At 66.5% G+C, this 54581-nt stretch carries 55 protein-coding genes (2 of these 55 cut by a window edge); 25 read left to right on the top strand and 30 right to left on the bottom strand.

Annotation, left to right across the window (positions count from 1 at the left end):
• The 9 genes from ACSQ3Q_RS18790 to ACSQ3Q_RS18830 all read right to left on the bottom strand — a co-directional run.
• Positions 1-254 carry the start of a formate dehydrogenase subunit alpha gene (locus ACSQ3Q_RS18790; RefSeq protein WP_436135849.1) on the bottom strand. The gene continues 2713 nt to the left of window position 1, outside the view, so only the first 254 of its 2967 coding nucleotides appear in the window; it begins with the start codon at positions 252-254; its stop codon lies beyond the left edge, outside the window.
• Between the two features lie 13 nt (positions 255-267).
• Complete coding sequence (locus ACSQ3Q_RS18795; RefSeq protein WP_436135850.1) at positions 268-480, bottom strand: formate dehydrogenase; 213 nt, start codon at positions 478-480, stop codon at positions 268-270.
• Positions 481-625: 145 nt separating this feature from the next.
• The gene (locus tag ACSQ3Q_RS18800; protein WP_436135851.1) at positions 626-1237 is read right to left on the bottom strand and encodes a TorD/DmsD family molecular chaperone; all 612 of its coding nucleotides are present in this window, start codon (positions 1235-1237) and stop codon (positions 626-628) included.
• Between the two features lie 14 nt (positions 1238-1251).
• Positions 1252-3324, bottom strand: a complete 2073-nt coding sequence (locus ACSQ3Q_RS18805; protein WP_436137033.1) for a 4Fe-4S binding protein — start codon at positions 3322-3324, stop codon at positions 1252-1254.
• The gene (locus ACSQ3Q_RS18810) at positions 3284-4006 is read right to left on the bottom strand and encodes a DUF3306 domain-containing protein (protein ID WP_436135852.1); all 723 of its coding nucleotides are present in this window, start codon (positions 4004-4006) and stop codon (positions 3284-3286) included. The genes ACSQ3Q_RS18805 and ACSQ3Q_RS18810 overlap by 41 nt, the downstream gene beginning before the upstream one ends.
• Complete coding sequence (locus ACSQ3Q_RS18815) at positions 3999-4604, bottom strand: DUF3305 domain-containing protein (protein WP_436135853.1); 606 nt, start codon at positions 4602-4604, stop codon at positions 3999-4001. Before ACSQ3Q_RS18815 ends, ACSQ3Q_RS18810 begins: the two co-directional genes overlap by 8 nt.
• Before the next feature lie 66 nt (positions 4605-4670).
• The gene (gene fdhF, locus ACSQ3Q_RS18820; RefSeq protein ID WP_436135854.1) at positions 4671-7577 is read right to left on the bottom strand and encodes a formate dehydrogenase subunit alpha; all 2907 of its coding nucleotides are present in this window, start codon (positions 7575-7577) and stop codon (positions 4671-4673) included.
• Entirely contained in the window at positions 7574-9481 is a 1908-nt protein-coding gene (locus tag ACSQ3Q_RS18825; RefSeq protein WP_436135855.1) for an NADH-ubiquinone oxidoreductase-F iron-sulfur binding region domain-containing protein, read from the bottom strand. Before ACSQ3Q_RS18825 ends, fdhF begins: the two co-directional genes overlap by 4 nt.
• Before the next feature lie 177 nt (positions 9482-9658).
• Positions 9659-10306, bottom strand: a complete 648-nt coding sequence (locus ACSQ3Q_RS18830) for a TetR/AcrR family transcriptional regulator (RefSeq protein ID WP_436135856.1) — start codon at positions 10304-10306, stop codon at positions 9659-9661.
• A 70-nt stretch (positions 10307-10376) separates the two neighbouring features.
• Between ACSQ3Q_RS18830 and ACSQ3Q_RS18835 the strand changes: the two genes are divergently transcribed.
• Entirely contained in the window at positions 10377-10775 is a 399-nt protein-coding gene (locus ACSQ3Q_RS18835; RefSeq protein WP_436135857.1) for a DUF4345 domain-containing protein, read from the top strand.
• A complete protein-coding gene (locus ACSQ3Q_RS18840) occupies positions 10736-11197 on the top strand; it encodes a hypothetical protein (protein ID WP_436135858.1) in 462 nt (153 codons plus the stop codon). The genes ACSQ3Q_RS18835 and ACSQ3Q_RS18840 overlap by 40 nt, the downstream gene beginning before the upstream one ends.
• A 40-nt stretch (positions 11198-11237) precedes the next feature.
• Here the strand turns inward: ACSQ3Q_RS18840 and ACSQ3Q_RS18845 are convergent, their stop codons facing one another.
• From ACSQ3Q_RS18845 to apbC, 3 genes are all read right to left on the bottom strand, one after another.
• The gene (locus ACSQ3Q_RS18845; protein ID WP_436135859.1) at positions 11238-12191 is read right to left on the bottom strand and encodes a LysR substrate-binding domain-containing protein; all 954 of its coding nucleotides are present in this window, start codon (positions 12189-12191) and stop codon (positions 11238-11240) included.
• A gap of 4 nt (positions 12192-12195) precedes the next feature.
• Positions 12196-13254, bottom strand: coding sequence for a PDDEXK nuclease domain-containing protein (locus tag ACSQ3Q_RS18850; protein WP_436135860.1), 1059 nt, complete (start codon positions 13252-13254; stop codon positions 12196-12198).
• Between the two features lie 237 nt (positions 13255-13491).
• Positions 13492-14583, bottom strand: coding sequence for an iron-sulfur cluster carrier protein ApbC (apbC, locus tag ACSQ3Q_RS18855; RefSeq protein ID WP_436135861.1), 1092 nt, complete (start codon positions 14581-14583; stop codon positions 13492-13494).
• Positions 14584-14977: 394 nt separating this feature from the next.
• Between apbC and ACSQ3Q_RS18860 the strand changes: the two genes are divergently transcribed.
• The 4 genes from ACSQ3Q_RS18860 (at position 14978) to ACSQ3Q_RS18875 (ending at position 19481) form a co-directional block, all read left to right on the top strand.
• Complete coding sequence (locus ACSQ3Q_RS18860; protein ID WP_436135862.1) at positions 14978-15556, top strand: restriction endonuclease; 579 nt, start codon at positions 14978-14980, stop codon at positions 15554-15556.
• 127 nt (positions 15557-15683) lie between these two features.
• Positions 15684-16955, top strand: coding sequence for a patatin-like phospholipase family protein (locus tag ACSQ3Q_RS18865; RefSeq protein WP_436135863.1), 1272 nt, complete (start codon positions 15684-15686; stop codon positions 16953-16955).
• A 127-nt stretch (positions 16956-17082) separates the two neighbouring features.
• A complete protein-coding gene (gene metG / locus ACSQ3Q_RS18870) occupies positions 17083-19197 on the top strand; it encodes a methionine--tRNA ligase (RefSeq protein ID WP_436135864.1) in 2115 nt (704 codons plus the stop codon).
• A 14-nt stretch (positions 19198-19211) separates the two neighbouring features.
• Positions 19212-19481: a hypothetical protein gene (locus ACSQ3Q_RS18875; protein ID WP_436135865.1), complete on the top strand. Its 270-nt coding sequence runs from the start codon at positions 19212-19214 to the stop codon at positions 19479-19481.
• A gap of 204 nt (positions 19482-19685) precedes the next feature.
• Here ACSQ3Q_RS18875 and ACSQ3Q_RS18880 read toward each other — a convergent pair whose 3' ends face one another.
• On the bottom strand, positions 19686-20357 hold the full coding sequence (locus tag ACSQ3Q_RS18880; RefSeq protein ID WP_436135866.1) for a YitT family protein: 672 nt from the start codon (positions 20355-20357) through the stop codon (positions 19686-19688).
• Between the two features lie 402 nt (positions 20358-20759).
• Between ACSQ3Q_RS18880 and ACSQ3Q_RS18885 the strand changes: the two genes are divergently transcribed.
• Positions 20760-22430: a SulP family inorganic anion transporter gene (locus tag ACSQ3Q_RS18885; protein ID WP_436135867.1), complete on the top strand. Its 1671-nt coding sequence runs from the start codon at positions 20760-20762 to the stop codon at positions 22428-22430.
• A gap of 69 nt (positions 22431-22499) precedes the next feature.
• Here the strand turns inward: ACSQ3Q_RS18885 and ACSQ3Q_RS18890 are convergent, their stop codons facing one another.
• The gene (locus ACSQ3Q_RS18890; protein ID WP_436135868.1) at positions 22500-23012 is read right to left on the bottom strand and encodes an outer membrane protein assembly factor BamE; all 513 of its coding nucleotides are present in this window, start codon (positions 23010-23012) and stop codon (positions 22500-22502) included.
• A 90-nt stretch (positions 23013-23102) separates the two neighbouring features.
• Here ACSQ3Q_RS18890 and ACSQ3Q_RS18895 point away from each other — a divergent pair, with 90 nt between their 5' ends.
• From ACSQ3Q_RS18895 to bioF, 9 genes are all read left to right on the top strand, one after another.
• Positions 23103-23309: a DUF3460 family protein gene (locus ACSQ3Q_RS18895; protein ID WP_436135869.1), complete on the top strand. Its 207-nt coding sequence runs from the start codon at positions 23103-23105 to the stop codon at positions 23307-23309.
• 84 nt (positions 23310-23393) lie between these two features.
• A complete protein-coding gene (locus tag ACSQ3Q_RS18900; RefSeq protein WP_436135870.1) occupies positions 23394-24236 on the top strand; it encodes a segregation and condensation protein A in 843 nt (280 codons plus the stop codon).
• 61 nt (positions 24237-24297) lie between these two features.
• Entirely contained in the window at positions 24298-25917 is a 1620-nt protein-coding gene (gene nadB, locus ACSQ3Q_RS18905) for an L-aspartate oxidase (protein ID WP_436135871.1), read from the top strand.
• Positions 25914-26549, top strand: a complete 636-nt coding sequence (queE, locus tag ACSQ3Q_RS18910) for a 7-carboxy-7-deazaguanine synthase (RefSeq protein WP_436135872.1) — start codon at positions 25914-25916, stop codon at positions 26547-26549. The genes nadB and queE overlap by 4 nt, the downstream gene beginning before the upstream one ends.
• A 133-nt stretch (positions 26550-26682) precedes the next feature.
• Positions 26683-27057, top strand: a complete 375-nt coding sequence (locus ACSQ3Q_RS18915) for a 6-carboxytetrahydropterin synthase (RefSeq protein ID WP_436135873.1) — start codon at positions 26683-26685, stop codon at positions 27055-27057.
• Between the two features lie 69 nt (positions 27058-27126).
• Positions 27127-27507, top strand: coding sequence for an aspartate 1-decarboxylase (panD, locus tag ACSQ3Q_RS18920; RefSeq protein ID WP_436135874.1), 381 nt, complete (start codon positions 27127-27129; stop codon positions 27505-27507).
• 2 nt (positions 27508-27509) lie between these two features.
• Positions 27510-28838: an adenosylmethionine--8-amino-7-oxononanoate transaminase gene (gene bioA, locus ACSQ3Q_RS18925; protein WP_436135875.1), complete on the top strand. Its 1329-nt coding sequence runs from the start codon at positions 27510-27512 to the stop codon at positions 28836-28838.
• The gene (gene bioD / locus ACSQ3Q_RS18930; RefSeq protein ID WP_436135876.1) at positions 28835-29506 is read left to right on the top strand and encodes a dethiobiotin synthase; all 672 of its coding nucleotides are present in this window, start codon (positions 28835-28837) and stop codon (positions 29504-29506) included. The genes bioA and bioD overlap by 4 nt, the downstream gene beginning before the upstream one ends.
• Positions 29503-30741 (top strand): 8-amino-7-oxononanoate synthase, encoded by a 1239-nt coding sequence (gene bioF / locus ACSQ3Q_RS18935; RefSeq protein WP_436135877.1) that lies wholly within the window; start codon positions 29503-29505, stop codon positions 30739-30741. Before bioD ends, bioF begins: the two co-directional genes overlap by 4 nt.
• Before the next feature lie 454 nt (positions 30742-31195).
• Here the strand turns inward: bioF and ACSQ3Q_RS18940 are convergent, their stop codons facing one another.
• Positions 31196-31954, bottom strand: coding sequence for a carbonic anhydrase (locus ACSQ3Q_RS18940; protein WP_436135878.1), 759 nt, complete (start codon positions 31952-31954; stop codon positions 31196-31198).
• A 373-nt stretch (positions 31955-32327) separates the two neighbouring features.
• Between ACSQ3Q_RS18940 and ACSQ3Q_RS18945 the strand changes: the two genes are divergently transcribed.
• Positions 32328-32687 (top strand): 5-carboxymethyl-2-hydroxymuconate Delta-isomerase, encoded by a 360-nt coding sequence (locus ACSQ3Q_RS18945; protein WP_436135879.1) that lies wholly within the window; start codon positions 32328-32330, stop codon positions 32685-32687.
• Between the two features lie 216 nt (positions 32688-32903).
• Here ACSQ3Q_RS18945 and ACSQ3Q_RS18950 read toward each other — a convergent pair whose 3' ends face one another.
• The 3 genes from ACSQ3Q_RS18950 to nadC all read right to left on the bottom strand — a co-directional run bounded on the left by ACSQ3Q_RS18950 (position 32904) and on the right by nadC (position 36952).
• Positions 32904-34763 carry a chorismate-binding protein gene (locus ACSQ3Q_RS18950; protein ID WP_436135880.1) on the bottom strand — a complete coding sequence of 620 codons (1860 nt, stop codon included), beginning with the start codon at positions 34761-34763 and terminating at the stop codon, positions 32904-32906.
• A gap of 189 nt (positions 34764-34952) precedes the next feature.
• Positions 34953-36086 carry a quinolinate synthase NadA gene (nadA, locus tag ACSQ3Q_RS18955; RefSeq protein WP_436135881.1) on the bottom strand — a complete coding sequence of 378 codons (1134 nt, stop codon included), beginning with the start codon at positions 36084-36086 and terminating at the stop codon, positions 34953-34955.
• Positions 36083-36952, bottom strand: coding sequence for a carboxylating nicotinate-nucleotide diphosphorylase (nadC, locus tag ACSQ3Q_RS18960; RefSeq protein WP_436135882.1), 870 nt, complete (start codon positions 36950-36952; stop codon positions 36083-36085). The genes nadA and nadC overlap by 4 nt, the downstream gene beginning before the upstream one ends.
• A 299-nt stretch (positions 36953-37251) precedes the next feature.
• On the opposite strand from nadC, the gene panB reads away from it, so the two are divergent.
• Positions 37252-38133, top strand: coding sequence for a 3-methyl-2-oxobutanoate hydroxymethyltransferase (gene panB, locus ACSQ3Q_RS18965; RefSeq protein ID WP_436135883.1), 882 nt, complete (start codon positions 37252-37254; stop codon positions 38131-38133).
• Between the two features lie 66 nt (positions 38134-38199).
• Positions 38200-39045 carry a pantoate--beta-alanine ligase gene (gene panC / locus ACSQ3Q_RS18970; RefSeq protein ID WP_436135884.1) on the top strand — a complete coding sequence of 282 codons (846 nt, stop codon included), beginning with the start codon at positions 38200-38202 and terminating at the stop codon, positions 39043-39045.
• A 55-nt stretch (positions 39046-39100) separates the two neighbouring features.
• On the opposite strand, the gene ACSQ3Q_RS18975 is transcribed toward panC, so the two are convergent.
• The 6 genes from ACSQ3Q_RS18975 to ACSQ3Q_RS19000 all read right to left on the bottom strand — a co-directional run bounded on the left by ACSQ3Q_RS18975 (position 39101) and on the right by ACSQ3Q_RS19000 (position 44132).
• Positions 39101-39856 (bottom strand): alpha/beta fold hydrolase, encoded by a 756-nt coding sequence (locus ACSQ3Q_RS18975; RefSeq protein ID WP_436135885.1) that lies wholly within the window; start codon positions 39854-39856, stop codon positions 39101-39103.
• A gap of 41 nt (positions 39857-39897) precedes the next feature.
• Positions 39898-41013, bottom strand: coding sequence for a zinc-binding metallopeptidase family protein (locus ACSQ3Q_RS18980; RefSeq protein ID WP_436135886.1), 1116 nt, complete (start codon positions 41011-41013; stop codon positions 39898-39900).
• A gap of 174 nt (positions 41014-41187) precedes the next feature.
• The gene (locus ACSQ3Q_RS18985; RefSeq protein WP_436135887.1) at positions 41188-41505 is read right to left on the bottom strand and encodes a BON domain-containing protein; all 318 of its coding nucleotides are present in this window, start codon (positions 41503-41505) and stop codon (positions 41188-41190) included.
• A gap of 158 nt (positions 41506-41663) precedes the next feature.
• Positions 41664-42068, bottom strand: a complete 405-nt coding sequence (locus ACSQ3Q_RS18990) for a hypothetical protein (protein ID WP_436135888.1) — start codon at positions 42066-42068, stop codon at positions 41664-41666.
• Between the two features lie 57 nt (positions 42069-42125).
• Entirely contained in the window at positions 42126-42290 is a 165-nt protein-coding gene (locus ACSQ3Q_RS18995) for a DUF1328 domain-containing protein (protein ID WP_142143873.1), read from the bottom strand.
• A gap of 438 nt (positions 42291-42728) precedes the next feature.
• Entirely contained in the window at positions 42729-44132 is a 1404-nt protein-coding gene (locus ACSQ3Q_RS19000; protein ID WP_436135889.1) for a sensor histidine kinase, read from the bottom strand.
• A 124-nt stretch (positions 44133-44256) separates the two neighbouring features.
• Here ACSQ3Q_RS19000 and ACSQ3Q_RS19005 point away from each other — a divergent pair, with 124 nt between their 5' ends.
• Positions 44257-44889 (top strand): response regulator, encoded by a 633-nt coding sequence (locus tag ACSQ3Q_RS19005; RefSeq protein WP_008903433.1) that lies wholly within the window; start codon positions 44257-44259, stop codon positions 44887-44889.
• 113 nt (positions 44890-45002) lie between these two features.
• Here the strand turns inward: ACSQ3Q_RS19005 and ACSQ3Q_RS19010 are convergent, their stop codons facing one another.
• The 4 genes from ACSQ3Q_RS19010 to gpmA all read right to left on the bottom strand — a co-directional run bounded on the left by ACSQ3Q_RS19010 (position 45003) and on the right by gpmA (position 48708).
• Positions 45003-45428 carry a response regulator gene (locus ACSQ3Q_RS19010; RefSeq protein WP_436135890.1) on the bottom strand — a complete coding sequence of 142 codons (426 nt, stop codon included), beginning with the start codon at positions 45426-45428 and terminating at the stop codon, positions 45003-45005.
• A gap of 115 nt (positions 45429-45543) precedes the next feature.
• Entirely contained in the window at positions 45544-46293 is a 750-nt protein-coding gene (locus ACSQ3Q_RS19015) for a HesA/MoeB/ThiF family protein (protein WP_436135891.1), read from the bottom strand.
• A gap of 111 nt (positions 46294-46404) precedes the next feature.
• Positions 46405-47841 carry a S41 family peptidase gene (locus ACSQ3Q_RS19020; RefSeq protein ID WP_436135892.1) on the bottom strand — a complete coding sequence of 479 codons (1437 nt, stop codon included), beginning with the start codon at positions 47839-47841 and terminating at the stop codon, positions 46405-46407.
• 123 nt (positions 47842-47964) lie between these two features.
• Complete coding sequence (gene gpmA, locus ACSQ3Q_RS19025; RefSeq protein WP_436135893.1) at positions 47965-48708, bottom strand: 2,3-diphosphoglycerate-dependent phosphoglycerate mutase; 744 nt, start codon at positions 48706-48708, stop codon at positions 47965-47967.
• Between the two features lie 87 nt (positions 48709-48795).
• On the opposite strand from gpmA, the gene ACSQ3Q_RS19030 reads away from it, so the two are divergent.
• The 4 genes from ACSQ3Q_RS19030 to ACSQ3Q_RS19045 all read left to right on the top strand — a co-directional run bounded on the left by ACSQ3Q_RS19030 (position 48796) and on the right by ACSQ3Q_RS19045 (position 51337).
• Positions 48796-49203, top strand: a complete 408-nt coding sequence (locus ACSQ3Q_RS19030) for a rhodanese-like domain-containing protein (RefSeq protein WP_436135894.1) — start codon at positions 48796-48798, stop codon at positions 49201-49203.
• Between the two features lie 68 nt (positions 49204-49271).
• On the top strand, positions 49272-49532 hold the full coding sequence (gene grxC, locus ACSQ3Q_RS19035) for a glutaredoxin 3 (protein WP_436135895.1): 261 nt from the start codon (positions 49272-49274) through the stop codon (positions 49530-49532).
• A 272-nt stretch (positions 49533-49804) separates the two neighbouring features.
• Positions 49805-50263, top strand: a complete 459-nt coding sequence (gene secB, locus ACSQ3Q_RS19040) for a protein-export chaperone SecB (RefSeq protein WP_436135896.1) — start codon at positions 49805-49807, stop codon at positions 50261-50263.
• 60 nt (positions 50264-50323) lie between these two features.
• Complete coding sequence (locus ACSQ3Q_RS19045) at positions 50324-51337, top strand: NAD(P)H-dependent glycerol-3-phosphate dehydrogenase (protein WP_436135897.1); 1014 nt, start codon at positions 50324-50326, stop codon at positions 51335-51337.
• Positions 51338-51495: 158 nt separating this feature from the next.
• Here ACSQ3Q_RS19045 and ACSQ3Q_RS19050 read toward each other — a convergent pair whose 3' ends face one another.
• Positions 51496-52185: an N-acyl amino acid synthase FeeM domain-containing protein gene (locus ACSQ3Q_RS19050; protein WP_436135898.1), complete on the bottom strand. Its 690-nt coding sequence runs from the start codon at positions 52183-52185 to the stop codon at positions 51496-51498.
• Positions 52186-52648: 463 nt separating this feature from the next.
• Positions 52649-53899: a diaminopimelate decarboxylase gene (gene lysA / locus ACSQ3Q_RS19055; RefSeq protein WP_436135899.1), complete on the bottom strand. Its 1251-nt coding sequence runs from the start codon at positions 53897-53899 to the stop codon at positions 52649-52651.
• A 113-nt stretch (positions 53900-54012) separates the two neighbouring features.
• Here lysA and ACSQ3Q_RS19060 point away from each other — a divergent pair, with 113 nt between their 5' ends.
• Positions 54013-54581 carry the 5' portion of a LysR family transcriptional regulator gene (locus ACSQ3Q_RS19060; RefSeq protein WP_436135900.1) on the top strand. 379 nt of this gene lie beyond the right edge of the window, so only the first 569 of its 948 coding nucleotides appear in the window; the start codon lies at positions 54013-54015; its stop codon lies beyond the right edge, outside the window.

Raw genomic sequence — 54581 nt, forward strand, 5'->3', positions numbered from 1 at the left:
CAGACGGTGCGGCGCACCTCGATCTTGCTGTCGCCGATGGCGACCTTGGCGCCTTCAGCCGCGTTGGATTTTTTGACCAGTGTCAGCTGGGACGCAGCAATCCCGACACCGACCCCGAGACCCGAGCGGCGCAAGAACGCTCGACGGTCCATGGTGGGGAGGGCCTGGGACAAACCACGGCGCAGGCTGTGGACGAACGGTGACGCAGACGCTGCGCCCGGCGCGGCGGGCGACGACTTCTTGGTGAGCAACATGGGCGCCCCGTAGTCAGAGTTGGGTGGTTTTGTAGTACTGCTTCACGTGGGCGGACAGGTGGTAGCCGCCGCCCTTCTCGGGCGCCACGCGAGTGGGCTCGGTTGCTGCCGCATCAAGAGAAGGGGCAACCCCCGGAAGCGCCACCACAGCCGCTGCTGCGGCACCGACGGTGGCTGCGCCGGCAAAGAACTTGCGGCGCGAGGGTTGAGGCTGGCTGTTCTGCATGCGTGTCTCCAGAATGGCGGGCAGCTATGAAAAGTTGTTCATACAGTCTATGTCAGCGATTGCAACACTGCAATCGAGGCGTTCACTACCCACCAACTTACTCATCTTTTATAGCGAGTGCCGATAGAGCCGCAGCGGTTGTGCATCAGTCGAGCATGTCAAAGCCCTGCATCTCCACCGACACAAAAGCCCGGGTGAACTGCGCCACTGCGGCATAGAACCGGGCCTGCGGATGCCCCGCGAGCGCATCGCACAGGGCGCCCACCCAGGGCTGCAAATGCGTTGCAAAGAAGTCGCGCTGCGCCGTCAGATTGCAGACCGCCACGTCGTCGCCGGCGATCAGGTAACGCATCACCTCGCAGAGATAGGCCACGTGGTCCTCGGTTTCCGGCATGGTCTCATCGCGTGCCAGGCCCAGCTGCTGCAGATCGCCGCGCAGGCGGGCCAGCGGCTTTTCATTCAAGAAGCCGCTCAGGTAGTGCGACGCGTACACGTACACCTCGGGCTTGCCCACACCGCCAAACAGGCGGTCGAACTCGAGAGCGATGGCGGTGTCGTCCAGCGCGCGTGCCGCGCCCACCAGTTGCTGCCACGGCTCTTGCAAAAAACCGCCCGCAGCGGGCGCCTCGGTCACGGCCACGCGCAATGCCGACAACAGCTCCGCGCCGGGCGCTGCGTAGTACAGCTGCGACAGCAGGCCGTACAACTCGGCCCGTGCGGTCTCTTCGTCCAGCGCCGAACTGCCGGCGGATGTCATGGAAGGTTGGGCACTCACAGGTCCGTCACTTTCGCTTCAGTTTGGGAGGAATACAGGTCGATCACGCGGCAGTCGCTGCACATCTTCAGGCGCTCCAGCGCGTCGCCCTGGAACATCGGATGGCCCGAAAGCTTGCCCAGCATGGCCTCGATGGCCTTGACCGTGCCGAACGGCTTGCTGCAGCGCACGCAAGCCCAGGGCTTGGCCTCGTTAAGCACCCGCAGTTGCGCACGCTCAGGCGTGAGCAGCAGGCGCGGCTGCAGCGCAATCGCATCCTCGGGGCAGGTGGTGGCACACAGGCCGCACTGCACGCAATTCTTTTCGATGAAACGCAGTTGTGGCAGTTGCGGGTTGTCTTGCAGGGCGCTCGCGGGGCAGGCGCTCACGCAGCTCAGGCACAGCGTGCAGCGGTCCTTGTTGACGGTGATGCTGCCCAGCGGGGAGCCAATGGCCGGCAGGGCAATGGCTTCGGCCCGCAGCTCGGCTGGGCCCCGCGCGTGCTCGATGAGGTGGTCGAGCGCCATCTCCAGCGTGCTGCGCTTTTCCTGCGCCACGGCATGGCGCGCGGGCACGGTCGGTGTGGCCTGCCGCGTCTGCCCCAGCGCCTGAAGCGCCGCATCCAGTTCGGTGGGGTGCGCGGCCTTCAGCAGCTGCAGATGGCTGCCTGGGTAGCCCAGGCCGCGCAAAATGGTTTGCCCAACATCCATCTGCGCTTGCAGCCCCTCAAGGTACTGCGGCGCCTCTTCATCCGTCACCAGCACCACGACCTGCGATGCACCATAGGCCACCGCGCTGAGCCACAGGTCTATCCCCGTGCTGGCCGTGTGCCACAGCGCCATCGGGATCACCCGGGCCGGCACACCGTGCGCCACCTTCAGTTGCGCTGCACGGCCGAGTTCCTCCACCAGGCCCTGGCCCCGCTCCTGGCTGTGCAGCAACAAGGCCGCGTCCCGGCCGCCCGCGGCGGCGTAGGTCGACAGCAGCGTCTTGATCTTCACGCCCTGCTCCGTGGCGCTGGGGTAGGCATAGGTCAACGCGCCAGTGGGGCACACCGTGGTGCAGGCGCCGCAGCCCACGCACAGGTTGGGGTTCACCTTGATCTGCTGGCGGCTCTTGTCGCTGGCAATGGCCTCGGCCGAGCAGATGTCCACGCAGGCGTTGCAGCCCACGGTTTCATTGCGGCTGTGGGCACACAGCTTTTGTTTGTAGACAAAGAATTTGGGCTTGTCGAACTCGCCCACCAGCTCGCGCAGGCGCAGCAGCGTGGCGATATCGCGCCCGTCCCAGCGGAAGTACCCCTGGGGCAACGCGTGCTGCACAAAGGTGGGCGTGGCCGTGGCTGCCCGCAAGTCCAGCACCAGGTCAAAGTGTTGTGCTTGCACCGCCGCATCGCGCTCGAAATCGATGGCACCCGCCACCTGGCAGACCTTCACGCAGGTGCGGTGCGATTGGCAGGCGGCAAGGTCAATTTGGTAGTCCAGCCCGATGGCGTTCTCGGGGCAGGCCGCCACACAGGCGTTGCAGCGGGTGCACAGGTCCAGGTCAATAGGGTTGTCGGCCTTCCATTGCAGCTCGAACGCGCCCAGCCAGCCGGTCAGATCGGTGATGCGCCCACCCAGCACCGGATAGCGGCGCGTTTGTGCGCCCCCCGCAGCGCCGGGGCCCTGCGTGAACAGAGTCACTTCCAGCACGTCCGACACCATGGCCGCGGCGCGCTCGGCCACATCCAGTGGCCCGATGATCAACAGGCGCCCGGTGCTCTTGAAAGTGACCGTGGGCACAGGTGCGGGTTCGGGCAGCTTCGCCGCCGCCAGCAGCGCCGCGATCTTGGGGGTGGCCTGGCTCGCATCGCGGCTCCAGCCGCCGGTCTCGCGGATGTTGACGAAACGAATGGGCGACACCGCCCCTTCGGTCTGCTGGCCCAGCTCGGCAAACAGGCGCTGCTCCTGCGTGCAGGCCACCACCACGTCCTGGCCGCTCTTGATGGCCTGCTGGAACGCTCCGGCCTCGCGCCGGCACAGGGTGGAGTGAAGGGTCAGGTCCTTCTCATGCAACGCCTCGCCCAACGCCTTGGGGTTGAGAGGCATCGTCTGGTTGCAGTCGCAGATCAGCGTGGTGGTCATGTTCTGGTTGGCTGGCTGGCGTGCCGGCCGTCCCGGGGTGGGAGGGCGCGGGCGCGCCGGGCTCGCTGGTGGGCTCGCTAGGAACAGCGGTGCATACCCCCGACTGTGCCACGCCGGCCACTACTTCTTCCTCCGCATGATCCCGAGGCTGAGCGTGGGCCGGGGGCTTTGCCGTATCGCCCTCTGCGGCCTGGTCCTTCTCGTGATCGAAGAAGCCCATGGCGTGGGCGCTGGCCATCTGGCGCAGCATGCCCTCGGGCAATGGGTCGGGCTGGCTGTAGTCGCCCACGTAGATATCAAGGCCGTCCATCACATTGAAATGGGGGTCGGCAAACAGTTTCTTCATGGCCAGGTTGCGCACCTCGGGCGACACGGCGTGCTGGACGAAGGGCTTGAAGTCGGACTCGGGCGTGAGCGCCTGCGCGTCGCCCAGCGTGGGCGGCGGTGGTGCCTCGGCTGCCGGGCCCGCATCGCGGGCCGTGGGCTGCGACACGCCAGCCGGGGATGCCGCGCTCGCAGCTGTCGGGGCTTTGGCTACGGCCGGCGCGGCGGGTTGCGGGGCTGGTGCCGGCGGCTCCTCCACTGGCTTGCCCACGCGCACATCCTGCTTGCGGCGCGACCAGCGCCCGAGGAATCCGTCAGCCACGGCCTGCCCTTCCCTCTCCACCCGCACTTTCGCTTCCGCCGCCGCCTGCTCCGCCACCGCCACCGCCACCGCGCTGCTTTTCCGTCGATACGGACGCCGGGTTGCCAAACCGGTCCTGCAGCGTACGGAAGCTGTCGGGGCGCTTTCTGCGTTTGGGTTCGGGCTGGTAGTGCGCATCTGCAAAGGCACGCAGCACCTCCAGCACCTCGGGCGGCGCGGGCACCTGCTCCACGGTTTCCTGCGCGTCCAGCCAGCGGCCGGCGTCGTGGTAGCTCAGGCTCACGGCCAGGGGCCGGGCCATCGGTATCTCGCCCGTGCCTGTGTCTTCATCGCGGCGCCACAGCACAAACCAGCACGGTGCCGGCGAGCTGAGGTTGAGGTGGTAGCCCTCGGCGTCGTCGCGGAACAGCTCCACCACAAAACCCGGGAACAGCCAGCGCTGCTCGCGCTCGTCGTTCAGCAGCTGGCGCGGCTCGGTGCCAAACGCGGGCTCGTTGATCACCACGTCGGCCAGTGACCACCGCCAGGGCTGCCAGCGGTTGTCGATGCGCTCGCATCGCATGATCACGGCAACGTCGGTATGGGGGCGCTCAGTCATGGGTTCTGAATGTACTCGGCACTCCCCGCCCCCGCCCAATCCCATTGCCATTCCCCCGGCCGGTACTCAGGTCAGCAATTCCTCTGGCGAGCCGAGCCGCTCGATGGCCACCGCGCAGTATTTGAACTCCGGGATCTTGCCAAACGGGTCCAGCGCCGCGTTGGTCAGCAGATTGGCCGCCGCCTCCCCATAGGCAAAGGGCATGAACACCGTGCCGCGCGGCGTGCCGTCGTCGCGGCGCACGCGCACCTGCAGCATGCCGCGCCGCGAGCGGATGCCCACCAGCGCGCCGGGTGCCACGCCCAGCCGCGCCAGTTCATCACCGTGCAGCGATGCGGTGGCCATGGGCTCGATGGCGTCCAGCACGGTGCTGCGCCGGGTCATGCTGCCCGTGTGCCAATGCTCCAGCTGGCGGCCGGTGATGAGCACCAGGGGGTAGTCGGCATCGGGCTTTTCGGCGGCCGGGATCACGCTGGCGGGCACCAGCTGCAGGCGGCCCGTGGGCGTCGGGAATTTTTCGGTGAAGACGATGGGCTGGCCCGGGTCGTCGGGCGTGAGGCAGGGGTAGGTCACGCTGGAGTCGCGCTCCAGCCGGGCCCAGGTGATGCCTTCAATGCTGGCGTGCATGGCCCGGCGCATTTCGTCGTACACGGCAGCTACGCCGGATTCTTCGCCTTCATAGCGCCAGTCCAGACCCATGCGCGCCGCGAGTTGCTGAATGATCCACAGGTCCGGCTGCGCATCGCCAGGCGGGTTCAGCGCACGGCGGCCCATCTGCACCATGCGGTCGGTGTTGCTGGCCGTGCCGGTCTTTTCGGGCCAGGCGCTGGCGGGCAGCACCACGTCGGCCAGCCAGGCGGTCTCGGTCAAAAAGATGTCCTGCACCACCAGGTGCGACAGGCTGGCCAGCGCGTGGCGCGCGTGGTTCAGGTCGGGGTCGCTCATGGCGGGGTTCTCGCCCATGATGTACATGCCGCGCACCTTGTGGGGGTCGCTGTCGGGCGCCAGGGCCTTGTGCATGATTTCGACCACGGTGTAGCCCGGCGCTTCATCGAGCTTGGTGCCCCAGAAGTCCTCGAACCAGGCATGCGCGCCCGCGTTGTCCACGCGCTGGTAGTTGGGGAACATCATCGGGATCAGGCCCGCGTCGCTCGCACCCTGCACGTTGTTCTGGCCGCGCAGCGGGTGCAGGCCCGAGCCGGGCTTGCCGATCTGGCCGGTGACGGCGCATAGCGCGATCAGGCAGCGCGCGTTGTCGGTGCCGTGCACGTGCTGGCTGATGCCCATGCCCCACAAAATCATCGAGGCTTTCGACTTGGCAAACGCACGCGCCACCTCGCGCAGCGTCTCGGCCGGGATGCCACACACCGGGGCCATGGCCTCGGGGCTGCAGCCCACCACATTGGCCTTGAGCGCCTCGAAATTATTGGTGCGGTCGCGGATGAAGGTCTCATCCACCAGGCCCTCGTCGATCACCGTGTGGATCAACGCGTTGAGCATGGCCACGTCGGTGTCGGCCTTGAACTGCAGCGTGCGCCAGGCGTGGCGGCCAATGTCGGTGATGCGCGGGTCGGCCAGCACGATTTTTGCGCCGCGCTTCACCGCGTTTTTCATCCACGTCGCCGCCACAGGGTGGTTGGCCGTGGGGTTGGAGCCGATCACGAAGATCAGCTCGGCATGCTCCACATCGCCCGCCGGGTTGCTGACTGCGCCCGAGCCCACGCCTTCGAGCAGCGCGGCGACGCTGGACGCATGGCACAGCCGTGTGCAGTGGTCCACGTTGTTGCTGCCAAAGCCGGTGCGAACGAGTTTCTGGAACAGGTAGGCCTCTTCGTTGCTGCCCTTGGCCGAGCCGAAGCCCGCCAGCGCCTTGGGGCCGTGCGAATCGCGCAGGCTTTTCAGCGTGCCGGCGGCCAGGTCGAGCGCTTCGTCCCAGCTGGCTTCGCGGAACGCTGCGCGCCAGTCGGCGCCGTAAGGCATCACCTCCTTCGGCACGCCGGGTTTGCGGATCAACGGCACGGTGAGCCGGTCGGGGTGGTGGGCGTAGTCGAAACCGAAGCGCCCTTTCACGCACAGACGGCCATGGTTGGCCGGGCCGTCGCGGCCTTCGACGCTGATGATTTTTTCATCGCGCACGTTGTAGGTGATGAGGCAGCCCACGCCGCAGAACGGGCAGACGGAGTCGACCTTGCGATCCACCTTTTGCGAGCCGATGTGCGTCTTGGGGCTGAGCGCGCCCGTGGGGCAGGCCTGCACACATTCGCCGCAGGCCACGCAGGTGCTCTCGGCCATGGGGTCGTCGAGGTCGAACACGATCTTGCTGTCTGCCCCGCGCAGCGCGTAGCCGATCACGTCGTTCACCTGTTCTTCGCGGCAGGCGCGCACGCAGCGGTTGCACTGGATGCAGGCGTCCAGGTTGACGGCCATGGCGGGGTGGCTGAGGTCGGCGGCCGGCTGCTCGCGGCGTAAGGCCTTGAGCGCCGGGCGCACCGAGACGCCCAGGCGATCCGCCCATTCGCTCAACTCGCCGTGTTGGCCTATCGTTTCCGCATTTTTTAAGTCAAATTGGCCGCTAGCGCTTGATGCATAAGCGCCACCAGCTATCAATTCAGGAGTATTTGATTTTTCATCGTTCCAGCGGTAGCCCACATCGGGCATGTCCGACAGCAGCATCTCCACCACCATCTGCTGGCTCTTGCGGGCGCGGGGGCTGGCGGCCGACACCTTCATGCCGTCGGTCGGCGCGCGGCAGCAGCTGGGGGCCAGGGTGCGCTCACCCGCGATCTCGACCACGCAGGCGCGGCAGTTGCCGTCGGGGCGCAGGCCGTCTTGATAACAAAGGCGGGGGATGTCCACGCCGTGGCGCTGCGCGGCTTTGAGGATGGTCTCGCCGGGGTTGGCAGTGACGGGCTGGCCGTCCAGCTCAAAGGCCACGACGGGCTGCGCAACGGCAGAAGTCAACACGGCGCTCATGGCTGCAGCCCTCCGGGCAGTTGCTCGGCGAGCGGGCTGTTGCGCGGCTTGGGCAAGTCGCCCGGCCACGGCGCCTCGCCCACCTCGTGCGCAAAATATTTGTGGATGCAGCGGATGGGGTTGGGCGCGGCCTGGCCCAGCCCGCAGATGGACGCATCGCCCATCACCTGGGCCAGGTCGTCGAGCAGTTCTTCGTCCCACTGCGGGGCGCGCATCAACTCCGCGGCCTTGGCCGTGCCCACGCGGCAGGGCGTGCACTGGCCGCAGCTTTCGTGTTCAAAGAACCGCATCACGTTCAGCGCTGCATCGCGCGCCCGGTCGTGGTGGCTGAGCACGATGACGGCGGCCGAGCCGATGAAGCAGCCGTAGGGCTGCAGCGTGTCGAAGTCGAGCGGGATGTTATTCAGGCTGGCGGGCAGAATGCCGCCCGAGGCGCCGCCGGGCAGGTAGGCGTAGAGCTGGTGGCCGTCGGCCATGCCGCCGCAGTATTTGTCGATGAGCTCCTGCACCGTGATGCCGGCGGGCGCAAGCTTGACGCCCGGGTGCTTGACCCGGCCGCTGACGCTGAAGGATCTCAGGCCTTTGCGACCATGGCGGCCGAAGCTGGCAAACCACTGCGGCCCGCGTTCGACGATGTCGCGCACCCAGTACAGCGTCTCGAAGTTGTGCTCCAGCGTGGGCCGGCCGAACAGGCCCACCTGCGCGATGTAGGGCGGCCGCATGCGGGGCTCGCCGCGCTTGCCTTCGATGCTCTCGATCATGGCGGACTCTTCACCGCAGATGTAGGCGCCCGCACCGCGCCGCAGCTCGATGTGGGGCAGCGGGCACGGCGGCTGCGCGTGCAGGTCATCCAGCGCCGTCTGCAGCAGCGCGCGGCAGCCGTGGTACTCGTCGCGCAGGTAGATGTAGACCGCCTCGGTGCCCACCACCTGCGCGGCGATGAGCACGCCTTCCAGAAAGCGGTGCGGGTCGCGTTCGAGGTAGGTGCGGTCCTTGAAGGTGCCGGGCTCGCCTTCATCGATATTGACGGCCATCAGTCGCGGGGTGGGTTGGTCACGAACGATCCGCCACTTGCGCCCCGCCGGGAATCCCGCACCGCCCAGGCCACGCAGGCCCGAGTCTTCCATGGCGGTGAGCACGGCCTCGGCATCCATCTCGCCATTGACCAGTGCAGCGGCGGTCTGGTAGCCGCCGTGCGCGCGGTAGGTGGCCAGGTCGGTGTGGGCGGGGCTGATCCCGCCTGGCTGCCCAGGCACGCTCTTCTCGGCCAGCTCAACAATATCAAAATTGATAGCAGAAAGCCCTTTTGGATGAAGCGCTAGAGCCTGATTTGGCTTCAAATTGACGGTTTCCAGCACCGCATCGACCGTGGCATGCGGCACCGGGCACTGGTGCACCACCGCCACCGGTGCCTGCTCACAGCGGCCCACGCAGGGCACGGCCTGGACTTGCACATCGCCCTGTCCGGCTGCGCGGAGGCGCTCGGGCAACTGGGCCAGCAATTCACCTGCACCGGCCAGGCTGCAGCTCAGGCTTTCGCACACCCGCAGCACCAGGCGCGGGGCCACAGCGTCCGCGCCGCGCGCGATCTCGAAGTGGTGATAGAAGCTGGCCACCTCGTACACCTCGGCCATGGGGCGGTTCAGCTGTTTCGCCAGCGCCACCAGGTGCCGGTCGTGCAGCACGCCAAAGTGGTCGTTCAGGCGGTGCAGGTGTTCGATGAGCAGGTCTTGCCGAAAGCCATCGGCAGGGCGCGGCCCCAGAAGCGCAGCCACGTCGGCCATGGCGTGGTCTTCAGGCTGGCGGCCTTTCAGTCGGCTCTTGCGGCGGATGCGCTCGCGCATGTCGTTGACGGACACGGCGGCCACGACGGCTGAGGAGGGGGCTTCAGGGGCGAGGTGCATGGAGCGAAATCGTGGAATGTCTTGGGGTGGTGATGAACCCGCCTGCATAAGGCCGCCAGGCGGGCGCAGTGTCGGTGAGGCCCGTGGGCGCGTCAAATTGGCGATGCACATGGGCCGATCACAAAAACAAATGAGCCGCGGCCGGTGGCGTTGTACGGGTAGGGGGTGGGGAACCGGTCAGCCGGCCGCCCTGCCCACGGGCAAGTTCGCCAGCAGGCGGCTCGCCAGCATCGCTGCAAGGTCTTGCACAGGGGGCATGGTGGACACCGGCGCGGCCGACAGGGCACCGTCGATGGCAAGGCCGGCCAGGCCGTGGGCCAGGCTCCATCCCGCCAGCGCCAGTTCGTCGCCTCCCTCTGGCACATGGGCGTGGGCGGCTCTCCGCAGCACCTCAAAAGACCCATCCGCCGCCGCCAGCAGCGCCGGGTGTTCCGGCTTGCGCTGCAGCAGCGGGCTGAACATGAGCCGGAACACCGCCGGGCGGGCCAATGCAAAGCCCACGTACGCCGTGCAGTGCCCGACCAGGGTGGCGGCGGTGTCGCCCGGCTGGTGCGCGCCTTCCATCGCCGCGGCCAGGTCGGCAAAACCGCGCGCGGCCACGGCTGCCATCAGGGCTTCGAGGTTGGCAAAGTGGTGGTACGGAGCGGCGTGCGACACGCCCGCGGCCTTGGCCACCGAGCGCAGGCTGAGCGGCGCACCGTCGGCCAGCAGGCCTTCGGCCGCGGCGACGAGGGCAGTGCGCAGGTCGCCGTGGTGGTAGCTGGCACGCGGGGTGAAGGGGGTGCCGGGGGTGCCGGGGGTGGGTGGGGTGTCGGAATGGCTCACAAAAGCAATCTTGACACAGTCAAGATGCGCCCAGACAATGCACCAATCCTGACACCGTAAAGATCAATCCATGATACGACGCTTCCTCCAGGCCACCACGGCCGCGATGGCCCTCATCCCGGTCGCCACCGGCGTGCTGACCATGATGGGCATTGACGACCCGATCTACCACGCCAGCGGCCTGCCGCGCGATGCCCTGCTCGACGGCAACCTGCGCTTTTTTGGTGGCATGTGGCTGGCGCTGGGCCTGGCGATGGGGTCGCTGGTGCCACGCATCGAGCGCGAGGGGCGGATGTTTGCGGTCCTCTGGGGCGCGGTGTTTCTGGGCGGCGTGGGGCGGGCGCTGTCGATGGCCTTCGTCGGACTTCCGCCCGCGCCATTCATCGGCTTCACGGTACTGGAGCTGATTGGCGCCCCCGCCTTCATCGCATGGCAGCGCCGCGTGGCAGCGCAATCGGCCGTTCAATGACATCCAAAGGACATCCTGTGCGAACGCAAAAGCCCAACTACTGGTACTTGGCCGCAGCCATGCTGTGTTTGTTCATGATGGGGATGCAAATCTTCGTGGGCAGCCCGCAACTGAACGCGCCCATTCAAGCAAGCTCGCTGCCGCCGGGCATTCGGGCGGTTGCGGAAGTGGCCTGGCATTCCGTGACCACCGCCTACGGGTTGATGGTGGTAGCGCTCATCTACCTGTTTATCCAACCGCACAACGGCGCTCTCGCCAAGTACATCGTTGCGCAACTGATTGCTTTGTCTGCGCTGTTTTTGACTTACAGCATCACACGCTTTGGCAACGTCACCAGCCTGTATCTATGGCCTCTTTTTCTGGTCATCGCGGCGACGGTGGGCATGGGTGTGCGCAGCGTGCGTTCATTCAACCAGCCCTGACTGTGGCGGTCCGCTGAAAAGGCGGCGGAGTTACTTTGGCCTATCGCTGCGAAGCCGTCAGCAAACCACTGTGCGCTGTGGCGTGCTGCAGCCACGCCGGGTCTTGCGCCAGGGCCAGCGCCGCATCCAGCGCCCGCGTGGGCTGCACCTGGCGGTGCGACATGAAACCGATGGGCGTGGTGAGCACCGGGCCGACAAGCGGCAAGGCCTCCAGCCCATCGTGGCCGCGCACGGCATCCACCAACGCGCCGGGCAACACGCTGCACAGGTTGCCCGCCACCACGGAGAGGGCCAGGGTCAGCACCGAATCGGTCTCCATGGCCGGCAACACGGTAGCGCCCGCACTGCGAAAAGCGCCGTCGACCAGGCTGCGGTTGTGCATCTCGGGCGTGAGCAGGCACAGCGGCTGGGCGGCCGCCTCGGCCCAGCCGATGGGCGGGCCGATCTGCAGGCCGCGGCCTTGGGGGCTGCCTGCCCGGCGCAGCAGAAAGTAGTGCTCCACGTACTGCGGCCAGGCCCGCAGCTGCCCGCCGCGCGCCGGCATGCGCTCGGTGTAGCCCAGCGCAAGGTCGAGTGAAATGCTCTCCAGCCCCGCTTCGATGGCCTGCGAGCTCATCGACAGCGCCACCGGCACGATGCCCGGATGCCGCGCCTGCAGCTGCGCCGCAAACCGCGCCAGGATGGGCATGGCCGTGGGCACGGCGGCGAGGCGCAGCGTGCCGCGCGGGTGGGCGGCGTCGCTGCTGAGGTCCTGCTGCAGCAGCTGGTGTTCGTGCAGCATGCGTTGGGCGGTAGCCAGCACGCGCTCGCCCTCGGGCGTGAAGCCTTCGAAACTGCGGCCCCGGCGCACCACCACCACGCCAAACTCTTTTTCGAGCGCACGCAGCGCGTTGGACAGCGCCGGCTGCGTGATGTGGCAGGCCTGCGCCGCCCGGCCAAAGTGCCGGTGCTCGTGCAGCGCCACCAGGTAGCGCAGGGACGCGAGCAGGTTCATGGGGTCAGGCCTTGGTGTCTGGCAATGTGGGGTTGCCCGCCAGTTCCCGCTCGATCTGGGCAATGCTCGGCAGACTGGTTTCCAATTCGGCGGGCAACGACTCCAGAAGCTTGTATTCCGCGACACCCAGCGGCTGCGCCTTGTCGCGCAGCGCGTATTCGGCCACCACCTTGTTTTTGGATTTGCACAGCAACAAGCCGATGGTGGGGCCGTCGTCCGGATGCTTGACCTGGGCATCGACTGCCGTAAGGTAAAAACCCAATTGGCCCAGATGTTCTGGCTTGAATTTGCCGCCTTTGAGTTCAATCACCACGTAGCAGCGCAGCTTGAGGTGATAGAACAGAAGGTCGATGAAAAATTCGTCACCGCCCACGTCCAGCATCACCTGCCGCCCCACGAAGGCGAAACCCGCGCCCAGCTCCAGCAAGAACTCCGTCACATGCTTGACCAAGGCGCCCTCGATCTCGCGTTCATGCGCTTCATCCGATAAGCCCAGGAAGTCGAAACGGTACGGGTCTTTCAAAGACTCGCGGGCCAGGTCCGACTGCGGCTTGGGGAGGCTGGCCTCGAAGTTGGTGACCGCCTGGCCGCTGCGCTCCAACCGACGGGTTTCGATGTGGATGTTCAACACATTGCGCGACCAGCCATACGCAATGGCGTTTTGGGCATAGGCCAGGCGCAGCGCGGGGTCCTTGAGCTGGGTCAGAAGCACCAAGTTGTGTCCCCATGGCAATTGTCCAACAGCCTGTTGGACAATTGCCGCATCGGGCCAGGCCTGAGCAAACGCCCGCATGTACATGAGGTTGGCGCGAGAAAACCCCTTCATCTCCGGAAACGCCGCGCGCAGGTCCTGCGCCAGCCGCTCGATCACCTTGGCGCCCCAGCCCTGCGCCGCCTGCCGCTGAAGAATGTCTTTGCCGATCTGCCAGTACAGCAGCACCAGCTCGCGGTTGACTGCCAGCGTGGCGCGCTGCTGGGCGCTGTGGATGCGTCCCTTCAGGTCGGCCAGCCAATCGGTGTAACCGGCGGGCGGGTCAGTCAGGCCAACAGGCTTTTCGCTCATGGCTGCGATTTTTAGATGTTTTTGGCCTCTAGCGCTTATCCATCAAGCGCAAGCAGCTACGTATTTAATAGCAACCAGAAGGTGAGAATGAATCCGGCGTGTCCGAGCGGGCTGCACAAACGTGCCTCATCAAGGCGCAAAGCGCAGCCATAGCTCGGGCTATGGCGAGCATTTGCAACGCCGAGGAGGTGCGTTTTTGCGGGACGAGCGCGCATGACGGGTTCGTTCGCACCTTCTTTAGGTGTTTTTGCTGATCGAAATCGTCGGAAACTTGTTCGAGAAGTCCTTGGCCTGCTGCGCAATCTTCACCGCCACGTCGCGGGCCACCTTCTTGTAGATCTTGGCCACGTCCCCATCCGGGTCGGCCACCACGGTGGGCTTGCCGCTGTCGGCCTGCAGGCGGATGCTCATGTCGAGCGGCAGCGCGCCCAGGTAGTCCATGTTGTATTCGGCCGCCATCTTCTTGCCGCCGTCGGCGCCAAAAATGTGCTCCACGTGGCCGCAGTTGCTGCATACGTGGGCCGCCATGTTCTCGACGATGCCCAGGATGGGCACGCCCACCTTCTCGAACATCTTGATGCCCTTCTTGGCATCGAGCAGGGCGATGTCCTGCGGGGTGGTGACGATCACCGCGCCGGTCATGGGCACGCGCTGCGACAGCGTGAGCTGGATGTCGCCGGTGCCGGGCGGCATGTCGATGATGAGGTAATCGAGGTCCTTCCAGTTGGTCTGGCGCAAGAGCTGCTCCAGCGCCTGGGTGGCCATGGGGCCGCGCCAGATCATGGCTTCGTCCTGGTCCACCAGGAAACCGATGGACATGACCTGCACGCCGTAGTTCTCCAGCGGCTCCATGGTCTTGCCGTCGTCGCTTTCGGGGCGGCGGTTGATGCCCAGCATCATGGGCTGGCTCGGGCCGTAGATGTCGGCGTCGAGCACGCCCACGCTGGCGCCCTCTGCGGCCAGCGCCAGGGCCAGGTTGGCGGCGGTGGTGCTCTTGCCCACGCCGCCCTTGCCCGAGGCCACGGCGATGATGTTCTTGACCTGGGGCAGCAGCTGCACGCCGCGCTGCACGGCGTGGGCGATGACCTTGGTGGTGATGTTGACCGAGACGTTCTCGACGCCCGCCACGCCCTTGGCGGCCGTCACCAGGCTGCGGCGCAGCTCGGGCACCAGGCTCTTGGCGGGGTAGCCCAGTTCCACGTCGAACGCGACGTCGCCACCGGTGATCTGCACGTTGCGCAGGGCGCGGGTGCTGACGAAATCCTTGCCCGTGTGGGGGTCCAGAACGCTGGAAAGAGCGGCCAAGAGGCCCGGTTCGGTGACTGCCATTCAATAAACTCCAGAAGAGGCGGGTAGTCTATCCAAGCGCTGGCCTTAAGAACCTGTTCAAGGTCTTTTCGGGGATCGCGTTGGAGTGCAATCGGAATGAGTGGATGCTTCGGAAGCGCCGCATGGGCTCGTGCCCATGCAAGCAGCCGGGGCGTCCAATCGCCCGATTTCACTCCAACCCTTCGGGCAGTAGTCTTGGCGGGCGGTCTGCGGCGTTGCGGCGCTTGTGGATAGCCGGGCTATCCACTGCGCACCACGCCTAGCATCCCCTCCCGGCAAGGTGCTTGCGCGACCCCGAAAAGATCTTGAACAGGTTCTTGACTGAAGGACAATGCGCACGCCTCGACGCAGCCAACGCCCCCCCAAACCGACACCCCAAAGCAAAAGGACCCCCGTGAAATTCAAGATGGCCGAAAAGTCCCTGTTTGCCATGCTGCTGCGCTCCCCCTGGTGGGTCAGCTTCCTGGTGGTCGGCCTGATCGTGGTGGCAGCGGGCGCGCTGCTGCCCAAGGAATATTTTGCGGCCGGCGCGCTGGCCAGCTTCCCCATCTTTGTGGTGGGCTGCATCGCGGCCTGGAAGCAGTTGCGTGCGCCTAAGCCCGCCCAGGTGGCCGAGATGCTGGACGCTGTCTCCAGCATGCCCTGGCGCAGTTTTGCCGACACGCTGGCCGCCGCCTGGACACGCGCGGGCTACGCGGTGGAGCGCCTGCCCGCCAACGGCGCGGCGGACCTCTCCCTCACGCAAAACGGGCGGGCCACGCTGGTCAGCGCGCGCCGCTGGAAGGCCGCCACCCACGGTGTGGAGCCGCTGCGCGACCTGCACGCCGCCATGCAGGCGCGCGATGCACAGGCCGGCATCTACGTGGCCACCCACGGCCAGCTCAGCGACAACGCGCGCATCTTTGCCCGCGACCACGGCATTGCCGTGCTGCAGGGCGACGCGGTGGCCGTGCTGCTGCTCACCCAGCGCTGATCGGCCCTGACATCGCCCCTGCGCTCGGCCCTGCACTGGGCGGCCCGCGGCGCGCCATGCGGGTTTTCCCAGATGGAGCGGCCGGGTGCGCGCTCCACACTTGGCGCACCACCCTGCCGCCTTGCCGATGCATTCGACCCACCCCCAAGAAGCCGCCCCCCACCCTGCCGCAGGCCCGGCCCACAGCGCCACCGGCCTGCTTTTGACCGGCGGCGGCGCCCGGGCGGCCTACCAGGTGGGTGTGCTGGAGGCCATTGCCGACATCCGCATCGCCTGCGGCGCAGGCCACGAGCCCAACCCGTTCCCCATCATCACCGGCACCTCGGCCGGGGCCATCAACGCTGCGGCGCTGGCCTGCGGGGCCGACAATTTCGACCGCGCGGTGCGCCGCATCGCGCGTGTGTGGCGCCAGTTCCACGCGGGCCAGGTCTACGGCGCCGATTCGCTGTCGGTGATGCGCAGCGGGGCGCGCTGGCTCACGCTGCTGTCGATGGGCTGGGCGCTGGCGCGCTGGCGCCGCATGCGGCCGCGCTCGCTGCTGGACAACGCGCCGCTCGAGAAGCTGCTGGTCAAGATGGTGCCCCTGGTGCGCCTGCCCCGGCTCATCCGCAAGGGGCACCTCACGGCGCTGGCGGTCACGGCGTCGAGCTACAGCTCGGGCGAGCACGTCACCTTTTTTGAATCCAACACCCCCGTGCAGCCCTGGGTGCGCTCGCAACGCAAGGCGGCGCGCGACCGCATCACGCACGAGCATTTGCTCGCGTCCTCGGCCATTCCGTTCATCTTCCCGGCCAAGGGCATCACGATCGACGACCACGTCGAATACTTTGGCGACGGCTCCATGCGCCAGTCCGCGCCCATCGCACCCGCCATCCACCTGGGCGCCGAGCGCATCCTGGTGATCGGCGCCGGCCGCATGCACGAGCCCAAGGGCGACACCGCTGCCAACCCCACGCCCAGCTACCCCTCGCTGGCGCAGATCGCGGGGCATGCGCTGTCCAACATCTTCCTGGATGCGCTGGCGGTGGACGTGGAGCGCGTGCAGCGCGTCAACCAGACCCTGACCCTGATCCCGGCCGACGTGCGCGCCAAGAGCGCGCTGCGCCCCATCGAACTCCTGGTCATCGCCCCGTCGCAGCGGCTGGACGCCGTGGCCGCGCGCCACGTGGGCGACCTGCCCGGCCCCGTGCGCACCATGCTGGCGGCGCTGGGCGTTACCTCCAACATGGCCGACGTGCGCGGCGCCGCGCTGGCCAGCTACCTGCTGTTCGAGGCCAGCTATACCCAGGAGCTGATGGCCCTGGGCCGCGCCGACACGCTGGCGATGCGTGCCGAAGTCTGCCGTTTCTTTGGCTGGACCGACACCGGCGCCGAGCTGCAGCCCCGCGAGCACGCCTGAAGGCCGGCCGTAGCGCCCTGCGCATCCGAACCCCGGGGAGTCCTGCCGCCCTCAGGCGCCCCACGTGTTCAAGCGGGCGGGCCCCAAGCGCCTAAAATCGCGGGTTCCGCCTGAGAAAGCCGCTTTCATGACGTCCTCCGCCCGCAACCTCTTCGTTACCACCGCCCTGCCGTATGCCAACGGCAACTTCCACATCGGCCACATCATGGAATACATCCAGGCTGACATCTGGGTGCGGTACCAGCGGATGCAGGGCCACGCAGTGAACTTCGTGGGTGCGGACGACACCCACGGCGCGCCGATCATGATTGCCGCCGAAAAGGCGGGCAAGACGCCCCAGCAGTTCGTGGCCGACATCGCCGCCGGGCGCAAGCAGTACCTCGACGGTTTTCACATCAGCTTTGACAACTGGCACAGCACCGATGCGCCAGAGAACCACGACCTGGCGCGCCAGATCTACCGCGACCTGCGCGACCGCGCCGATGGCTCGCTGATCGAGGTGCGCACCATCGAGCAGTTCTTCGACCCCGAGAAGAACATGTTTTTGCCCGACCGCTATATCAAGGGCGAATGCCCCAAGTGCCACGCCAAGGACCAGTACGGCGACAACTGCGAGGTGTGTGGCTCGGTCTACGCGCCGACCGACCTGATCAACCCGTTCTCTGCCCTGTCGGGTGCCAAGCCAGAGCTCAAGAACTCCGAGCATTTTTTCTTCAAGCTATCGGACCCGCGCTGCGTCGAATTTCTGGAGAAGTGGACGCAGGACGGCAAATTGCAGCCCGAGGTGGCCAACAAGATCAAGGAATGGTTCAGCGTGCGCACCAACCCGGACGGCACGACCAGCGAAGGCCTGGGCGACTGGGACATCAGCCGCGATGCGCCCTACTTCGGCATCGAGATTCCTGATGCACCGGGCAAGTACTTTTACGTGTGGCTCGACGCGCCCGTGGGTTACCTGGCCTCGCTGAAAAACTGGTTCGACAAGGGTGGGCCCAAGGCGAAGCACGGCGACACGCGCAGCTTTGACGACTACATGGCCGCGGCCGACACCGAGCAGTACCACTTCATCGGCAAGGACATCGTCACCTTCCACACGCTGTTCTGGCCCGCGATGCTGCACTTCAGCGGCCGCAAGACGCCCAACAACGTGTTCGTGCACGGCTTTTTGACCGTGAACAACGGCGAGAAGATGAGCAAGAGCCGCGGCACCGGACTGGACCCGCTCAAGTACCTGAGCCTGAACATGAACGCCGAGTGGCTGCGCTACTACCTGGCGGCCAAGCTGTCGGCGCGCAATGAGGACATCGACTTCAATGCCGAAGACTTCATGCTGCGCGTGAACAGCGATCTGATCGGCAAGTACGTGAACATCGCATCGCGCGCCGCGGGCTTTTTGACCAAGCGTTTTGACGGCAAGCTGACCAGCGACTTTGGCGCCACGGGCGCAGCCTTGCTGGCAGACGTGCGGGGTGCCAGTGGCGCCATCGCCCAGATGTACGAAGCGCGCGAGTACGGCAAGGCCACGCGCGAGATCATGCAACTGGCCGACAAGGTCAACGCCTATGTCGACCAGAACAAGCCTTGGGACCTGGCCAAGGACGCTGCCAACAACCAGGCCCTGCACCAGGTGTGCTCGGTGCTGATCAACACCTTTGCGGCGCTCACGCGCTACCTGGCCCCTGTGCTGCCGGGCCTGGCCCAGGCCGTGCAAGGTTTTGTGGGTGTGGACATGCAGCAGTGGGACGTGGCGGGCGACGTGCAATCGATCCAGCCCTACCAGCACCTCATGCAGCGCGTCACCCCCGAGCAGCTTGAGGCATTATTTGAGGCCCCAGCGCAGGCAGAACAATCGCTGGCAGCTACTGAAACCATAGCAGCACCTGGCGGCGAGGAGCTGGCCCCCACCATCACCATCGACGACTTCACCAAGATCGACCTGCGCATCGCGCTGATCGTGAACTGCGAGCCGGTGGAGGGATCGACCAAGCTGCTGCGCTTGACGCTGGACGTGGGCGAAGGCCGCACGCGCAATGTGTTCAGCGGCATTGCCAGCGCCTACCAGCCCGCCGACCTGATCGGCAAACACACCGTGATGGTGGCCAACCTGGCACCGCGCAAGATGAAGTTCGGCGTCTCCGAGGGCATGGTGCTGGCCGCCAGCCATGGCGACGAGAAGGCCAACCCCGGCATTTATGTGCTCAACCCCTGGCCCGGCGCCACGCCGGGCATGCGGGTGCGCTGAGCACGGCGAATCTCATGCGCCTTGGGGTGTCTCGGTCGGCAGTGGCCGCGCTGCTGCTGCCCTGGCTGATGACGGGCTGCGCGGTGGTGACTGTAGCCACCACGGCCGTGAGCGTCACCGCGTCGGCCGTAGGGCTGGCGGCCGATGCCACGGTGGGCACGGTCAAGGTGGTGGGCAAGGGCGTGGGCAAGGGCGTGGGCATGGCGGCCGATGCGCTCTCCAGCGACCCGGCGGCGGACCACAGTGGCATCCAGATTCGCGAATCCATCCGCCCTGGGCCCTGAGCCCAGGCGCCCCCTCTTGCGGCAGCGTCCCTGCGCCCGCTTGTCACCAGGCAAGCTCACTCCCCCATAGCACTTGGACTGGGCCCACGCCAAGGCCCCGCCGATTGACTGGGTTGTGAGCGGAACTCGATCCGACGCTCGCCCTGCATCCGCGAGTTGCGGCCCCGCTCAACGGCCCGCCCAACCGCCCTGCACCACGCGCCCTCAGCCGCCGTGGTACCGCCCCGGCCGGTGGCTGATCCACAAAAACCCGCTCATCACCAGCACCGCCAGCACCGAATAGGCCACGCGGTCCGGCGGCACCACAAACAGCGCCAGCAGCACCACCGTGCCGTCGATCATCATCTGCACCTTGCCGGCGCGCATGCCGTAGCGGCTTTGCAAATACAGCGACACCACGGTGGCGCCGCCCAGGCTGGAGCGGTGGCGTGCCAGAAACAGGCAACCCGTGCCCAGCAACAGCCCGCCCAGCAAGGATGCGAACAGCGGGTTGAGGTAGTCCACATGCATGACGTGCGGGAACAGCTCGGTCAGCAGCGACAGCAGGGCCACGCAGACAAAGGTCTTGATGGTGAACTCGCGGCCCATGCGCGTCCACGCGAACCAATAAAACGGCAGGTTGACCACGAAGAACAGCTTGCCGAACGAGATGCCCGTGACGTAGTGCAGCAAGAACGCCGCGCCCGCCGTGCCCCCCACCAATAGCCCCGCCTGGTTAAAGAGCATGAGCGCCATGGCCACGAACAGCGTGCCTGCAAACAGGGCCTGGGCGTCTTCGAACGCGCCGTGGCGCAGGGTGGCCGCGTCGGCAGCGGCATCGACTGCGGACGTGGCAGAGGTGGCGGGTGTGACGGAGGTGGCCGGGGTGTCAGGCATGGAGTGGTGGTCGGTCATCGAATCGGTGGGGCGCGGGCCGCGCCAGCAAATGCCGGGCAGCAAGCAATATGCCAGGGCACGGCCCGCCAGAGCAGCGGACACATGGCGCTGCCGAGGGGGATTTGAAGCATTTTTGGCCGCCACCGCTTATTCCATAAAGGTTTATTGCTATCAATATTGATAGTTTGCCCATAGGACCGCTGCTGACTCTGCACGGGCAGTGCTGCTGCTCACGCCGGCAGCTGGGCGGCCGCACGGCATGCAATGTGCTTCCCGGCTGCGCACCGTTCGCCCCAATGCACGCCGCAGCCCGCCCACCACGCACATCGACCCGGCCGCACAGCCGGCCGTGGCCCGTGCCGCAGCCTGCGAGCGCCCCCTTTCAGAGAAAGTGCCCGCCCCATGACGTCGTTTTCGCCCGCCTTCCGCCCCCGGCTGCTCGATGCGCTGCGGGGCTATGACAAGGGCCGCTGGCTGGCCGACGTGGGTGCAGGCGTCACCGTGGGCATCGTCGCGCTGCCGCTGGCCATGGCGTTTGCGATTGCCAGCGGCCTCAAGCCCGAGGCGGGGCTGTGGACGGCCATCATCGCGGGCTTTTTGATCTCGGCGCTGGGGGGCACCAATGTGCAGATTGGCGGGCCTGCAGGGGCGTTCATCGTCATCGTCTACGGCATCGTCGAGCGCTATGGCGTGGCCAACCTGCTGATCTCTACCGCCTGCGCGGGCGTGCTGCTGGTGGTGCTGGGGCTCTTCAGGCTGGGCACGCTGGTGCGCTTTGTCCCGGTGAGCATCGTCATCGGCTTTACCAACGGCATTGCGGTGCTGATCGCGCTGTCGCAGGTCAAGGACTGGCTGGGGCTGTCGATTGACCGCATGCCGGGCAATTTTTTCTCGCAGGTGGGCACGCTCGTGGAGCACGCGGGCAGCTTCAACCCGTATGCGTTCGGGCTCGGCGCGGCGTGCGTGGCGGGCTTGTTTGCCTGGCCGCGGCTCACGATGAAGGGTTCGCCGGTGATGCAGGTGCTCGAGCGCCACACCGTGCGCAACTTTGCGCGCATGCCCGCGCCGGTGGTCGCACTGGTCACGCTGAGCCTTTTGGCCTGGGCGCTGGGCTTGCCGGTCGAGACCGTCGGCTCGCGCTTTGGCGGCATTCCGCAGGCGCTGCCCGCGTTTGCGCTGCCCGATTTTTCATGGGAGACGGTGCGGCTGCTGGTCACGCCCACGCTCACCATCGCGCTCTTGGGCGCCATTGAATCGCTGCTGTGCGCGCGCGTGGCCGACCAGCTGGCCACCGACCCGCACCACAAGAAGCACGATCCCAACCAGGAGCTCATCGCCCAGGGCGTGGCCAACCTGGTGGTGCCGTTTTTTGGCGGCATGCCCGCCACGGGCACCGTCGCGCGCACGGTCACCAACATCCGCTCGGGCGCGACATCGCCCGTGGCGGGCATGGTGCACGCCGCCACGCTGGCCGTGATCGTGCTGGTGGCTGCGCCGCTGGCGCTGCACATTCCGCTGGCGGTGCTGGCAGGCATCCTGCTGTATGTGGCCTGGAACATGGGCGAGTGGCACGAGTTTGTGCGCCTCAAGCACTTCAGCAACCACTACCGGCTGCTCATGCTGGGCACGTTTTTCCTCACCGTCGTGTTCGACCTCACGGTGGCGGTAGAGGTGGGGCTGTTCATGGCCTGCGCGCTGTTTGTGCGGCGCATGAGCGGGCTGTTCCGCGTGGTGCGCCAGCCGGAGCCGGAGGGGGCAGCGGCCACTGGGCGGCCCACGGCCACCTGGCGGCTGCATGGGGCGTTGTTCTTCGGCGCTGCCGGCAAGATCGACCCCATCGTGCAGGCGGTGGAGGCCGGCCCGCCGGGCATGGACGTGGTGCTGGACGCAAGCGAGCTGGTGGCGCTGGACACCACGGGGCTCGACGCGCTGGCGCAGATCCTCAAGGCCGTGGCCGCGCGCGGGGGCCGGCTGAGCGTGGTCCACCTGCACGAGCAGCCGCGCTCGCTCATCGAACGGTCGGGCTTTGCCAGCCAGCTGGCGGCGCAAGGATTGGGGGATTTGACGGTGTGAAAACGCTGGAATGCACCCAGCAAGCGAGCGCGGGGACGCAACCGCCAGCGGGCGCGGGGGGCTTTCCGCCTATTTGCCGCCCTTGAACTCCGGCGCCTCCAGGTCGGGGCCGGTTTGCGTGCGCAGCACAAACTGGTCGGGCCCGTAAACCACGGTGAACAGCTTGGCCTGGTTGGGTGCCTCCAGGTAGCGCCAGTCCGCATGGGTTTCGCGCTTGAGCTCGTAGGGCGTGACCTTGGCGGGCTTGCCCAAGAGGCGCCGCACCTCGTCCATGCGCTGTCCGGGCGACACGCGCGCGAAATTTTCGGGGGTCAGCACCTGGCGCAGCGCGGTCATGTGGCCGTCGGGGCCGATGGTGATCATGTAGTTGACCTGGCCCGCGGGCTGGCGGTTGTACTCGAAGGTGCGGGCGCCGCCGGGCTCGTCCCAGATGTTTTCGGGGGCGCCGAAGCGGTCGCGCACATCGGCCTCGGTCGAGACACCCTCCTTGAGTTCGCTGATGCGCTGCGGGTCGCAGGCGGTGAGTGTCAGCAGGGAAAAGACGGCGGCGGCCAGAGTGGCTGCGCGATATATCAGGGTCATAAAGCGGTCCCGGTAAAATCCTTGGGCTTGAGAGCACTCCTGCGTGCTCACGGCAGTGCACAGCACGCCCTAAGAATGAGGTTAACAGTCATGTCCATTTTCCGCCGCCCCGACTACCAGTCCGACGCCACCCAGTTCATCAACGAACTCAAGACCAGCCGCCCCGAGCTGGACCAGCAGCAGCAAGCCGGCCGCGCCCTGCTGTGGGACAAGCAGGTGGACCGCAAGGCCTGGGGCGAGTACCGCGAAAGCCAGGTCGCCCAGAAGCCCTACGTCTACCAGACCAACGCGGACTGACCCGTTGGCGCTCCGTCTGGGCATCCAATTGGCCGCCAGCGCTTGATCCATAAGCGCTTGTAGCTATAAAATTAATAGCAATCGATGACCCCATCGCGCCAAGCCGAAGCCGCCGGTGACGCGGGCGGCATGCCCGACGTGGTCGACCAGGTCGCGCTGGCGCGCCTGTACGGCGAGCCGCTGTTTGCGCTGCCCACCGACCTGTACATCCCGCCCGACGCGCTCGAGGTCTTCCTCGAAGCCTTTGAAGGCCCACTCGATCTGCTGCTGTACCTGATCCGCAAGCAGAACTTCAACATCCTGGACATCCCCATGGTGGGGGTGACCAAGCAGTACCTGGCGTATGTGGACGAGATCCGCAGCCGCAACCTGGAGCTGGCGGCCGAGTATTTGCTGATGGCGGCGATGCTGATCGAGATCAAGTCGCGCATGCTGCTGCCGCCCAAGAAGCAGGCCGAAGGCGAGGAGCCCGAGGACCCGCGCGCCGAGCTGGTGCGCCGCCTGCTCGAGTACGAGCAGATGAAGATGGCCGCCGCCCGCCTGGGGCAGCTGCCGCAGTACGGGCGCGACTTTTTGAAGGCCCAGGTGTACATCGAGCAAAGCCTGCAGCCGCGCTTTCCAGACGTGCACGTGGTGGAGCTGCAGGACGCCTGGCGCGACATCCTCAAGCGCGCCAAGCTCGTGCAGCACCACAAGATCACACGCGAGGAGCTCTCGGTGCGCGAGTACATGAGCATGGTGCTCAAGACCCTGCAGGGCCGCCGTTTTGTCGAGTTCGAAGAGCTCTTCGAGCCCGAGAACGGCAGCACCGTACTGGTCGTGACCTTCATCGCGCTGCTGGAGCTGGCCAAGGAAACGCTGATCGAGATCACGCAGGCCGAGGCCTTCGCGCCGATCTACGTGCGCCTGGCCTATACCCCCGCGTAGCGCCCCCTTCCACCGCCGGGCCGGTGGCCGTGGCATTCCCTCTTCTCCCCATCGCAACGCCATGGCATCCCACGACTTCGACGTCCTCATCGTAGGCAGCGGCCTTGCCGGCCTTTCGGCCGCGCTGCACCTGGCCCCCACGCACCGCGTGGCGGTGATCACCAAGCGCGCGCTGCAGGATGGCTCCAGCGGCTGGGCGCAGGGCGGCATTGCGGCCGTGCTGGCCGATGATGACAGCTTTGCGGCGCACATCGAAGACACGCTGGTCGCAGGCGCCGGCCTGTGCGACCTGGCCACCACGCGCTTCGTGGTGGAGAACGCCCCCGCATCGATCGCCTGGCTGCGCGAGCTGGGCGTGCCCTTCACGCTCGAAGGCGACCAGCTGCACCTGACGCGCGAAGGCGGCCACAGCGCGCGGCGCATCGCGCACGTGACCGATGCCACCGGCGCGGCCGTGCAGCGCACGCTGATCGAGGTGGTGCGCGCCACGCCCGGCATCACGGTGTTCGAGCACCACACGCTGGTGGACCTGATCACCACGCGCAAGCTCGGCCTGCCCGGTCACCGGTGTCTTGGCCTGTATGCGCTGGACAGCGACACCGATTCCGTTGTGACATTCCGCGCGCCGCAGACCATCCTGGCCACGGGTGGCGCAGGCAAGGTGTACCTGTACACCACCAACCCCGACACCGCCACGGGCGACGGCATTGCCGCCGCCTGGCGCGCGGGCTGCCGCGTGGCGAACATGGAGTTCATCCAGTTCCACCCCACGGGGCTGTACCACCCGCACGAAAAGTCCTTCCTCATCAGCGAGGCGGTGCGGGGCGAAGGCGGAAGGCTGCTGCTACCCCCTTCGGCGGGCGGCACGCGCTTCATGCTGGACCACGACCCGCGCGCCGAGCTGGCCCCGCGCGACGTGGTGGCCCGCGCCATCGACTTTGAGATGAAGAAACATGGCCTGGACTGCGTGCACCTCGATATCTCGCACCAGAGCCCGGCGTTTTTGCAGGAACACTTCCCCAACATCCTCGCGCACTGCGCGTCGCTGGGCATCGACATCACCAAAGAGCCTATCCCCGTGGTGCCCACCGCACACTTCACCTGCGGCGGCGTGCTGACCGACCTGGCCGGCCGCACCGACCTGCCGGGCCTGCACGCCGTGGGCGAAGTGGCCTGCACCGGCCTGCACGGCGCCAACCGGCTGGCCAGCAATTCGCTGCTCGAATGCATGGTGTTCGCGCGCGCCGCGGCCCAGGCCATTGCCGCAGCGCCCGCGGCCGAGCTGCCCGCCCTGCCCGCCTGGGACGACAGCCGCGTGACCGACGCCGACGAGTGCGTGGTCATCTCGCACAACTGGGACGAGCTGCGCCGCTTCATGTGGGACTACGTGGGCATCGTGCGCACCAACAAGCGCCTGGAGCGCGCCGCGCACCGCATCGCCACGCTGCAGGGCGAGATCAACGAGTTCTACGCGCACTTTCACGTCACGCGCGACCTGCTGGAGCTGCGCAACCTGGTGCAGGTGGCGGACCTCATCGTGCAGAGCGCACAGATGCGCCGCGAAAGCCGGGGCCTGCACTTCAGCCGCGACTACCCCGAGCTGGCCGCGCCCGCTGCGCCCACCATCCTCGTACCGCCGTTAGCCAGGCGCACCGCAGACAAACCGAGCCTGCGGCCATGACCTACAGCGTCAAGGAAATTTTCTACACCCTGCAGGGCGAAGGCGGCCAGGCGGGCACGCCCGCCGTGTTCTGCCGCTTTGCGGGCTGCAACCTCTGGACGGGCCGCGAGCAGGACCGCGCGCAGGCCGTCTGCCAGTTCTGCGACACCGACTTCGTCGGCACCGACGGCACGCTGGGCGGCAAATTCGATACCGCCACGCGGCTGGCCGACACCATCGCAGCGCAGTGGCCCACCGGCGCGGCCCACCGCCTGGTGGTGCTGACCGGCGGCGAGCCCCTGCTGCAGGTGGATGCAGCGCTCATCGACGCGCTCCACGCGCAGCAGTTCCGCATTGCCGTGGAAAGCAACGGCACCGTGCAGGCACCCGAGGGCATCGACTGGCTGTGCATCAGCCCCAAGGCCGGCGCGCCGTTCGTGCAGCGCAGCGGGCAGGAGCTCAAGCTCGTGTGGCCCCAGCCCGGGTTCGACCTGCGGGCATTGGAGCGTGACACGCAGTTCGGCCACCGCTTTTTGCAACCCATGGATGGCCTGCTGCAGCGCCAGAACACTGCCGCCTGCATCGACGCCTGTTTGGCCAACCCCGCGTGGCGCCTGAGCCTACAGACCCACAAGCTCACCGGCATCCGGTAGGAGAGGCCAATAAAACTCCCCTGGCGTCGTTGTCCCGCCTTGTCGTACTACTCGTACTGCCTACGGCGGAACGCCTAGCCAGGGCCGCTTCGCTGAGCTTTATTTGCCTCTCTAAGCCCTTTCAAATCACCGTATGTTGTTCACCATTTCCCAGCGCTTCTTCTTCGACGCCGCCCACACCCTGCGCCGCGAGATCGAGGCCGAAGGCAGCCGCCGCGTGCACGGCCACACCTACCACGCCGAGGTATCCCTGAGTGGCCCGCGCGACCCCGCCACCGGCATGGTGCTGGACCTGGGTCTGCTGCGCCGAGGGCTGGAGGTGGTGCGCGAGCAGCTGGACCACCACATGCTCGACGACGTGCCCGGCCTGGGTACACCCACGCTGGAGAACCTGTGTGTTTTTATCGCCCAGGCCCTGCCCGCCGACCTGCAGCCGCGCGTCAGCCGGGTTCGGGTGTGGCGCGATGCGCTCGGCGACAGCTGCACGCTGGACTTCACGCCTGCCTGAAGGGCACTGCGCTCCCTGCCCGTCGGCAGCCCACCCTCCCAGATTCCAAGACTTCACCCAGGAAGCCCGATGTTCCGTACCCTGCTCAAATCCAAGATCCACCGCGTCGCCGTGACCCAGTGCGAGCTGCACTACGAGGGCTCCTGCGCCATCGACGAGGACCTGCTAGCCGCGGCCAACATTGCCGAAAACGAGCAGATCCACATCTGGAACATCAACAACGGCGAGCGATTTGTCACCTACGCCATCAAGGGCCAGCGCGGCAGCGGGATGATCTCGGTCAACGGCTCGGCCGCGCGCCGTGCCTCCGCTGGCGACCTCATCATCATTGCGGCCTTCGCCCAGGTACACGAGGACCAGGTGCCCACCCACCAGCCCCAGCTGGTGTTTGTGGACGAGCACAACCGCCAGACCGAACTGCGCCACGCCGTGCCCACCCAAGTGGTCTGAACATGCAGCCCACGCACGACGGGCTCGCGGCCCGCAGCCTCGCCAGCGTCTGGCACCCCTGCACGCAGATGAAGCGGCACGAAGCCCAGCCGCCCGTGGCCATCGCCCGCGCGCAAGGCCCTTGGCTTTATGGCACCGATGGCCGGCGCTACCTGGACGGCATCAGCTCCTGGTGGGTCAACCTGTTTGGCCACAGCCACCCGCACATCCAGGCCGCGCTGGTGGACCAACTGGGCAAGCTCGACCACGTGATGCTCGCAGGCTTCACGCATGCGCCGGTGGTGGAGCTGTCGGAGCGCCTGGCTGCGCTCACCGGCCTGGGCCATGCGTTCTACGGCAGCGACGGCGCGGCGGCCACCGAGATCGCGCTGAAGATGAGCGCGCACTACTGGCGCAACATGGGGCGCCCCGCCAAGAGCCGCTTTGTGGGCCTGGCCGGGGGCTACCACGGCGAGACGGTGGGCGCGCTGGCCGTGACCGACATCGCGATCTTCCGCGAGGCCTATGCCCCGCTGGTGCGCCTGGCCGACACCGTGCCCAGCCCCGATGCACGCGGCGCCGCTGCCGGTGAGAACGCTGACGATGTGGCGCGGCGCGCCATTGCCGCGCTGGAAATCTGGCTGGCAGAACACCACGAAACCACCGCCGCCTTCATCGTCGAGCCGCTGGTGCAGTGCGCCGCCGGCATGGCGATGCACAGCCCCGAATACCTGCGCCTGGCGCGCGCGCTGTGCAGCCGCTACGAGGTGCACCTGGTGGTGGACGAGATCGCGGTGGGCTTTGGCCGCACGGGCACCATGTTTGCGCACCAGCAGGCGGGCATCCGCCCGGATTTCATTTGTCTGTCCAAAGGCCTCACGGGCGGCACGCTGCCCCTGTCGGCCGTGCTGACCACCGATGGGGTGTACGCCGCGTTCTACGACGACGATGTGGCGCGGGGCTTTCTGCATTCGCACTCGTACACCGGCAACCCCCTGGCCTGCCGCGCGGCGCTGGCCACGTTGGAACTGTTCGACGAGCTCGATGCCCTGAACGCCAACGCGACCCTGGCCCTGCGCCTCGACGCCGCCTGTGCGCCTCTCACCCACCATCCGCGCGTGCGCCATGCGCGCCGTCTGGGGATGATCTGGGCCTGGGACATTGATACGGCAGCCCCCGACTTTGCACGCCGCTACCACCAGCACGCCATGGCGCGTGGGCTGGTGCTGCGGCCTATTGGAAATACGTTGTACGCCATGCCACCCTATGCGCTGGATGAAGAGGCCGTGCAGTGCCTTGCCAGCGGTGCGCTCGACGCGCTGAACGCCACTCTGCACGAGGAGAACCCATGATTGGATGTTTTGTCACCGGCACCGACACAGGCGTCGGCAAGACGCTGGTGTCCACCGGCTTGCTGCACGCCCTGGCGCCGCACCACCGCCGCGTGGTTGGCATGAAGCCCGTGGCGGCGGGCGTGGTGCCCTGGGGCGAGGACTGGGCGAGCGAAGACGCGATCGCGCTGCGCTCGGCCTCCACCCTGGCGGTGCCGCCCGAGCTGGACAACCCGGTGCTGCTGCTCGACGCGCTCTCACCGCATATCGCGGCCGAGCGGGCCGGGGTGCAGATCGATATCGCAGCCATCGTGCGCAGCTACCAGGCGCTGGCGGCTGCCGCCGACGCGGTGGTGGTCGAAGGCGCGGGCGGATTTCATGTGCCGCTGACCGACACGCAGACCGGCGCCGACCTGGCGCAGGCCCTGGCGCTCCCCGTGGTGCTGGTCGTGGGCCTGCGCCTGGGCTGCCTCAGCCATGCGCTGCTCACGGCCGAAGCCATCCGCGCGCGCGGCCTCACACTGGCCGGCTGGGTAGCCAACCGTGTGGACCCCGAGATGGAGGCCGCCGACGAAAACATCGCCTACCTGCGTGCCCGCCTGGGCGCACCACTGCTGGCCGACGTACCGCACCAGGAGCTGCCCGACGCGCGCAGCCTGGTGTTTGAACTCCCGGGGGCCTGGCTGTGACGGCGCCCTCCTCGGCCACGTCGTGGTTGGACGAAATCCCCGCGCAGCTCGCCGACATCGAGCAAGCCCACCTGCTGCGCCGCCGGCGTGTCGTGCAGCCCGGCGGCGGTGCGCGGCTGATGGTGGACGGCCAGCAGATGCTCGCGTTTTGCAGCAACGACTACCTGGGCCTGGCCAGCCACCCTGCGCTGGCCGAGGCTGCGCGCGAAGCCACGCACACCTTTGGCGTGGGCTCGGGCGGATCGCCCCTGGTCAGCGGGCACAGCGCCGCCAACGATGCGCTGGAGCACGAGCTGGCCGCCTACGTGCAGCTGCCCCGGGCGCTGTACTTTTATGCGGGCTACGCCACCAACACCGGCATCATCCCCGCGCTGGTGGGTGCGGGCGACGCGCTGTTTTCCGATGCGCTCAACCACGCCTGCCTGATCGACGGCGCACGCCTGTCGCGCGCCACCATCCACCGCTATCCCCATGCCGACCTGGTGGCACTGGAGGCGCTGCTCGCCGCCAGCCCCGCGCGGCGCAAGCTGGTGGTGAGCGATGCAGTGTTCAGCATGGACGGCGATCTGATCGACATCCCGGCGCTGCTGGCGCTGTGCGAGCGCTACGACGCGCTGCTGCTGCTGGACGATGCCCACGGGTTTGGCGTGCTCGGCCCCCAAGGGCGCGGCAGCCTGGCGCACACGGGCCTGACCGGCACCGCCGCATCGCGCCGCGTGCTCTATATGGCCACGCTGGGCAAGGCTGCGGGCGTGGCCGGCGCTTTTGTGGCTGGCAACGCCACGCTCATCGAATGGCTGCTGCAGAAAACGCGCACCTACATCTTCGCCACAGCCGCGCCGCCGCTGCTGGCTGCAGCGCTGCGCCAGAGCCTGGTGCTGATGGCCGCGGCCGACGACCGGCGCGAACACCTGCGCCAGCGCATCGCCCAGTTGCGCACGGGCCTGGCCACGCTGCTGGGTGCGGCACCGGGTGCGCAGGGCTGGCAGCTGCTGCCCTCACACACCGCCGTGCAGGCGCTGGTGGTTGGCAGCAATGAGGCCGCGCTGGCCCTGATGGAAAGCCTGCGCCAAAGCGGCCTGTGGGTACCGGCGATTCGTCCTCCGACCGTGCCAGTGGGCACGGCCCGGCTGCGCATTGCGCTGTCGGCGGCACACACCGAAGACGATGTCGACCAGTTGCTGCAGGCGCTGCACCGATACGCCGCGGAGTGCACAGCGACAGCACAGGCCTGAGAACCTGTTCAAAGTCTTGTTGGAGATCGCATTGGAGTGCAATCGGAACGAGTGGATGCTTCGGATGCGCCGCATGGGCTCGTGCCCATGCAAGCAGCCGGGGCGTCCAATCGCCCGATTTCACTCCAACCCTTCGGGCAAGTGCCTTGCCGGGCGGTCTGCGGCGTTGCGGCGCTTGTGGATAGCCGTGCTATCCACTGCGCACCGCGCCTTGCATCCCATCCCGGCAAGGTACTTGTGCGACTCCAAAAAGACATTGAACAGGTTCTGAGGTTTCAACGCCCTGGGCGCTGCGCATGAAACGACGCGGCCGAAGCCAGTGCTCCCGTGCAAGGGCCGCCAAGCCGCGTATGCGGCGCTTCGCTTGCGTGCACCGGGAGCGTCCCCGTCCCGACTCGCGCAGCGGGTCGAGAGAGGGGTGAAGGCGCGGCAGCGCCTCAGGGGGTGTTTCCGTTCACGTGCTTTCCTTGACCACGCGGCCATGCAGTTGCTGCAGTGGCCGTGCGTTGGCGCTGTACATCTGGCGGAACGACTTGATCTGCGCGGCGCTGAGCTTGACGGGTTCCTTGAGCACCATCCACTTCACGCCTTCGGAGCAGGGTGGCGTGGTGAGCGAGCCATCAAAGCTGTAGTAGCCCTTGCTGGCGGGCAGCAGGGTGCTGGCGTCCAGGCTCAGGCCATCCACCGTCACCTGTTCACCCACGCGCGGCAGGTGCGCAAAGATGGGGGCCCAGGCCGCGTTGGTCTTGCCCGGCTGGATCAGCACGGCCACGACACCGAGGCCGCCCTCGGCGCTCTTGTGCACGAAGTGCGCCACCATGGCCGCGCGCTTGCCGCCAATGGCTTCTTCGCTGGGGGTGTGGAAGTGGAACTGCAGCAACTCCATCGGCTTGCCGTCGACCACCAGCTTGCTGCCGGCGGGCATGTTGACCTGCACCGTGTGGCCGTTGTTCACCAGCGTGGGGGCACCCGCTGCGTACTGGAACTCCAGCGCAGGCAGGGCTTCCTTCACGGTCTTGCGGATGTCGATAGGGCTTTGCGCCGCACCGCGGGCGCAGGCTTCGAAGCCGGCCTCAAGCTCGCCCCAGTGGGCAGCACCGTGCTTGCCCTTGTATTCCCAATGGGGTTTGGCGCCCTCAGCGCTGGCCCAGGTGACAGCGCACAGCGCGAGGGCAGCCACTGCGGTGTGTCGGATCAATGTTTGGTATGTCATGGTTTTATTGAAAACAACAGGGATGGGTTGCTGCCGCCGCATTGCCCCGGTGCCGCACACCAGCACCTCCTGGCCCGGCGGGGCCGGCAAGGACGTCTGGGCGCGGCACCGGCACAAGGCCAGCCAGCAGCGCAATCCCCGCCGAGGGCGGGGACACCCGGATTCTGAACACGCCGCCTGCCGCCCAGCAACCAAAATCTTGGCCGGGTCCGGCGGCTGTGTCTCGCGGAAAACACGAGGCACAGCGCGGCGGGCCCATGCTGCGCCGCGAGTCTTAACAGCCCCTTAAACTGGTGGGCTGGACTGAACGCGCCCACAAACCACCGTGTAAACCGGGCGCGTACCCCTTTGAACGGACCGGAACCGAACCACCATGCCCCACCTCGTCGTCGAATACTCCGCCAACCTGCCCCACTTTCCGGAGGCCGAAACCCTGACCGAGCTCAACACGGCCCTGTGCGCCCACCCCGAAGTGCAAGACGAGGCGGACCTGAAGACCCGCTTCGTCGTGGCCGACAGCTTCGAGATCGGCACCGCCCCGGCCCACCGCGGCTTTGTGCACGCGCAACTGCGCCTGCTGTCGGGCCGCACGCCCGAAGCCAAGAAGGACCTGTCGCAGCGCATCGCCGCCGTGTTGCGCGAACGCACGCCGCGCCCCCAGGGTGTGATGGTGCAGCTGAGCGTGGAAGTGGTGGACATGGACCGCGGCTCGTACGCCAAAGAACGGCTGTAAGCCCCGGGCCGCCGCGGAGGGCGGCTAGAGGGAAAAAATCAAAGAAAAATAGGCTCTAGCGCTTGTATATCAAGCGTTTATAGCTATTAAAACAATAGCAAATGAGTTCAAGGGCTTGTGCGCGAACGGCACGCCGGCGACTCTGTCGCGTTGTGGTGCCGCGGCTTTCGGTGCCGCAGCGCTCCGTGGCAGCCCCGCCGTTTGCGGCCCGCAGCTTCAGCCGGGCGCCGCCACCAGCTCCGCCTCCAGCCAGCCGCGCAGGCTATTGATGAAGGCCCAGCCCTGCACGCGGGGCACGTCCTCCAGGCGCAGCACATCCTCCACCACACGGCCTTCGGCCAGGACTGCAGCGCGGCCCACGCCGGGCAGCAGGCCGCAGGCCAGCGGTGGGGTGATCCAGCGGCCGTCGAGCAGCGCAGCGATATTGCCGAAGGTGGTTTCGGTGATCTCGCCGGCCTCGTTCCACAACACCGTGTCGAACACACCGGCCGCCTTGGGCGCAAACGCCGCGTAGTGGTCGCGCCGCGTGGTCTTGTAGCGCACAAACTCGCTGTGCGCGGCCAGGAAAGGACTGCTGGCCAGTTGCAGGCGCACCGGCTCTGCGGTGGGCAGCAGCGCAAAGGCCTCAACGCGGGCGCTGCCATCTGAGGCCAGCAGCAGGCGCACGCGCCAGTCGCCGTCCAGGTGCTGGAGCGCCGCAATCTGCAGCTCCTGCCGCACCCCGTGCACACGGCACGGAAATCCAAAATGTTCGGCCGCCTCGCTCATGCGCTGCACGTGGGGGCCCGCGTGCTGAAACTTGCCGTGGTTCAAGGCCAGGGTTTCCAGGATCTCGAAGGGCGCGCTGGCGCGCTCAAGGAACGCCCGCTTGTGCCGCCACTCCGCCCATTCCGCATCCACCTGCGCACCAGACGTGATGCCGCTGCCGATCCCGCAGCTCACGCTGTGCTCGCCCCGCTCTGCGGCTGGCAGGGCTTCAGCAGCCGCATCGGCGCCCTTTGCGGCGGCGTGCACCACCACGGTTCGGATCGGCACATTGAATGTCGCGGCCACCGCGTACCGGCCATCCGCCCCTGCAGCGCCCGCGGGCCGCACCACGCCCACGGCACCGCAGTACACGCCGCGCGGCGCGGGCTCCAGCGCGTGGATCATCTGCATCGCCCGCACCTTGGGCGCTCCCGTGACGGAGCCGCAGGGGAACAGCGCCGCAAACACATCGGTGAGCGTGGTCCCGGGGCGCGTGCGGGCCACCACATCGGACGTCATCTGCCACACCGTGGGCAGCGCTTCGGTGGCAAACAGCGCCGGCACGCGCACGCTGTGCGGCACGGCAATGCGCGAGAGGTCGTTGCGCAGCAGGTCCACGATCATCACGTTCTCGGCCCGCTCCTTGGCCGACGCGCGCAGCCGCGCCTCCACCGCAGCATCGGCCTCGGGGGTGGCACCGCGCGGCGCTGTGCCCTTCATGGGGCGGGCCAAAATGGCGCCACCGTCGGGCGCATCGCACCAGTCAAAAAACAATTCGGGCGAGACGGACAGCACCTGGTCGCCGCCGGTATCGATGTGGGCGGCATAACCGCCCGGCTGCGCCCGCTGCAGCGCGGCGAACAGGCCGCTGGCGCTGCCTTGCAGCGTGCCGTGCAGGGGCGCGGTGTAGTTGACCTGGTAGAGCTCGCCAGCACCGATGGCCTGCTGAATGTGGGCCATGGCGCTGTCGAAGTCGCTGCGGCTGAGGGTGTCCTGCCACGTGACCTGGGCGGGCGGCGCGCTGTCGTCGGCGGGCCAGGGCTCGGGTTCGTCGTACACCGCAAACCAGGCCAGGGGCTCTGCCCCCCCGGCGCCCGCCACGCCATGGGTCTGCAGCGCGGCATCGAAGGCGGCTGCGGCCTCGTAGCGCACATAGCCCACGCACCACTGGCCGCGCGCGGCCGCGCCGTGCACGGCGTCGAGCACCTTGCGCACCTCGCCCGCCGTGGCAGCCGCCAGCACCCTGCGCGGCGCACGGAAGGCGTGGCGCAGGCGCGGGGCCGCGGGGTCTTGCGGCTGGGTGAAGTCGATGCGGGAAGTGGTGGTCAAAACAGGGCCCGGTGGCGGGTCACGGTCGGCGCCGGTAGCGGTACAAATGGTAGCAAAGGATGCCGTTCACCGAGCTCAGAGCGGCTAACAAAACTCAGCGAAGCGGTTCTGGCTAGGCGCTGCATCGCAGGCAGTACGAGTAGTACAACAAGATGCAGCAACGACGCCAGAAGAGTTTTGTTAGCCGCTCTATACGGCGCCCAGGTGCGGCACCAGCGCCGACGTGGGCTGCCCGTTCTTCAGCGCCGCGGTAAACGCCAGCATGCGATCGATGGGCTGGCGCGCGCGCGGGATCAGGGCAGCGTCCACGTGGATGGCGTTGGCGCCGGTCTCCAGCACACGTGCCACGTCGGCCAGGCCATTCATCGCCATCCAGGGGCAATGCGCGCAGCTCTTGCAGGTGGCGCTGTTGCCGGCCGTGGGCGCTTCGTAAAACGTCTTGCCGGGGTTGAGCGTGCGCAGCTTGTGCATCATGCCGTTGTCGGTGGCCACGATGAATTCACTGGCGTCCAGCTCGCGCGCGGCCTTGAGGATCGCGCTGGTGGAGCCCACGGCGTCGGCCAGGGCGATCACGTCCGCAGGGCTTTCGGGGTGCACCAGCACCTTGGCGTGCGGGTGCTGCTGTTTGAGCGCTTCAAGCTCAAAGGCCTTGAACTCGTCGTGCACGATGCAGGCGCCGTTCCAGAACACCATGTCGGCGCCCGTTTGCTGCTCGATGTAGGCACCCAGGTGGCGGTCGGGCGCCCACAGGATCTTTTGTCCAGCGGCCTTCAAGGCACTGACGATGTCGAGCGCGCAGCTCGATGTGACGAGCCAGTCCGCCCGCGCCTTCACGGCCGCGCTGGTGTTGGCGTAGACCACCACGGTGCGGTCGGGGTGCGCGTCGCAGAACGCGCTGAACTCCTGCACCGGGCAACCGAGGTCCAGCGAGCAGGTGGCATCCAGATCAGGCATCAGCACCGTCTTTTCGGGGCTCAGAATTTTGGCCGTCTCGCCCATGAAGCGCACGCCGCTGACCACCAGCGTCTGCGCCACATGGTCGCGGCCAAAACGCGCCATCTCGAGCGAGTCGCTCACGATGCCGCCGGTTTCTTCGGCCAGGTCCTGCAGGTCAGGGTGCACGTAATAGTGCGAGACCATGACCGCGTTCTTTTCCTTGAGCAGGCGGCGGATGCGGTCCTTGATCGCGGCGCGCTCCGATTGAGACGGCTCGGGCGGCACGCGCGCCCAGGCGTGTTTGGTGGCGCAGACGGGGCCTTCCTGCGCCTGGAGCGGCTGCTCATACTCGACATCGATGCGGTTCAAGACGGACGTGGTGGTCATGACAGCTCCTGCAGGCGCATAGAGAAATCGGTGGCCTTGACGTCCTTGGTCAGTGTGCCGATGGAGATGCGGTCCACGCCGGTTTCAGCCAACGCGCGCAGGCCGTCGAGCGTGACGCCGCCCGAGATCTCCAGCACCGCACGGCCGGCGTTGATGCGCACGGCCTCGCGCAGTGTGGGCAGGGGCATGTTGTCCAGCAGCACCATCTTGGCACCGGCCTCCAGCGCCTCGTGAAGCTGGTCCAGCGTTTCCACTTCGATCTCGATGAACTTCGCCTGCGCGGCCATCTGACCGGCGGCGCGCAGCACGGCAGTCACACCGCCGGCCGCAGCGATGTGGTTCTCTTTGATGAGCACGGCGTCGTGCAGCCCGATGCGGTGGTTGGTGCCGCCGCCCACGCGCACCGCGTATTTCTGCGCCAGGCGCAGGCCGGGCAGGGTCTTGCGCGTGTCCACGATGTGTGCCCGGGTGCCGGCCACCACGTCCACATACGTGCGGGTCTTGGTGGCCACTGCCGACAGCAGCTGCAAGAAATTAAGCGCCGTGCGCTCGGCCGACAGCAGCGCGCGGGCGTTGCCTTCGAGCTCCAGCACCACCTGGTCCGGCGCGCAGCGCTGGCCTTCGGCCACATGCCAGGTGATCTGCACGCTGGGGTCCAGCGCGCGCAATGCGGCGTCGGCCCAGGGGGCGCCGCAGATCACGGCGGATTCGCGCGCAAGGATGCGGGCGTGGGCGCGGCGGGCGGGGTCGATCAGGCCGGCGGTCAGGTCGCCACCGCCCACGTCTTCGGCCAGCGCGCGGGCCACGTCGGCCTGCGCCAGGGCCGCCACATCGTTGTCGCTGGGCTTAGGGTTCGAAATCGTCATGGGGCGCGAGCATACCGGGAACGCAATAGCCACCGGTGCTGCGGCCGCAGCCCGGCGGCCGTGCGCCAAACCCCTTGGGATGGCCTGCATAACCCTCGCGAGGCGGTGATAGTGCGGATCGGGAGGGGCTGCAAGGCGCCTTTTTGCAGCCAATAGCCCGGCTATTGGCAAGAAAAGCAACGCAGCAGACCGCCCGAGGCCGCGCTGTCACAGACCGCAGGGAGTTATGCAGGCCATTCCTAAGTACACCCATTATTGGTCGCATAGACTCGCGGCAATTTTTTGCCCCTGGGAGCTCCATGACTGCCAACAGCCCTGTCTCTGCCACGCCCTACGGCACGCTGCCGCCGGCATCGCCCCTGCCCCAGCGCCGCCCGGTCAGCCTGCCGCGCCTGGCGCAGATGCGCGACGCGGGTGAGAAGATCACCATGCTGACCGCTTACGACGCGACCTTTGCGGCCGTGGCCGACGCGGCGGGCGTGGAGTGCATCCTGGTGGGCGACTCGCTGGGCATGGTTTGCCAAGGTCTGCCCAGCACAGTGGGGGTGAGCCTGGACACCATGGCCTACCACACGGCCAGCGTGGCGCGTGGGCTGCACCGCGTGCAGGCCACCGCTTGGCTGGTGGCCGACCTGCCCTACGGCACCTATGCCGAAAGCCGCGAGCAGGCCCTGCGCAGCGCCTGCGTGTTGATGCAGGCGGGCGCGCACATGGTCAAGCTCGAAGGCGGGGGCTGGACCGCGGCCACGGTCGAATTCTTGGTGCAGCGCGGTGTGCCCGTGTGTGCCCACCTGGGCCTGACGCCGCAAACGGTGCACGCACTGGGCGGCTACCGCGTGCAGGGCAAGACCGACGACGCGGCCCGCACGCTGCGCAAGGAGGCCCATGAGCTGCAAAACGCGGGCGCCGCCATGCTGGTGCTCGAGATGGTGCCCGCAACCCTGGCCGCCGACATCACGGCCGAGCTGCCGCACTGTCACACCATCGGCATTGGCGCTGGCAACGGCACCGCCGGCCAGGTGCTCGTGCTGCACGACATGCTGGGCGTGAACCTGGGCAAGAACCCAAAGTTCGTGCACAACTTCATGCAGGACGCGGGTAGTGTGCGCGGCGCCATGGAAGCCTATGTGCAGGCGGTGAAGCAGGGGCAGTTTCCGGTCAACGCCGTGCACGCCTGGTAGCGCCCCCGCCGCACCCCACCCGCGCTGCCGTCCTCTCTATTTCTTGCCCAACCCTTCCGACTCCCGATGATCATCGCCCGCTCCATCGCCGACCTGCGCCAGGCCCTGGCCCCGCACCGCCGCCCTGCCTTTGTGCCCACCATGGGCAACCTGCACGAGGGCCATCTGGCGCTGGTGCGGCAGGCCAAGCCCCTGGGCGACGTGACCGTGGCCAGCATTTTTGTAAACCGCCTGCAGTTCTTGCCACATGAGGACTTCGACAGCTACCCGCGCACCTGGGAGGCCGACTGCGCCCAGCTGCAGGCCGCTGGTTGCGACGTGTTGTTTGCACCGCGCGAGAACGACCTGTACCCGGAGCCCCAGGCTTTCAAGGTGCACCCCGACCCGCTGCTTGCCGACATGCTGGAGGGCCACTTTCGGCCCGGCTTTTTTATTGGCGTGAGCACGGTGGTGATGAAGCTCTTTGCCTGCGTGCTGGGCCAGACCGGCGGCACGGCGGTGTTTGGCAAGAAGGACTACCAGCAGCTCATGGTGATTCGCCAGATGGTGCGGCAGTTTGCGTTGCCCATCGACATCGTCGCCGGTGAAACCAGCCGCGCCGCGGATGGGCTGGCGCTGAGCTCGCGCAATGGCTATCTGACCCCCGAAGAGCGGCAGGAGGCTGTGGCGCTGTCTGAAGCGCTGCGCCAGCTTGCCCGGCAGTGGGCAGGGTCGGCGCCCGGTGAGCGCGCTGCGCCGGAACTGCAGGCCGTGGAAGCCCTGCGCGCACGCGGCTGGCAACCTGATTACCTGACCGTGCGCCGCCGCGACAACCTGCAGCCGCCTGAGGTGCAAGACGGGCCTGGGACCCTGGTGGCGCTGGGCGCGGCCCGCCTTGGCAGCACGCGGCTCATCGACAATCTGGAGTTCTGAACACTACAAATTTGATAGCACAAAGTGCTTATGGATAAAGCGCTGGAGCCTGTTTTTATTCAGATTTTGGTGCCCAACCGCCCTGCGCCAGCCACCGCAGCAGCAGTTGGTTGACCGCCTCGGGCTGCTCCATGGTGAGCATGTGGCCGCAGTCGTCCAGCACGGTGTAGCTGGCACCCGGAATCAGCGCGGCGATCTCTGCCGAGCACTCGGGCGGCGTGAGCTGGTCGGCGGCTCCACACACCACGAGGGTGGGACACGCCACCTGCGGCAGGTGCACACGCGCATCGGGGCGGTGGATCACCGCGCGGTTCTGGCGCACCAGCTGCTCGGCGCCAGCGCCCAGCACGAAGTCCAGGTAGGCCTGCACCAGCGCAGGCCGCGCCGCATTGGCGGGGTGGAACGCAAAGGCCACGTTCGGCTCGATCACCTCGCGCAGCTTGCCTTGCTTGAAAAGCTCCATCGCCGCCTCGCGCAGCGCGCGCATGTCCGGCGTCTCTGGCCGGGCGGTGGTGCCGAGCAGCGCAAGGCCCGCTACGCGCTCGGGTGCCTGGCGCGCGGCTTCCATCGCAATCATCCCGCCCATGGACGCGCCGCACAGCAGCAACGGCCCCGCATATTCGGCCAAGACCAGCGCCGCCATGTCTTCAATGCGCAGTGCGCCGGGCCGCGCCTGCGCGGTGGCCACCACGGGCTGCAGCGCAGCAGGCATGGCCGGCAACTGGGCCTGCCACATGGTGGCATCGGCGGCCAGGCCGGGGATCAGCACGAGCTGGGGAACGGTGGGTGTGTGGGAAGGGGTCGTCGTCATGTTGGCGGCAACAGCTGCAAAACAACGGGCGCGCGGGCCGCTCAGGCTTCGGCGATCGGCACGGCCTGCGCCTGGCCCTGTGGCGCCTGGTCCTGCACCAGCTCGTGCACAAAGCGCAGCTTGACCATGGCACCGGGCGAGAGCGCGAACGGGTACGCGTCGTCCTGGCCCAGGCTGCGGTTCAGGCTGTTGAGCATCAGGGTCAGTGGCACCCACTGGCGGACCATCTCCAAAAAGCCCGGCCGCGGGTCGGCAAAGGGGTCGGTGACATGGTGGCGAACGGCGCCCTCGGGATCGGGCACCGTCACGCTGGCCTGGTAGCTGGCAGCGGTTTCGAGCAGGTCGACCAGATGCAGATAGTGCGCCCAGGTTTCGGCCCAGTCTTCCCACGGGTGGGCGGCGGCATAGGCGCTCACGTGGCGCTCGGACCAGTCGCCCAGCTCCGAGCCGCGGGCGTAGTGGGCGTCGAGTGCGGCCGAGTAGTCCTGGCTCTCGTCGCCAAACACCTGGCGAAACGCATCGGTGCGGCCGCCGTCGCGCACCAGCTTGTCCCAGTAGAAATGGCCGGACTCGTGCCGCAGGTGGCCAATCAGCGTGCGGTAGGGCTCGCCCAGGGCAATGCGCCGCCGCGCGCGCTCATCGTCGTCCGCCTCGGCAATGTTGAGGGTGATGGTGCCGCCCACGTGCCCGGTCAGGATGGTCGGGCCACCCGGCAGGTCCGCCAGAAATTCAAAGAAAGGCCCGCTGCGGCCGTGCACCCGCTCCAGGCCCAGCCGCGCGAGGGTGTAGAACAGCTGGCGCTTGGCGGCCTCGATCTGCTTCCAGCGCCGCAGGTTGGCGGATTCCGACAGATCGGGCAGCACGCGGGTCTGGCGGCAAGATGCGCACAGCCCCGCATGGTCATTGGCCGGTATGGCGAAGTTGCAGGCTTGGTAGTAGGTGTGGTTGTGGCACATGCGGTACAGGCGCCCGCTGTACTGCCCGCTGTTGCGCGCGCCCATCCGGCGCCACAGGCCCGGGCCGTCCTGCGGCGCGGGGGCCAGCGCAGCCATGGTGAGATCGTCGGGCAGAAAGGCCAGCGTGCTGCCGCAGTGCAGGCACTGCACGCTGTCAAAAAACACCAGATGACCGCAGTGGTCGCAATTGAATACACGCATGGAGCCGAGCTTATACCCACGTGGCAGGTGAAGCGCAAAGGCAGAGAGCCGTTACACGGCAATTGCACTCACCAGAGCAAAAAAGAAAGGCTCCAGGCGTTGAGTCCTGGAGCCTGCTCTGCGATCTGGCTGGCAGCGGTGCGAGCCACTATCAGCCTGATCTACGCCATGCCATTAAGGGCGCACGACGATGCTGTTGCGCACTTCACGCACGTTCTTGGTGTTGCGTGCAATGGCTTCAGCCTGGTTCTTTTCGTTTTGCGACTTGGCAAAGCCGGACAGCTGCACCGTGCCGTTCAGCGTTTCCACGCTGATGGAGGTGGCAGACACGGACTTGTCTTCGGCCATCTTGGCCTTCACGGCGGTGGTGATGCCGGCGTCGTCCACATAGGAGCCCATGGTCTGTTGTTCGCGGGCAACCGAGCAGCCGGTGGCCGTCACGATGGTGATGCCAGCAACAGCTGCAAAAGCGAGGGCACGTGCGTATTTCATGGTGTTTTCCTTTTTCGAGATGGGTTGGAACGCGGGTGCTGGTAGTTGCAATCTGCCGGTCTGTTGCACCCTCCGCGACCGGCGGACTGTAGGGTTCGGGTTGTTGGTTTTATGGAGGTGGCGAATCGGCCGTGCCAGCATGCCACCGAACCTGGGATTTAGTACGCAGCGTGGTGCGGTTGGCGACGGCGCGAAGCCATCATCAGCAACGCAGCCAGCGCAGCGCCCGATGCTGCTGCAATCACCAGCGACTTGGTAGGCTGCTCGGCCACGTACTTGTTCGTGGCTTCGGCGGCTTCATTGAGCTTTTGGCGGGCCTTGGCGCTGGTCTCGGCGCAGTAGTCGATGCTGCGGGCGGCGAGTTCCTGGGCACGTGCGGCCAGATCGTCAATCACCGGATCTGCCTGGCTGCGCAGGGTGCGAACACCTTCTTCTGCTTTTTCAAGCGAGGCGTTGGCGGCATTGCGAGTGGACTGCACTGCGTCTTGTGCGCTTTGCAGAACGTCGTCAGCAAGGTGGCGTGCGCTGTCGGCAACTTTGTCGGTGGCGGTCTGAATGGTCATTTGGGGGAACTCCTTGAATGAGGGTGTTGCGGTATGCGGGTTGTCCAACGCTTGGCGTCAGCCCTTCCTGAGCAGACCAAGGACAAAGGTGACGATGGCCATGATCACGAAAACAAAGAACAGAATCTTGGCAATGCCCACAGCGCCGGCAGCGATACCGCCAAAGCCGAAGAGGGCAGCGATCAGTGCGATCACCAGAAACACAACTGCGTAATGCAACATTTCCTTCTCCTGTGAGGGGGCCGGCATGCCGGCCGGATGGATGGCCGAAAGAACTTCAGCGCCTGGGGTCACTGTAGTGAGCCTGCCGCTTCGAGGATGCCGGTCCTTGGCGCGCGGCCTTGTCGGCCGTGCAGCGCGCCCCGTGTAGGACGAGGCGCTGCGAAAAACGCTTAGCAACCGCGTGACCGCGCAGCGGTTTTTGGACAGGCGCAATCCAAGCCGAAACTGTTAAAGCGAGTGGGGGATATCCCCGCGGCAGGGAGCCTGCGCGCAGCATGTGAAGTCGATCTAAGCAGCGGCGCGGCTGCGGACCGGAGTGGAACAAGGCGCCTTGCCAAAGCGGGCATTGCTCGCGAGACAAGCAGGGACCACCGCGCCCTATTCTGTGTCGATCCGTCTACCCCTCGCCTGTCCGGGAGCGGATCGAACCGCCAGCGCTCAGCCCGGCAGGGCCGGCGTCTCCGCGGACTCCGAAGCGCTTTTCCCCAACGGCATCACGGCCGAAACCAAAGTGCCGCTGCCGGGGCGCGAGGTGATCGACAAACGCCCGCCGGCGGATTCGACGCGGTGGCGCATTCCCGACAGGCCGTGCGATGTGGGGCGCACCGTGGCGGGGTCAAAACCCAGCCCGTCGTCGCGCACCTGCACCGCCACGTGCGTGGGGTAGCTGTGTATGGACACCAGCACCTTGCTGGCCTTGGCGTACTTGCCGATGTTGGTGAGAGCCTCTTGCACCATGCGGTACACGGTGAGCTGCGAGGCGTCGGGCAGCTCGACGGACTCGAGGCTGGTCTCGACCTCGATGCCGGCGCGTTCGGCGTATTCGCGGGTAAGGATTTCGATGGCGGCCGTAAGCCCCAGATTGGACAGCGACGAGGGCCGCAGGTCCTCGATGATGCGGCGCTTGAGGGCGATCCCGCTGTTAAGCGTTTCGGTCAGGTGCTTGAGCCGCTCGGTCACCTCGGTCAATGAAGGATCGATCTTCGACTTGAGCCGCGCCACGTCCAGCTTCGCCGCCGTGAGCAGCGCGCCCAGCTCATCGTGCAGCTCGCGCGCCAGATGCCCGCGCTCTTCTTCGCGCACCTGCTGCAAGTGGTTTGCCAGCTCGGACAGCGTGGCGGTGCGGTCCCTCACCAGCCCCTCCAGGCGGTCCCGTTCGCGCTCGAGCAGCGCTTGCTCGCGCAGATTGACCACCTGCAGCGCCTGGGCCTGGCGCAGGTACATGTAGAACGCCAACAGCCCGATGACGGTGACGGTCGCGATGCCGATGCGCGACAGCATGAGCGACTGCTCGATCTGCTCCTGGCCCAGCTGCACGTGCTTGTCGCTGCGCGCAATCAGCTCCAGCGCGTGTTTGCGGATCGCCTCCATGTGCTCCTTGCCCACATCGGTGTGCAGGATGAACTTCCAGGCGTCTTCATTGCCCTGGCGGCGCAGGCGCAGGCTCAGTTCCATCTCGGCGAGCTTGCGGGAGATTTGCCGCGACAGCAGCGCAAACTCCTGCATGTCGCTCGGCGCGTCCATGAAAAGCCCGCGCAGCCCGTCCAAATTGGTTTGCACGGTCGCCACGGCCTTGTCATACGGCTCCAGATACGCTTCGTTGCCGGTGAGCAGATAGCCGCGTTGCCCGGTCTCGGCGTCCAGCATGCTTTGCAGCAGCAGATTGACGGCCTTGCGCGTGTTCTGGCCATGCGTCATCTGCTCCACGGCATCCTGGGAACGCATGTGGCCCGTTTCATTGATGCCCACCAAAACCATGGCCGCAAGCAGCGCCATGGGCAGGCTCAGTGCCATCTTGCGGACTTTGGGCAACCAGATCCGGGTGTTTTCTTTAAGACTCATACGCGTTATTCTGGATAATGTCTGATGACCCGAGTGTCACATCGCATTCAGCTGTGACAGGCCGGGGAACCTTTGCAACCAACAACATCAGGAGCGGACTCACCGCCCTGCGAAAGAAAGATCGATGATCAAGATTGGCATTGTGGATGACCACGCGATTGTTCGTTCCGGGCTGCGACAGTTCCTGTCGGAGCATGTGGATCTGCGGGTTGAGGGCGAAGCAGGCAACGGCCGCGAAGCCATCGACCTTGTGCGCAACAAAGAAATCGACGTGTTGCTGATGGACCTGTCGATGCCCGGACAGAGTGGCCTGGACGCCCTGGCCATGCTGCGCGCCAAAGCGCCCGACATGGGCATTTTGATTCTGAGCGGCTACCCCGAAGAGCACTACGCGATCAATCTGATCCGCCAGGGCGCGAGTGGCTACCTGAACAAGGAGTGCGAGCCTTCGGAGATCGTGGAAGCGATCCGCACCATTGCGCTGGGCCGCCGTTACCTCACGCCGGCTGTGGCCGAATTGCTGGCGCAGCAGCTCAATCGCAAGGACGACGCGCCCCCGCATGAGCAACTGTCCGAGCGTGAATTTCAGGTGTTCCTCAAGCTGGCCAAGGGCGAGACGGCGGGCGACATCGCCAAGGCCCTGTCGCTCAGCGTCAAGACCGTAAGCACCTACCGCACGCGTTTGATGGAGAAAATGAGCCTGTCGTCCAACAGCGATCTCACGTACTACGCGCTCAAGAACCGCCTGATCGACTGACATGGATCGATGGCCTCAGTCCGGGGTCATTGGTTCTGCGCTCGCCACGGCCGCAACGGGCTGAGCGCGAAAAAACCCACAAAGAGCCGGACCCGCAGCGACGCTGCGGCGGCTCACGCAGCCTGGCCTGGGGCCGGCAGTGGGGGGTTGTTGGAGTCCAACCCCGATGGATTGCTGTGATGGATGCAGTAGTCCACCAGCGCATCGATTTCATTGGATTTGTCGAACACGGCATCGACACCCAGCTGGGCGCAGCGCATGCGGACGTCGGGTGTCGCGTAGTTGCTGAGGACGACCATTTTCTGGCCGGGTCGGCGGTCGCGGCAGGCGGCCAGTACACCCAGGCCACTGCCTTGGCGCAAAAACAGATCCACGATGGCGAGATCCCACTGTCCGCTATTGCCAAGCAGCCAGGTTTTCCCCTCGTCTTCGGTTTCTGCTACTCCTACCGCCTCCACAGACGCCAACTCTTCCAGAGTACCAATCAGGTTCTCGCGGATGGTCGCGTTGTCTTCAACGATATAGGTGCGGAGTTTCACAAGGATGGGTCCAATCACACGACCGAAGCAAAATGACGCTGGTCGAGCTTAGACTTTAACGGCAGCGGTCGCTCGATTGTGCCAGTGGCTGCGGGCGCGGACCGTAGGAGAAATCCTACCGCGCAACACACACCGGGCACTGGGGTGCGCGCTGAACATGCATGGTGCTCCACTCCATGGAGCGTCCATCCAACATGAGCAATCTGCGGGCCAAGGACAGGCCCACACCCGCCAGCAGCTTGAGCGCCTCGGCCGCCTGCACCGCGCCGACCACACCGACCAACGGCGCGAACACGCCCATCGTCGAACACGCCACTTCTTCAAACGCGGCGTCCGGCGGAAAGATGCAGGCATAACACGGCGCGCTGGCAACGCGCGGGTCCACCACCGTGATCTGGCCGTCGAAGCGGATCACTGCGCCCGCCACCAGGGGCTTGCCATGCCTCACGCAAGCCGCGTTCACAGCGTGGCGCGTGGCGTAGTTGTCGCTGCAATCGAGCACTACCGTGGCATCGCGTACCAAGGTGTCGAGCAGGCTGGCGTCGGCCCGCGCCTGCAGCGCCGTCACCTGCACATCAGGGTTGATGGCAGCCATAGCAGCGGCGGCCGATGCCACCTTGGGTTGGCCCACGCGGGCCGTCGTGTGGGCGATCTGCCGCTGCAGGTTGGTGAGGTCGACCACATCGTCATCCACCAGCGTGATGTGCCCCACGCCCGCCGATGCGAGATAAAGCGCTGCCGGCGAACCGAGACCTCCGGCGCCGATGATCACAGCGTGGGACGCCAGCACGCGCTCCTGGCCTTCGATGCCCATCTCATCGAGCAGGATATGGCGGGAGTACCGCAGGAGCTGTTCATCGGTCATGGGGAGTCTCAAGCCAGGGGCAAGTCAAATAACAAAGCACAAAACAACCAACACAAAAGGAAAAAGCCGGATCCCGCTGGAATCCGGCTTTGGCAGATCGAGCGCGCGGGCTCAATTCTCTTTCTTTTCTTCCTTGCGTTCGGTCAGCGTCTTGCTGACTAGCACCGACCGGCCCTTGAGCTGATTGAGCGCCTGCACCAGCTGGAAGTCCTTGTCGGTTCCGAACTCGGGCGGCTTGCGGTCGGCAGCGGGCTTCTTGGCCTCGTCTTCCATGCGCTTGCGTGCGTCCTCGCGAGCCTTTTCACGGGCCTCATCCTTCTTTTCCTCGCCTTGGCCGCTGCCCAGGTGCTTGTCCAGGTCGGCCTCGCGCATGCGCAGGGCGGCAAAGATGTTGCCCTCTTCCGACTCGTCAATCATGACGTCGGGCACGATGCCCTTGGCCTGGATGGACTTGCCGCTCGGGGTGTAGTAGCGCGCGGTCGTGAGCTTGATGCCGGTGTCTGGGCCCAGGGGGCGCACGGTTTGCACCGATCCCTTGCCGAAGGTCTGGCTACCCATGATGGTGGCACGCTTGTGGTCTTGCAGCGCACCCGCGACGATCTCGCTGGCAGAGGCAGAGCCTTCATTGACCAACACAACCAGCGGCACCGACTTGAGCGAGGCCGGCAGGCGTCGCAGTGGGTCACCGCCACCGCGGCGCTGATAGAAATCGGGCGAGGCTTTGTACGTGGCCTTGCTGTCTGGCAACTGGCCGTTGGTGGTGACCACGGTCACGTTCGCGGGCAAGAACGCAGCTGACACCGCAACGGCTGCATCAAGCAGACCACCGGGGTCATTGCGCAGATCGAGCACCAAGCCTTTGAGGTTGGGGTCCTGCTTGTAGACCTCTTCCACCTTGCGCACAAAGTCGTCCACAGTGCGTTCCTGGAACTGCGACAGGCGGATCCAGGCGTAGCCGGGCTCGATCACCTTGCCCTTGACGGACTGGGTCTTGATCTCTTCGCGCGTGATGGTCACGGGGAACGAGCGGTTCTCGTCCTTGCGGAAGATGGTGAGCGTGACCTTGGTGTTGGGCTCGCCGCGCATGCGCTTGACGGCATCGTTGAGCGACAGGCCCTTGACCGCGGTTTCGTCGATCTTGGTGATCAGGTCGTTGGTCTTGAGGCCAGCGCGAAACGCGGGGGAACCTTCGATGGGGGACACCACCTTGATCAGCCCGTCTTCCTGGGTGATCTCGATGCCCACGCCCACAAAGCGGCCCGAGGTGCCCTCGCGGAATTCCTTGAAGGACTTCTTGTCGAAATACTGGGAATGTGGGTCGAGGCTCGACACCATGCCGGAGATGGCGTCGGTGATGAGCTTCTTGTCATCCACCGGTTCGACGTAATCGGTCTTCACGAGGCCGAACACCGCCGAGAGCTGCTGGATTTCTTCCAGCGGCAGCGGGGTCATCGCCCCGCGCGCCACGGTCTGTAGCGATACGGTGGTGAGCGCCCCCGCCACGACCCCTACCGACACCCATCCCGCAATTTTGAGTTTCTGGCCCATACAACAACCTTTTCCCGCTTCGAAATCAATATACACCTTGGAAGGGCCAAACCCGCTGCGGTTCCGCACGGGCTCTCGTTTTGGCAGCGGAATATGGCGGGTTTCCCCGTCTTTACTCTGGCTTTACGCCTTGCCCTGGGATGCCACGGCCGCTGCAGCCTTGGCAGCAGCCTCGGCGTCGCCAAGATAGTAGTGGCGGATCGGCTTGAGGTCGGCATCAAGTTCGTATACCAGTGGAATCCCGTTGGGAATGTTCAGGCCCACGATTTCCGAGTCGGAGATGCCGTCCAGGTACTTCACCAGCGCGCGGATGGAGTTGCCGTGGGCCGCCACCACCACACGCCTGCCCGACCGGATAGCCGGGGCCATGGCATCGTTCCAGAATGGCAGCACGCGCTCCACGGTGTCCTTGAGGCATTCCGTCAGCGGCACGTTGCCTTCGGCCAACCCGGCATAGCGACGGTCGCTGCGCTCGCTGCGGACGTCGGTGGCTTCCAGGGCTGGCGGGGGCGTGTCGTAGCTGCGGCGCCAGACCAGCACCTGCTCGTCGCCGTACTGCTTGGCCATATCAGCCTTGTTCAAGCCCTGCAGTGCGCCGTAATGGCGCTCGTTCAGGCGCCAGTCCTTGACCACCGGCAACCAGGTGGAGTCCATCTCATCCAGCGTCAACCACAGGGTGCGGATGGCGCGCTTGAGAACGCTGGTGAAGGCCAGGTCGAACTCATAGCCCTCGGCCTTGAGCAGCTTGCCGGCGGTCATCGCCTGAGACACGCCGGTGGGCGTCAGGTCGACGTCGGTCCAGCCGGTGAAGCGGTTTTCAAGGTTCCAGGTGGATTCGCCGTGGCGGATCAGGACGAGTTTGTGCATGGTTTCCCTAGGAGAGGCGGGTCAAAGAAATTTGGCCAAAAGCCGAGCATTCTAAAATTACGCCGTTCGCCAACCCAAGGAATCTTTGTGAAATTCATTATCGACAACTGGTATCTGATCTTTGTTGCACTGGCTTCGGGCGGCATGCTGCTGTGGCCGGTCCTCAAGAATGCCAGTGGCGGCTCGCTGACCCCAGCGCGGGCCGTGCAGCTCATCAACCGTGAAAAAGCCGTGGTCATCGACGTGTGCGAGACCGAGGAATTTGCCATTGGCCATGTCGGCGGCGCCAAGAACGTGCCGCTCGGCCAGCTGGAGGAACGCCTGCCTACCGTGGTCAAGAACAAGGCCTTGCCCCTGGTGCTGGTCTGCGCGACGGGCGCCCGCGCCAACCGGGCGCTGGCCATTGCCAAAAAGCTCGGCTACGACAACGCCCAGGCCATGGCCGGCGGTTTGAAGGCCTGGCGTGAAGCCAGCCTGCCCGTAGAAAAAGCCTGACTGTAGAAAAACCTTCAACCACCCCCAACTGATACCTTCAGCCAGGAAGAGAAGAAAGGATTTCCGCCATGCAACCCGTGAAGATGTACACCACCGCCGTCTGCCCCTATTGCATCCGTGCCAAGCAGATCCTCAAATCCAAGGGCGTGGAGCAGATCGAGGAGATCCGCATCGACACCGACCCGGCTGCGCGCGCGCAGATGATGGAGACCACCGGCCGCCGCACGGTGCCGCAGATCTACATCGGCGACACCCACGTGGGCGGCCACGATGATCTGGTGGCGCTGGACAGCCGCGGTGGGCTCATGCCCCTGCTGGGCGGCGCCTGATCCTTATGGGAGCCTCTGCGCGAATCCCTGCGCCATGGGCATCTGTGGCCTCGGGCGGTCTGCGGTATTGCAACTGCTCGCAATAGCACTGCTATTGCTGCGCTTTGCGCCGTGCAGCCCCTCCCGATCCCACGGCGCCCACTTGCCGCGTGGTGCGTGCAGAGGCTCCCTTGGGGCGCTGCATAATGCAGCCCCATGTGCCCGCTGCGGGAGTTTTCCGTCAGCGGGTTTTGTTTTTCCTAGAAATTTCGTAAGAGCAAAGAGACTTCACCATGGCCGACCAAGAAACCCCCGTATTCCAGATCCAGCGCGTCTACCTCAAGGACCTGTCGCTCGAGCAGCCCAACTCCCCCGGCATCCTGCTCGAGCAAGAGCAGCCCAATGTGGACATCCAGCTCGGTGTGGAAGCCACGCCGGTCGCTGAAGGCATCTACGAAGTGGCCGTGACCGCCACGGTGCAGACGAAGATCAAGGACAAGACCGTGTTCCTGGTCGAAGCCAAGCAAGCCGGCATCTTCGAGATCCGCAACATTCCGGAAGACCAGATGGGCCCCATTATGGGCATCGCCTGCCCACAGATCGTGTACCCCTACCTGCGCGGCAACGTGGCAGACCTGATCAACCGCGCAGGCTTCCCGCCCGTGCACCTGGCCGAAATCAACTTCCAGGGCATGTACGAGCAGCAGCAAGCCCAGGCCGCCGGCCAGCCTTCGCCGATCATTACGCAATAAGTCGCACAGCGTTTGGGGCCAAATTGGCCTCTAGCGCTTGATACATAAGCGCAAACAGCTATGAAAATCATAGTTCTTGGCGCGGGCGCCTGGGGGACTGCGGTCGCCATGAGTGCGGCCCAGCACCCCGCCGGGCACACGGTGACGCTGTGGGCGCGCGACGCGGCCCAGGCGCAGCACCTGCGCACGCAGGGGCAAAACGCGCGCTACCTGCCCGGCATCGCCCTCCCTCGCTCACTCTCGATTGCAGACGGCGACTTTGCTGCGCTGCTGCCGGGTGCCGACCTGGTCATCGTGGCCACGCCCATGGCGGCCCTGCGCGGGATGCTGCAGGCGCTTGCCGGCTGCGCCGCGCCCGTGGCGTGGCTGTGCAAGGGTTTCGAGGCTGTGGCCCCCGGTGCCGATTCAGCATCGTTTGGGCTGCTAGCGCACGAAGTACAAGCACTGGTAGCTCCTGATTTGATAGCAGGCGTGTTCAGCGGCCCGAGCTTTGCGCAAGAAGTGGCGCTGGGCCAGCCCACGGCCCTGGTCGCCGCAAGCCACCACGCTGCCGTGCGCGAATCGCTGGTAGCGGCCTTCCACAGCCCCAGCGTGCGCGTGTATGCCAACGAGGACATCGTGGGGGTGGAGGTGGGCGGCGCGGTGAAGAACGTGCTGGCCATTGCCACGGGCCTGTGCGATGGGCTGGCGCTCGGGCTCAACGCCCGCGCCGCGCTCATCACCCGCGGCCTGGCCGAAATGACGCGCCTGGGCCTGGCGCTGGGCGCGCGGCCCGATACCTTCATGGGCTTGTCGGGCCTGGGCGACCTGGTGCTGACCGCCACGGGCGACCTGTCGCGCAACCGGCGCGTGGGCATGCTGATGGCGCAGGGCCAGACCCTGGCGCAGGCCGTGGAATCACTGGGCCATGTGGCCGAGGGCGTGTACAGCGCGCGCACCGTGGTGCAGCGCGCGCATGCCCTGGGCGTGGACATGCCGATTGCCGAGGCGGCCGTGGCGCTGCTGGATGGCCGTTTGAAGCCCGCCGAGGCCGTGGCGCAGCTCATGGGGCGCGGGCCCCGGGGCGAGATCTAGCCTGAGGGGCTACGCCCGGGCTGCATCGCTGGTGCTAATGGCCCGCCAGTGCCCGCCGTCACCCCGGTGCGGCGAGCGCCGTTCGCTGCATGCACGCCGCCGGGCTCCCCCCACCACATATCAATCAACCAAGAGTGCATCGCGCATGCACTGCGCACTCACCCGCCGACCGACAACCGCCGCATCAGCCCCTCTTCATCGTCCGGATGAAAAAAGTAGGGATAAAAGCTGCGCTCTTCGCTCGACAGCCGGGGCTGGCCGCCAAATTTTTCGATCAGCCCGCGCCCTTTTTCTGCAGAGATGTGCAGCAGCACGGCCGGCGCGCCGACCCGGCCGCACATGCGCTCGGGCCCCAGCACATCAAAGCGCAGCATGCGCCGGTAGAACGGCGCGTGGCGGGGGTTTACCTCGATGACGAGGTCGGTGGCGCGGCGGGCCCGGAAAGCCGCGATCCAGGCGATGTGAAAGATGGCCCCCAGCACCTGCTTGGAGCGCACGCCTGGGTCCATGGCGAGCTTGCCCATCTCGCAGATCCGCGCCCCGCGTTCTCGCAGCTCGCTGATGTATTCAGGGTAATGCTCTTCGGCAGCCAGGTAGCCATCGTCCATGCGGATCGAAATCGTTCCCTGCGCCTGACCGTCAATCTGCACCACCAGGCTGCTCTGGTCGCTGTCGTGCGAGAGCGTGGCCTGCATGTGGTAGCCCCGGCTGGCGTACATGCGGGCCAGCAGGCCCTGGCCCTTGCGCGACAGGCGGATCTTGCAGGTCTTGGTTTCGACGGCGCCAAAGCGGCTTAAATACTCGCCCGGGTAGTCAAGTTCGACAATGGTCTGTCCCTCAGCGTGCATGGCAGTCTCCGTTGGGTCACTGCCAACCGGTTGCCGGCTGGGCAGTGGGACGCAGCTTAGCGGCAACCGGTGCCGCTTGCCCGGCAAGGGCGCGGCTGGTAAGACCAACGGCGGACGCCGCCTTGCCAACGGCGCTTTGACGCCCACTCCACCGTGTCGCGCTCGCCACGCAAAAAAATGCCGCGTGGCGCCCCTGAAGGCACCACGCGGCATTTTTTGTTCCCTTGGAGGGGGTGTCTCTGCGTTCAGAACACGCCGAACAGCATGAGCAACAGAACAACAGAAAGTGGTACGCCGAGCAACCAAGCAATGATGGGCATCTTGAACTCCTTGAAGGGGTGAAGTGGGTAGGTGTCGCTACCTTATCGCCCCCCTTTTGGCCGCGCTGTGCGCCAGTGCTGCACATGCGCGTAGTCCCGTGCCTACCGGGTGTCGGCCCCGTGCCCGCGCGATGTGGGGGTGCTTACAGCCCCACCTCAAGCGCCAGCAGTTCGTCCACCGTCTGGCGGCGGCGGATCACGCGGGCCTGGCCACCATCGACCAGCACCTCGGCAATCAAGGGGCGGGTGTTGTAGTTGGAGGACATGCTCGCGCCGTACGCGCCCGTGTCGTGGATCACCAGCAGGTCACCCACCTGCGCGGCGGGCAGGTCGCGCGGCAGCACCACGCCGCCGTCGCCCTGGGTGAACACGTCGCCCGATTCACACAGCGGGCCGGCGACCACGGTGGGCTGCTGCGCAGCGCCGTCCGCCGTGCCATCACGGCGCAGCAGTTCCATGGCGTGGTAGCTGCCGTACATCGATGGGCGCATGAGTTCGTTGAAGCCCGTGTCGACCAGCACAAAGTGGTTGTTGCCCGCGTTCTTGGTGGCGCGCACCTCGCCCAGCAGCACGCCGGATTCGGCCACCAGGTAGCGGCCCGGCTCGATCTCCAGGCCCAGCTTGTGGCCCACCACCGCTTCCGCCTGCTGGCGTGCGGCATCCCACAGGCCGTGGTAATGCTGGGTGTCGACCACCGGATCACCGCTGCGGTAGGGTATGGACAGGCCACCGCCCGCCGAGATGGCGTGCAGATCGTGCCCTGCCGCGTGGGCGGTGCGCACCAGACCCACCATGGCGCCGCAGACTTCGGCCAGGTGGCTGTAGTCCACGCCGGAGCCGATGTGCATGTGCAGGCCCACGAGCTTCAGGCCGTGCTGGGCGATCGCCGCCAGCGCCGCCGGCAGGTCGGTGTGCCAGATGCCGTGTTTGCTGTGCTCGCCGCCGGTGTTGGTCTTGTTGCTGTGGCCGTGGCCAAAGCCGGGGTTGATGCGCAGCCACACGGCATGGCCGGGCGAGCGCTGGCCCAGCTGGTGCAGCATGTCGATGGAGCCCGCGTTGACCGGTACGCGGTGCTCGACCACACAGGCCAGCGTGGCCGCGTCGAAGAGGTCGGCGGTGAAGACGATCTCGGACGACTCTCCACCCGCGGTATAGCCCGCAGCCAGGGCGCGCAGGATCTCGCCGCGCGAGACCGCGTCCACCTTCACGCCCTCTTCGCGCATGAGCTTGAGGATGTGGATGTTGGAGCAGGCCTTCTGCGCAAAACGCACGGTCTCGAAGTTGGACACCTGCGCGATGCGCTGGCGGATGGTGGCGGCGTCATACACCCACAGCGGGGTGCCGAACTGGTCGGCCAGGGACCATAGCTGGGCGGGGGAAAACGGGTTGGACATGGAGAGCTCCGAAGACAGGAATACGCGGATGAAGCCGGGATGATGCAGCGCCGCGGGTATTTGGTCGAATGCTTAATTCATCGCTATCCATTCAATATGGATATGCTTGCGCTATGCCCGACACACCCGCTCCACTCGCTCGCCGCATCACCCACCGGCACATCGAGGTGTTCCGCGCCGTAATGGCCGCAGGCAGCGCCACCGGTGCGGCCGACCTGCTGCACAGCTCGCAACCCACCGTGAGCCGCGAACTGGCCCGGCTGGAGTCGTTGCTGGGCTACGCCCTGTTCGAGCGCATCCAAGGCCGGCTGCGCGCCAATGCGCGGGCGCTGGCGCTGTGGGATGAAGTACAGCGATCCTGGCAGGGCCTTGAGCGCGTGGTGGACCGCGCCGTGGCGCTGGGCCGGCCCGACGCGGTGCAGCTGTCGGTGCTGTGCCTGCCGGCGCTGGCGCACGCGCTGCTGCCGGGCGCAGCGGCGCGGCTGCTGCGGGCGCAGCCGCACGCGCGCCTGTCGGTCACGCCGCAAGAATCGCCGCTGCTGGAGGAATGGATGAGCGCCCAGCGCTTTGACCTGGGCCTGTGCGAGCAAACCGCCGCACCGCCTGGCACCCGCGCCGAGGTGTTGCTGACGCTGGACGAAGTGGCCGTGGTGCCCGTCGGCCACGCGCTCGCAAACCGCCC

The organism is Acidovorax sp. LjRoot129 (assembly GCF_964253765.1).
In the GTDB taxonomy this organism is placed as follows: Bacteria; Pseudomonadota; Gammaproteobacteria; order Burkholderiales; family Burkholderiaceae_C; genus Acidovorax.

What these genes read in the sequence shown, in the direction of transcription:
- ACSQ3Q_RS18795 (WP_436135850.1), bottom strand. Translation starts at nt 480, where the DNA reads ATGCAGAACAGCCAGCCTCAACCCTCGCGCCGCAAGTTCTTTGCCGGC.
- ACSQ3Q_RS18800 (WP_436135851.1), bottom strand. Translation starts at nt 1,237, where the DNA reads ATGACATCCGCCGGCAGTTCGGCGCTGGACGAAGAGACCGCACGGGCC.
- ACSQ3Q_RS18805 (WP_436137033.1), bottom strand. Translation starts at nt 3,324, where the DNA reads ATGCCTCTCAACCCCAAGGCGTTGGGCGAGGCGTTGCATGAGAAGGAC.
- ACSQ3Q_RS18815 (WP_436135853.1), bottom strand. Translation starts at nt 4,604, where the DNA reads ATGACTGAGCGCCCCCATACCGACGTTGCCGTGATCATGCGATGCGAG.
- fdhF (WP_436135854.1), bottom strand. Translation starts at nt 7,577, where the DNA reads ATGAGCGCCGTGTTGACTTCTGCCGTTGCGCAGCCCGTCGTGGCCTTT.
- ACSQ3Q_RS18825 (WP_436135855.1), bottom strand. Translation starts at nt 9,481, where the DNA reads ATGCACCTCGCCCCTGAAGCCCCCTCCTCAGCCGTCGTGGCCGCCGTG.
- ACSQ3Q_RS18835 (WP_436135857.1), top strand. Translation starts at nt 10,377, where the DNA reads ATGATACGACGCTTCCTCCAGGCCACCACGGCCGCGATGGCCCTCATC.
- ACSQ3Q_RS18840 (WP_436135858.1), top strand. Translation starts at nt 10,736, where the DNA reads ATGGCAGCGCCGCGTGGCAGCGCAATCGGCCGTTCAATGACATCCAAA.
- ACSQ3Q_RS18845 (WP_436135859.1), bottom strand. Translation starts at nt 12,191, where the DNA reads ATGAACCTGCTCGCGTCCCTGCGCTACCTGGTGGCGCTGCACGAGCAC.
- ACSQ3Q_RS18850 (WP_436135860.1), bottom strand. Translation starts at nt 13,254, where the DNA reads ATGAGCGAAAAGCCTGTTGGCCTGACTGACCCGCCCGCCGGTTACACC.
- apbC (WP_436135861.1), bottom strand. Translation starts at nt 14,583, where the DNA reads ATGGCAGTCACCGAACCGGGCCTCTTGGCCGCTCTTTCCAGCGTTCTG.
- ACSQ3Q_RS18865 (WP_436135863.1), top strand. Translation starts at nt 15,684, where the DNA reads ATGCATTCGACCCACCCCCAAGAAGCCGCCCCCCACCCTGCCGCAGGC.
- metG (WP_436135864.1), top strand. Translation starts at nt 17,083, where the DNA reads ATGACGTCCTCCGCCCGCAACCTCTTCGTTACCACCGCCCTGCCGTAT.
- ACSQ3Q_RS18875 (WP_436135865.1), top strand. Translation starts at nt 19,212, where the DNA reads ATGCGCCTTGGGGTGTCTCGGTCGGCAGTGGCCGCGCTGCTGCTGCCC.
- ACSQ3Q_RS18880 (WP_436135866.1), bottom strand. Translation starts at nt 20,357, where the DNA reads ATGCCTGACACCCCGGCCACCTCCGTCACACCCGCCACCTCTGCCACG.
- ACSQ3Q_RS18885 (WP_436135867.1), top strand. Translation starts at nt 20,760, where the DNA reads ATGACGTCGTTTTCGCCCGCCTTCCGCCCCCGGCTGCTCGATGCGCTG.
- ACSQ3Q_RS18890 (WP_436135868.1), bottom strand. Translation starts at nt 23,012, where the DNA reads ATGACCCTGATATATCGCGCAGCCACTCTGGCCGCCGCCGTCTTTTCC.
- ACSQ3Q_RS18895 (WP_436135869.1), top strand. Translation starts at nt 23,103, where the DNA reads ATGTCCATTTTCCGCCGCCCCGACTACCAGTCCGACGCCACCCAGTTC.
- ACSQ3Q_RS18900 (WP_436135870.1), top strand. Translation starts at nt 23,394, where the DNA reads ATGACCCCATCGCGCCAAGCCGAAGCCGCCGGTGACGCGGGCGGCATG.
- nadB (WP_436135871.1), top strand. Translation starts at nt 24,298, where the DNA reads ATGGCATCCCACGACTTCGACGTCCTCATCGTAGGCAGCGGCCTTGCC.
- queE (WP_436135872.1), top strand. Translation starts at nt 25,914, where the DNA reads ATGACCTACAGCGTCAAGGAAATTTTCTACACCCTGCAGGGCGAAGGC.
- ACSQ3Q_RS18915 (WP_436135873.1), top strand. Translation starts at nt 26,683, where the DNA reads ATGTTGTTCACCATTTCCCAGCGCTTCTTCTTCGACGCCGCCCACACC.
- panD (WP_436135874.1), top strand. Translation starts at nt 27,127, where the DNA reads ATGTTCCGTACCCTGCTCAAATCCAAGATCCACCGCGTCGCCGTGACC.
- bioA (WP_436135875.1), top strand. Translation starts at nt 27,510, where the DNA reads ATGCAGCCCACGCACGACGGGCTCGCGGCCCGCAGCCTCGCCAGCGTC.
- bioD (WP_436135876.1), top strand. Translation starts at nt 28,835, where the DNA reads ATGATTGGATGTTTTGTCACCGGCACCGACACAGGCGTCGGCAAGACG.
- ACSQ3Q_RS18940 (WP_436135878.1), bottom strand. Translation starts at nt 31,954, where the DNA reads ATGACATACCAAACATTGATCCGACACACCGCAGTGGCTGCCCTCGCG.
- ACSQ3Q_RS18945 (WP_436135879.1), top strand. Translation starts at nt 32,328, where the DNA reads ATGCCCCACCTCGTCGTCGAATACTCCGCCAACCTGCCCCACTTTCCG.
- nadA (WP_436135881.1), bottom strand. Translation starts at nt 36,086, where the DNA reads ATGACCACCACGTCCGTCTTGAACCGCATCGATGTCGAGTATGAGCAG.
- nadC (WP_436135882.1), bottom strand. Translation starts at nt 36,952, where the DNA reads ATGACGATTTCGAACCCTAAGCCCAGCGACAACGATGTGGCGGCCCTG.
- panB (WP_436135883.1), top strand. Translation starts at nt 37,252, where the DNA reads ATGACTGCCAACAGCCCTGTCTCTGCCACGCCCTACGGCACGCTGCCG.
- panC (WP_436135884.1), top strand. Translation starts at nt 38,200, where the DNA reads ATGATCATCGCCCGCTCCATCGCCGACCTGCGCCAGGCCCTGGCCCCG.
- ACSQ3Q_RS18975 (WP_436135885.1), bottom strand. Translation starts at nt 39,856, where the DNA reads ATGACGACGACCCCTTCCCACACACCCACCGTTCCCCAGCTCGTGCTG.
- ACSQ3Q_RS18980 (WP_436135886.1), bottom strand. Translation starts at nt 41,013, where the DNA reads ATGCGTGTATTCAATTGCGACCACTGCGGTCATCTGGTGTTTTTTGAC.
- ACSQ3Q_RS18985 (WP_436135887.1), bottom strand. Translation starts at nt 41,505, where the DNA reads ATGAAATACGCACGTGCCCTCGCTTTTGCAGCTGTTGCTGGCATCACC.
- ACSQ3Q_RS18990 (WP_436135888.1), bottom strand. Translation starts at nt 42,068, where the DNA reads ATGACCATTCAGACCGCCACCGACAAAGTTGCCGACAGCGCACGCCAC.
- ACSQ3Q_RS18995 (WP_142143873.1), bottom strand. Translation starts at nt 42,290, where the DNA reads ATGTTGCATTACGCAGTTGTGTTTCTGGTGATCGCACTGATCGCTGCC.
- ACSQ3Q_RS19000 (WP_436135889.1), bottom strand. Translation starts at nt 44,132, where the DNA reads ATGAGTCTTAAAGAAAACACCCGGATCTGGTTGCCCAAAGTCCGCAAG.
- ACSQ3Q_RS19005 (WP_008903433.1), top strand. Translation starts at nt 44,257, where the DNA reads ATGATCAAGATTGGCATTGTGGATGACCACGCGATTGTTCGTTCCGGG.
- ACSQ3Q_RS19015 (WP_436135891.1), bottom strand. Translation starts at nt 46,293, where the DNA reads ATGACCGATGAACAGCTCCTGCGGTACTCCCGCCATATCCTGCTCGAT.
- ACSQ3Q_RS19020 (WP_436135892.1), bottom strand. Translation starts at nt 47,841, where the DNA reads ATGGGCCAGAAACTCAAAATTGCGGGATGGGTGTCGGTAGGGGTCGTG.
- gpmA (WP_436135893.1), bottom strand. Translation starts at nt 48,708, where the DNA reads ATGCACAAACTCGTCCTGATCCGCCACGGCGAATCCACCTGGAACCTT.
- grxC (WP_436135895.1), top strand. Translation starts at nt 49,272, where the DNA reads ATGCAACCCGTGAAGATGTACACCACCGCCGTCTGCCCCTATTGCATC.
- secB (WP_436135896.1), top strand. Translation starts at nt 49,805, where the DNA reads ATGGCCGACCAAGAAACCCCCGTATTCCAGATCCAGCGCGTCTACCTC.
- ACSQ3Q_RS19045 (WP_436135897.1), top strand. Translation starts at nt 50,324, where the DNA reads ATGAAAATCATAGTTCTTGGCGCGGGCGCCTGGGGGACTGCGGTCGCC.
- ACSQ3Q_RS19050 (WP_436135898.1), bottom strand. Translation starts at nt 52,185, where the DNA reads ATGCACGCTGAGGGACAGACCATTGTCGAACTTGACTACCCGGGCGAG.
- lysA (WP_436135899.1), bottom strand. Translation starts at nt 53,899, where the DNA reads ATGTCCAACCCGTTTTCCCCCGCCCAGCTATGGTCCCTGGCCGACCAG.